General features: G+C 36.1%; 56 protein-coding genes and 2 pseudogenes (1 of these 58 only partly in view). 43 read left to right on the top strand and 15 right to left on the bottom strand.

Going from position 1 to position 57,671, the window contains the following annotated elements:
• From C1726_RS05895 to C1726_RS05885, 3 genes are all read left to right on the top strand, one after another.
• Nucleotides 1-347, top strand: partial view of a hypothetical protein gene (locus tag C1726_RS05895; protein WP_102272315.1) — the 3' portion only. It extends 139 nt beyond the left edge of the window; 347 of the gene's 486 nt are visible here — the last part of the coding sequence; its start codon lies beyond the left edge, outside the window; its stop codon occupies nucleotides 345-347.
• Nucleotides 348-524: 177 nt separating this feature from the next.
• The gene (locus C1726_RS05890) at nucleotides 525-1,478 is read left to right on the top strand and encodes a hypothetical protein (RefSeq protein WP_102272314.1); all 954 of its coding nucleotides are present in this window, start codon (nucleotides 525-527) and stop codon (nucleotides 1,476-1,478) included.
• A gap of 27 nt (nucleotides 1,479-1,505) precedes the next feature.
• Complete coding sequence (locus C1726_RS05885; protein ID WP_102272313.1) at nucleotides 1,506-1,937, top strand: OmpA family protein; 432 nt, start codon at nucleotides 1,506-1,508, stop codon at nucleotides 1,935-1,937.
• Between the two features lie 269 nt (nucleotides 1,938-2,206).
• On the opposite strand, the gene C1726_RS05880 is transcribed toward C1726_RS05885, so the two are convergent.
• Nucleotides 2,207-3,196: a hypothetical protein gene (locus C1726_RS05880; RefSeq protein ID WP_102272312.1), complete on the bottom strand. Its 990-nt coding sequence runs from the start codon at nucleotides 3,194-3,196 to the stop codon at nucleotides 2,207-2,209.
• A 254-nt stretch (nucleotides 3,197-3,450) separates the two neighbouring features.
• Between C1726_RS05880 and C1726_RS05870 the strand changes: the two genes are divergently transcribed.
• Together C1726_RS05870 and C1726_RS26740 are read left to right on the top strand one after the other, a co-directional pair.
• Nucleotides 3,451-4,332, top strand: a complete 882-nt coding sequence (locus C1726_RS05870) for a helix-turn-helix transcriptional regulator (RefSeq protein ID WP_102272310.1) — start codon at nucleotides 3,451-3,453, stop codon at nucleotides 4,330-4,332.
• 28 nt (nucleotides 4,333-4,360) lie between these two features.
• Nucleotides 4,361-4,492, top strand: a complete 132-nt coding sequence (locus C1726_RS26740; RefSeq protein ID WP_268877004.1) for a hypothetical protein — start codon at nucleotides 4,361-4,363, stop codon at nucleotides 4,490-4,492.
• Nucleotides 4,493-4,585: 93 nt separating this feature from the next.
• On the opposite strand, the gene C1726_RS05865 is transcribed toward C1726_RS26740, so the two are convergent.
• Entirely contained in the window at nucleotides 4,586-5,335 is a 750-nt protein-coding gene (locus C1726_RS05865) for an AAA family ATPase (RefSeq protein WP_102272309.1), read from the bottom strand.
• A gap of 139 nt (nucleotides 5,336-5,474) precedes the next feature.
• Here C1726_RS05865 and C1726_RS05860 point away from each other — a divergent pair, with 139 nt between their 5' ends.
• The 4 genes from C1726_RS05860 (at nucleotide 5,475) to C1726_RS05845 (ending at nucleotide 8,054) form a co-directional block, all read left to right on the top strand.
• Entirely contained in the window at nucleotides 5,475-6,530 is a 1,056-nt protein-coding gene (locus tag C1726_RS05860; RefSeq protein ID WP_102272308.1) for a DUF1835 domain-containing protein, read from the top strand.
• A 9-nt stretch (nucleotides 6,531-6,539) separates the two neighbouring features.
• Nucleotides 6,540-6,929 carry a DUF5071 domain-containing protein gene (locus C1726_RS05855; protein WP_102272307.1) on the top strand — a complete coding sequence of 130 codons (390 nt, stop codon included), beginning with the start codon at nucleotides 6,540-6,542 and terminating at the stop codon, nucleotides 6,927-6,929.
• A gap of 90 nt (nucleotides 6,930-7,019) precedes the next feature.
• Nucleotides 7,020-7,439, top strand: coding sequence for a DUF4275 family protein (locus C1726_RS05850; protein ID WP_102272384.1), 420 nt, complete (start codon nucleotides 7,020-7,022; stop codon nucleotides 7,437-7,439).
• A 45-nt stretch (nucleotides 7,440-7,484) separates the two neighbouring features.
• Entirely contained in the window at nucleotides 7,485-8,054 is a 570-nt protein-coding gene (locus tag C1726_RS05845; protein WP_102272306.1) for a delta-aminolevulinic acid dehydratase, read from the top strand.
• 100 nt (nucleotides 8,055-8,154) lie between these two features.
• On the opposite strand, the gene C1726_RS05840 is transcribed toward C1726_RS05845, so the two are convergent.
• Complete coding sequence (locus C1726_RS05840) at nucleotides 8,155-8,415, bottom strand: hypothetical protein (RefSeq protein WP_102272305.1); 261 nt, start codon at nucleotides 8,413-8,415, stop codon at nucleotides 8,155-8,157.
• Nucleotides 8,416-8,888: 473 nt separating this feature from the next.
• On the opposite strand from C1726_RS05840, the gene C1726_RS05835 reads away from it, so the two are divergent.
• From C1726_RS05835 to C1726_RS05825, 3 genes are all read left to right on the top strand, one after another.
• Nucleotides 8,889-9,332, top strand: a complete 444-nt coding sequence (locus C1726_RS05835) for a hypothetical protein (protein WP_235822706.1) — start codon at nucleotides 8,889-8,891, stop codon at nucleotides 9,330-9,332.
• Nucleotides 9,333-9,386: 54 nt separating this feature from the next.
• Complete coding sequence (locus C1726_RS05830; RefSeq protein ID WP_102272304.1) at nucleotides 9,387-9,869, top strand: hypothetical protein; 483 nt, start codon at nucleotides 9,387-9,389, stop codon at nucleotides 9,867-9,869.
• Nucleotides 9,870-10,256: 387 nt separating this feature from the next.
• Nucleotides 10,257-11,519, top strand: a complete 1,263-nt coding sequence (locus C1726_RS05825) for a hypothetical protein (RefSeq protein ID WP_102272303.1) — start codon at nucleotides 10,257-10,259, stop codon at nucleotides 11,517-11,519.
• Between the two features lie 88 nt (nucleotides 11,520-11,607).
• Here C1726_RS05825 and C1726_RS05820 read toward each other — a convergent pair whose 3' ends face one another.
• Nucleotides 11,608-12,336 carry a DUF3888 domain-containing protein gene (locus C1726_RS05820; RefSeq protein ID WP_102272302.1) on the bottom strand — a complete coding sequence of 243 codons (729 nt, stop codon included), beginning with the start codon at nucleotides 12,334-12,336 and terminating at the stop codon, nucleotides 11,608-11,610.
• Between the two features lie 95 nt (nucleotides 12,337-12,431).
• On the opposite strand from C1726_RS05820, the gene C1726_RS05815 reads away from it, so the two are divergent.
• Nucleotides 12,432-13,253 carry a GNAT family N-acetyltransferase gene (locus C1726_RS05815; RefSeq protein ID WP_102272301.1) on the top strand — a complete coding sequence of 274 codons (822 nt, stop codon included), beginning with the start codon at nucleotides 12,432-12,434 and terminating at the stop codon, nucleotides 13,251-13,253.
• A gap of 210 nt (nucleotides 13,254-13,463) precedes the next feature.
• A complete protein-coding gene (locus tag C1726_RS05810) occupies nucleotides 13,464-16,160 on the top strand; it encodes a sensor domain-containing protein (RefSeq protein ID WP_180968110.1) in 2,697 nt (898 codons plus the stop codon).
• Nucleotides 16,161-16,263: 103 nt separating this feature from the next.
• Here C1726_RS05810 and C1726_RS05805 read toward each other — a convergent pair whose 3' ends face one another.
• Nucleotides 16,264-17,217: a DMT family transporter gene (locus tag C1726_RS05805; protein ID WP_102272299.1), complete on the bottom strand. Its 954-nt coding sequence runs from the start codon at nucleotides 17,215-17,217 to the stop codon at nucleotides 16,264-16,266.
• A 105-nt stretch (nucleotides 17,218-17,322) separates the two neighbouring features.
• On the opposite strand from C1726_RS05805, the gene C1726_RS05800 reads away from it, so the two are divergent.
• Together C1726_RS05800 and C1726_RS05790 are read left to right on the top strand one after the other, a co-directional pair.
• Nucleotides 17,323-18,246, top strand: coding sequence for an AraC family transcriptional regulator (locus C1726_RS05800; protein WP_102272298.1), 924 nt, complete (start codon nucleotides 17,323-17,325; stop codon nucleotides 18,244-18,246).
• A 400-nt stretch (nucleotides 18,247-18,646) separates the two neighbouring features.
• Nucleotides 18,647-20,707, top strand: a complete 2,061-nt coding sequence (locus C1726_RS05790) for a sigma-70 family RNA polymerase sigma factor (RefSeq protein ID WP_102272296.1) — start codon at nucleotides 18,647-18,649, stop codon at nucleotides 20,705-20,707.
• A 364-nt stretch (nucleotides 20,708-21,071) separates the two neighbouring features.
• Here the strand turns inward: C1726_RS05790 and C1726_RS05785 are convergent, their stop codons facing one another.
• The 5 genes from C1726_RS05785 to C1726_RS05765 all read right to left on the bottom strand — a co-directional run bounded on the left by C1726_RS05785 (nucleotide 21,072) and on the right by C1726_RS05765 (nucleotide 25,917).
• Nucleotides 21,072-21,767, bottom strand: coding sequence for an ABC transporter ATP-binding protein (locus tag C1726_RS05785; RefSeq protein ID WP_102272295.1), 696 nt, complete (start codon nucleotides 21,765-21,767; stop codon nucleotides 21,072-21,074).
• Nucleotides 21,764-22,576: an ABC transporter permease gene (locus tag C1726_RS05780; protein WP_102272294.1), complete on the bottom strand. Its 813-nt coding sequence runs from the start codon at nucleotides 22,574-22,576 to the stop codon at nucleotides 21,764-21,766. The genes C1726_RS05785 and C1726_RS05780 overlap by 4 nt, the downstream gene beginning before the upstream one ends.
• Nucleotides 22,577-22,670: 94 nt before the next feature.
• Nucleotides 22,671-23,240 carry a nitrous oxide reductase accessory protein NosL gene (locus C1726_RS05775; protein ID WP_407642008.1) on the bottom strand — a complete coding sequence of 190 codons (570 nt, stop codon included), beginning with the start codon at nucleotides 23,238-23,240 and terminating at the stop codon, nucleotides 22,671-22,673.
• Complete coding sequence (locus C1726_RS05770) at nucleotides 23,237-24,511, bottom strand: right-handed parallel beta-helix repeat-containing protein (RefSeq protein ID WP_102272293.1); 1,275 nt, start codon at nucleotides 24,509-24,511, stop codon at nucleotides 23,237-23,239. Before C1726_RS05770 ends, C1726_RS05775 begins: the two co-directional genes overlap by 4 nt.
• Before the next feature lie 383 nt (nucleotides 24,512-24,894).
• Nucleotides 24,895-25,917: a DUF3231 family protein gene (locus C1726_RS05765; RefSeq protein ID WP_102272292.1), complete on the bottom strand. Its 1,023-nt coding sequence runs from the start codon at nucleotides 25,915-25,917 to the stop codon at nucleotides 24,895-24,897.
• Between the two features lie 271 nt (nucleotides 25,918-26,188).
• Between C1726_RS05765 and C1726_RS05760 the strand changes: the two genes are divergently transcribed.
• The 6 genes from C1726_RS05760 (at nucleotide 26,189) to C1726_RS05735 (ending at nucleotide 32,014) form a co-directional block, all read left to right on the top strand.
• On the top strand, nucleotides 26,189-26,629 hold the full coding sequence (locus C1726_RS05760) for a regulatory YrvL family protein (RefSeq protein WP_102272291.1): 441 nt from the start codon (nucleotides 26,189-26,191) through the stop codon (nucleotides 26,627-26,629).
• 72 nt (nucleotides 26,630-26,701) lie between these two features.
• On the top strand, nucleotides 26,702-27,712 hold the full coding sequence (locus tag C1726_RS05755; RefSeq protein WP_102272290.1) for a GNAT family N-acetyltransferase: 1,011 nt from the start codon (nucleotides 26,702-26,704) through the stop codon (nucleotides 27,710-27,712).
• A gap of 370 nt (nucleotides 27,713-28,082) precedes the next feature.
• Nucleotides 28,083-28,322: a helix-turn-helix transcriptional regulator gene (locus C1726_RS05750; RefSeq protein WP_102272289.1), complete on the top strand. Its 240-nt coding sequence runs from the start codon at nucleotides 28,083-28,085 to the stop codon at nucleotides 28,320-28,322.
• Entirely contained in the window at nucleotides 28,312-28,659 is a 348-nt protein-coding gene (locus C1726_RS05745) for a DUF2178 domain-containing protein (RefSeq protein ID WP_102272288.1), read from the top strand. Before C1726_RS05750 ends, C1726_RS05745 begins: the two co-directional genes overlap by 11 nt.
• 334 nt (nucleotides 28,660-28,993) lie before the next feature.
• Nucleotides 28,994-31,285, top strand: a complete 2,292-nt coding sequence (locus C1726_RS05740) for a nitric-oxide reductase large subunit (RefSeq protein ID WP_102272287.1) — start codon at nucleotides 28,994-28,996, stop codon at nucleotides 31,283-31,285.
• Nucleotides 31,286-31,582: 297 nt separating this feature from the next.
• On the top strand, nucleotides 31,583-32,014 hold the full coding sequence (locus C1726_RS05735) for a DUF4362 domain-containing protein (RefSeq protein ID WP_102272286.1): 432 nt from the start codon (nucleotides 31,583-31,585) through the stop codon (nucleotides 32,012-32,014).
• Between the two features lie 369 nt (nucleotides 32,015-32,383).
• Here C1726_RS05735 and C1726_RS05730 read toward each other — a convergent pair whose 3' ends face one another.
• Nucleotides 32,384-32,863 carry a PAS domain-containing protein gene (locus tag C1726_RS05730; protein ID WP_102272285.1) on the bottom strand — a complete coding sequence of 160 codons (480 nt, stop codon included), beginning with the start codon at nucleotides 32,861-32,863 and terminating at the stop codon, nucleotides 32,384-32,386.
• A 194-nt stretch (nucleotides 32,864-33,057) separates the two neighbouring features.
• The gene (locus tag C1726_RS05725; RefSeq protein WP_102272284.1) at nucleotides 33,058-33,735 is read right to left on the bottom strand and encodes a serine/threonine protein kinase; all 678 of its coding nucleotides are present in this window, start codon (nucleotides 33,733-33,735) and stop codon (nucleotides 33,058-33,060) included.
• A 2,000-nt stretch (nucleotides 33,736-35,735) separates the two neighbouring features.
• On the opposite strand from C1726_RS05725, the gene C1726_RS26550 reads away from it, so the two are divergent.
• The 9 genes and pseudogenes from C1726_RS26550 (at nucleotide 35,736) to C1726_RS05670 (ending at nucleotide 46,347) form a co-directional block, all read left to right on the top strand.
• Nucleotides 35,736-36,032 (top strand): hypothetical protein, encoded by a 297-nt coding sequence (locus C1726_RS26550; protein WP_235822705.1) that lies wholly within the window; start codon nucleotides 35,736-35,738, stop codon nucleotides 36,030-36,032.
• 786 nt (nucleotides 36,033-36,818) lie between these two features.
• The gene (locus tag C1726_RS05705) at nucleotides 36,819-38,336 is read left to right on the top strand and encodes an NADH dehydrogenase subunit 5 (RefSeq protein ID WP_102272282.1); all 1,518 of its coding nucleotides are present in this window, start codon (nucleotides 36,819-36,821) and stop codon (nucleotides 38,334-38,336) included.
• 14 nt (nucleotides 38,337-38,350) lie between these two features.
• Nucleotides 38,351-40,975, top strand: coding sequence for a DUF2309 domain-containing protein (locus tag C1726_RS05700; protein WP_102272281.1), 2,625 nt, complete (start codon nucleotides 38,351-38,353; stop codon nucleotides 40,973-40,975).
• Nucleotides 40,976-41,016: 41 nt separating this feature from the next.
• Nucleotides 41,017-41,557: pseudogene (locus tag C1726_RS05695) on the top strand (carbonic anhydrase).
• Between the two features lie 109 nt (nucleotides 41,558-41,666).
• Nucleotides 41,667-42,041 (top strand): DUF2294 domain-containing protein, encoded by a 375-nt coding sequence (locus tag C1726_RS05690; protein ID WP_102272280.1) that lies wholly within the window; start codon nucleotides 41,667-41,669, stop codon nucleotides 42,039-42,041.
• Nucleotides 42,042-42,305: 264 nt separating this feature from the next.
• A complete protein-coding gene (locus C1726_RS05685) occupies nucleotides 42,306-42,830 on the top strand; it encodes an RDD family protein (protein WP_102272279.1) in 525 nt (174 codons plus the stop codon).
• A gap of 13 nt (nucleotides 42,831-42,843) precedes the next feature.
• Entirely contained in the window at nucleotides 42,844-43,530 is a 687-nt protein-coding gene (locus tag C1726_RS05680) for a DUF1963 domain-containing protein (RefSeq protein WP_102272278.1), read from the top strand.
• A 238-nt stretch (nucleotides 43,531-43,768) separates the two neighbouring features.
• Nucleotides 43,769-44,779: a DUF3231 family protein gene (locus C1726_RS05675; protein ID WP_102272277.1), complete on the top strand. Its 1,011-nt coding sequence runs from the start codon at nucleotides 43,769-43,771 to the stop codon at nucleotides 44,777-44,779.
• A 329-nt stretch (nucleotides 44,780-45,108) separates the two neighbouring features.
• Entirely contained in the window at nucleotides 45,109-46,347 is a 1,239-nt protein-coding gene (locus C1726_RS05670) for an ABC transporter permease (protein WP_102272276.1), read from the top strand.
• A 124-nt stretch (nucleotides 46,348-46,471) separates the two neighbouring features.
• On the opposite strand, the pseudogene C1726_RS05665 reads toward C1726_RS05670, so the two are convergent.
• Both C1726_RS05665 and C1726_RS05660 read right to left on the bottom strand, forming a co-directional pair.
• Nucleotides 46,472-46,891, bottom strand: a pseudogene (locus tag C1726_RS05665) (adenine deaminase C-terminal domain-containing protein); the annotation flags it as partial.
• Between the two features lie 568 nt (nucleotides 46,892-47,459).
• The gene (locus C1726_RS05660; protein ID WP_102272274.1) at nucleotides 47,460-47,762 is read right to left on the bottom strand and encodes a hypothetical protein; all 303 of its coding nucleotides are present in this window, start codon (nucleotides 47,760-47,762) and stop codon (nucleotides 47,460-47,462) included.
• 260 nt (nucleotides 47,763-48,022) lie between these two features.
• On the opposite strand from C1726_RS05660, the gene C1726_RS05655 reads away from it, so the two are divergent.
• The 11 genes from C1726_RS05655 to C1726_RS05605 all read left to right on the top strand — a co-directional run bounded on the left by C1726_RS05655 (nucleotide 48,023) and on the right by C1726_RS05605 (nucleotide 55,367).
• Nucleotides 48,023-48,457: a YciI family protein gene (locus C1726_RS05655; RefSeq protein ID WP_102272273.1), complete on the top strand. Its 435-nt coding sequence runs from the start codon at nucleotides 48,023-48,025 to the stop codon at nucleotides 48,455-48,457.
• Nucleotides 48,454-49,716, top strand: coding sequence for an RNA polymerase sigma factor (locus C1726_RS05650; protein WP_102272272.1), 1,263 nt, complete (start codon nucleotides 48,454-48,456; stop codon nucleotides 49,714-49,716). The genes C1726_RS05655 and C1726_RS05650 overlap by 4 nt, the downstream gene beginning before the upstream one ends.
• Before the next feature lie 111 nt (nucleotides 49,717-49,827).
• Entirely contained in the window at nucleotides 49,828-50,262 is a 435-nt protein-coding gene (locus C1726_RS05645; RefSeq protein ID WP_102272271.1) for a YciI family protein, read from the top strand.
• 87 nt (nucleotides 50,263-50,349) lie between these two features.
• Entirely contained in the window at nucleotides 50,350-50,745 is a 396-nt protein-coding gene (locus C1726_RS05640) for a VOC family protein (protein ID WP_102272270.1), read from the top strand.
• A 49-nt stretch (nucleotides 50,746-50,794) separates the two neighbouring features.
• On the top strand, nucleotides 50,795-51,136 hold the full coding sequence (locus tag C1726_RS05635) for a DUF1801 domain-containing protein (protein ID WP_102272269.1): 342 nt from the start codon (nucleotides 50,795-50,797) through the stop codon (nucleotides 51,134-51,136).
• 240 nt (nucleotides 51,137-51,376) lie between these two features.
• Nucleotides 51,377-51,829: an NUDIX hydrolase gene (locus C1726_RS05630; protein ID WP_102272268.1), complete on the top strand. Its 453-nt coding sequence runs from the start codon at nucleotides 51,377-51,379 to the stop codon at nucleotides 51,827-51,829.
• A 129-nt stretch (nucleotides 51,830-51,958) separates the two neighbouring features.
• Nucleotides 51,959-52,456, top strand: a complete 498-nt coding sequence (locus C1726_RS05625) for a GNAT family N-acetyltransferase (protein WP_180968109.1) — start codon at nucleotides 51,959-51,961, stop codon at nucleotides 52,454-52,456.
• A 172-nt stretch (nucleotides 52,457-52,628) separates the two neighbouring features.
• Nucleotides 52,629-52,904, top strand: a complete 276-nt coding sequence (locus tag C1726_RS05620) for a hypothetical protein (protein WP_407642012.1) — start codon at nucleotides 52,629-52,631, stop codon at nucleotides 52,902-52,904.
• 400 nt (nucleotides 52,905-53,304) lie between these two features.
• Nucleotides 53,305-54,057, top strand: coding sequence for an alpha/beta fold hydrolase (locus C1726_RS05615; protein WP_102272265.1), 753 nt, complete (start codon nucleotides 53,305-53,307; stop codon nucleotides 54,055-54,057).
• A gap of 6 nt (nucleotides 54,058-54,063) precedes the next feature.
• Nucleotides 54,064-54,648 (top strand): TetR/AcrR family transcriptional regulator, encoded by a 585-nt coding sequence (locus C1726_RS05610; protein ID WP_102272264.1) that lies wholly within the window; start codon nucleotides 54,064-54,066, stop codon nucleotides 54,646-54,648.
• Between the two features lie 35 nt (nucleotides 54,649-54,683).
• A complete protein-coding gene (locus C1726_RS05605; protein WP_102272263.1) occupies nucleotides 54,684-55,367 on the top strand; it encodes an alpha/beta fold hydrolase in 684 nt (227 codons plus the stop codon).
• A 215-nt stretch (nucleotides 55,368-55,582) separates the two neighbouring features.
• On the opposite strand, the gene C1726_RS05600 is transcribed toward C1726_RS05605, so the two are convergent.
• Entirely contained in the window at nucleotides 55,583-56,527 is a 945-nt protein-coding gene (locus C1726_RS05600) for a helix-turn-helix transcriptional regulator (protein ID WP_102272262.1), read from the bottom strand.
• 212 nt (nucleotides 56,528-56,739) lie between these two features.
• Here C1726_RS05600 and C1726_RS05595 point away from each other — a divergent pair, with 212 nt between their 5' ends.
• Entirely contained in the window at nucleotides 56,740-57,243 is a 504-nt protein-coding gene (locus C1726_RS05595) for a DinB family protein (protein ID WP_102272261.1), read from the top strand.
• Nucleotides 57,244-57,671 lie beyond the last annotated feature (428 nt).

The raw sequence follows: 57,671 nt of genomic DNA, 5'->3' as shown, positions 1-57,671 counted from the left end.
TGTTATGGCTCAGTGATTACACATGGCGTATTTTTAGTATAAATCCAAAAAAGATAAAGTTGATTCGTCCAGCTAAAAATTGGGCATTTTTTAGTTTATTCCTTTCTGGGATTTTTACAGTGTATAGTTTATTTCTAACAAGTATGCTACCCACACCGATGGAACCTGCTCCCCCATGGATGTTTCTTGGAACACCTATCCTACTTCTGTTTATTTGGTACTGGCTGCTTTATAAATACAAAAAGAACAATAGTAATTATACTCAGATGGTTTTACGTTCGATTCTGTTTATCAGTTCTTTGGTATATGCCTATCAAATTTTCAGTTTTTATCTTACCCATACTTAAAGAAGGTTTGCTAGTAAATGTAGTTAAAATAAATGGTGCGTTTCTGCAATAGATGAATCAGGTTTCCCACAAGCTAATCTCCATATGCGTGACATTTCTCCTAGAACTAAACGCTTATTCCCTGTTAGTTAAAAATCGTTTAAATTATAGAAAGAATTGGTAATTTAGGAGGAGAACATGGGGAGAAAAACGAGTTGGTTTACACTTATTTTAGTGACATTCATTTTCTTAATTGGATGTGAGAGTAATAAGGAAGAACAGGCAAAAGAGGAAAAAAGCAGTCATATTGCTGTTGAGAATACAAACCAAGCTGCAGAAAAAGAAGCTGTAGCAGAAAATAAAGAAGATGATGCTGATCCGACGAACATCAAGTTAAGCGGCAATGTAGAAAACAAAAATGGGAAGATTGTAGTCAATGGTAAAAGTAATTTAATGGAAGGTGCAAAAGTACAAATTGATTGGCTGGATCGGCCATTTTCAATACGGAATCCGATTTGCCTTCTATGTGAAAAGTCAGTCGTTGTCGATAAGGATGGGAATTTTACATATGAAATACCAACCGATTTAAAAGGCTATGGGTATACTTTAGTAACGATTACAGTTAGTCTTGTAGGATCAGATCAGACTGATGAGATTGAGGCAGTTTATGGTGAGCACGGGGAGAACTTAAAGGGACCTTTTGTCTACAAAGATGAAATCATTGATGAAGAATTTCAAAAAATATATGCTCCCATCCTTGTATTGCCTAGCGGAAAAGAAACCGTATATCCGATAGAAACACCAAAAAGGGAGAAGGTTCCGGATGATTATGGCAGCACGAATGTATGGGTCAAAGCTGAATTAACGAATGACCATTATTATTTCTATGTAAAAGGGAAATCGAACTTATTAGAGGGAACTGCATTATCTGCTTCCTACTATTCATCCGAAGATGCGACACTTCCGCAAAATTGGTTAAATTCAAGTACATATGTCGTTAGTGACGGTACTTTTTCATTGCAGATTCCATATGATACTATCACAGAAAATGGCTATATTACTATTACTTCAGAACCGAGCAGCGGGCATATATTAAAAACAAAAATGAAGCAAATTTACGGGGAACATTTCGAAAAAATGACGGGTGAGTAGGTTATTCCTAATAAGGAGAGCGGGAAAATGATTGAAGCTGTCCTATATCCGAAACCGCCAACCGTTAAAGCTCCGGAAAAAACTAAGGTTACTACAGATGGGGAAGAAACAAAAATTCAATTGCCAGATGATATTTTATTTAATCATGATCAAAGTGATTTGAAGCCTGATGCACAAAAAACATTGAATGAATTAATTCAAGCTTTAGCAAAATTGGAAGCTGACACCGTTATTCAAATTAATGGGCATACCGATAGTACAGCTGATGAACAGTATAATCTGATGCTATCAGAAAAAAGGGCAAAATCAGTGGAAGCCTATTTACGGCAAAGCGGGAAAATTGACTTGATTAAGATGAGTACATCAGGATATGGTGAATCCATGCCGATTGCTTCAAATGATTCAGAGGAAGGGAAAGCAAAAAATCGTCGAGTGGAAATTGTGATTAATCCTAAATAATAGAATAGAAAAAACGTTAGGTTAATAGAGCTTCCTCTAACCAGATAAGATAGAATATTAATCAGTGCCTATTATTATATAGCTTTAATGCCAATCGATATCGATTGGCATTTTTAATTGCAGCTTGCTATCCATGAAGGGTGTGAAATAAAACGGTTTGAGTTGCTTGTAATTAAGGTCCATCATGATGTACATTTAGAAATTGTTACTCAGTTTTCTGGTTACTCAATGCATCGTTCAATCTTATATATATTTAATATGAATTTGCGTTAACTGGCTCGACTAAACTTTTCATTTTTATTCATTATGCTTGCAAGGCGTGATCGATTTCTATATAGAACAAGAATAATCCCAAGTATGTAGCCAAACTTTTTAGTTTTGTCTTTAGTTAGCTCTGCTTCATAAAGTGTTGCCCCATCAACGATATAATACTCACCTTCTAAAAATGATGAAACATACGGTTTAATTTCTGGATATTGATCTTCCCCATATTGTTCTTTAAATAATTCATGGTAGTATTCTGCTTTATCTAGATTTACATAAAACTGTTTAAAATAATAGCCGCCCATTCCAAACAAATATCCTGTAAGCCAGATAGAAACTAATGATAGAACAATACCTTTTCTTCGATCGGAAATAAATTTTAAAAATTTGGAGAAGTTTGTTTGACGGGATTCACTGATTTTCTTTGCAATATCCTTAGATATTATTAATAAAGACAAAATTAAGCCTATAAAACCAAAGAGTAGTGCATTCTTAAAAGAATTTTTCATAAATATTTCTTCTAAAGCATTGCCCAAAGAAGTCGAGTTATAATGCAATGAATTTGCAACAGCAGTTATACTTTCTAAAGTTAAGGTGTCTCCTCGTAGTTGATTTATCAATAGAAGCTTAACAACTTTATCAATGTTATTGTTATCAAAATGACTAAGGAATGATAAATAAAAATATTCATAGACATAACCTGTAAGTGCAAATATTCCAGTTAGCACAATCACAGACAATGGTGACTTGTATTGTTTAAACCATTTACTATTAATCGTATATTTATCAAATTTGTTTGTCGTATCTTGATTTATTACAGAGTTGGCAGATAAGTCGTTATTTGCAATTTTTGGCAGTGGTTTTACTATCAAAATAGCAATTATTGCTGCTGGCGGCAACAGAATAGATCCAATCAGCCAAAATATTGGATTCCTGTTCTTTTTTGATGCTAAGTACAAAGTAGTTAAAATGATAATAATGTAAATGATGCTCAAAGTTATAATTCCTCCATATAGTAATAATAGGATAATTGTAATAGTGAAATATTACTATTTCAACCATAATAACTATATAATGTTAGGATTTGTATATCAAGTGTTTGGGCAAAAATATAGGCGATGTTGATTACAGGGAGAGGAAACTCTCTCTTTTCTTTTGCAATAAATTGGAGGGATTCTTTAAATAAAGCAAGATAAGTCAAAAAAAACATGTTTTCTTTTGTTATCTTATTAGTGAGGAGGTGCATGGAATGAGCTACAGTCCCATCATCCAAAAATCAATTGAGTATATAGAGATGAACTTGCATGAAGAGTTATCTTTAGAATGTGTTGCTCAGTTTGCAGGCTTTTCAAAGTATCATTATCATCGTATTTTTCAAAAGGAGGTTGGTGTGACTGCATCTGAATATATTCGCTATAGAAGAATTGCGAACTCAGCCAACATGCTGCTATATACGGATGAAAAGATCATCGATATTGCTCTCTATTATCGCTTTGAAACGCAAGAATCATTTACTCGTTCGTTTAAGAAGTTTTATCATTTGCCGCCAGGACATTATCGTAAAATGATGAGTAAATTGACTTTACAAAGGGAGGAAATTAGTTTGAAAAATGAGCAGTTATTAAAAGGGTGGAAATTAAGCGGAAGTCATCCATTTAACTATCAGATGGGAATTGATAGGGAAACCTTTCATAAAGGAAAGGCATCTGGCTTTTTAAAATCTGTTACCGTTCATGGGCAAGGTGAATTCGCAACAATGATGCAGGAATTTAAAGCTGAGAAGTATCTTGGCAAAAGATTAAAGCTCTCTGGATTTATAAAGACGCAAGATGTTGATGGATTCTGTGGATTTTGGATGCGTATTGATGATTCCCTTGGGGATGTGCTGCAATTTGATAATATGAGTGACCGCCCAATTATGGGGAATCATGAGTGGAATCATTATCATATCGTTTTAGATGTGCCAGAAAATAGTGCAGTCATCGCATTTGGAGTTTTGCTATCAGGAAATGGGCAAGTGTGGATAGATGAGCTTAAATTTGAGGAAGTGGATAAACAAACTCCGACAACGAACATTGATTTTTCTTCTGATCTTTTAGATGAGCCCGTCAATTTATCTTTTGAAGAATGATGAACAGTTTTTGAAAGGAAGGATGGATATGCTTGATTCAAAAAAACAAACGCTTGGCATTGTAATGGGGATCGTATTTGCGGGAGCTATTATCGCTGGAAAGTTTTTTGCAGGCAATATGATTGCTCAATTTTTAAAGGATTTCTTAACCTTTGGGTGACCTTAGCTAAGCAAAGGAAAAACAGTGAAGAAAAAATTCAGCCTGCAGATAAGCAAATGCAGAAAATGACAGGCTGAATAGGATAACTATAGGCTATTGATCCAATAAATGATGAAGCAATCTGTCTCTGTTATCAAAAAATTGCTTCATGATGCTATAATGATTTGTTTCTTCAAGCGATGTTTCTTTTGCCCCTTCCTCTGTCAGTTCGATAATTTTAGCATTCGGATAGGACATGACGATTGGTGAATGGGTAGCAATAATAAATTGCGAATTTTGATGGACTAATTCATGAATATGGGCTAACATGGATAGCTGTCTTAAAGGGGATAAGGCAGCCTCCGGTTCATCTAATAGATAAATGCCGTTTCCGCGAAAACGATTCACAAATGTTGCCCAAAAGGACTCTCCATGTGATTGCTCATGAAGGGATACGCCTCCGAATGATTCAATAATTTTGGGTCCAGGTGCTGGTTCCCTGTCTAATTCTTCTATGTTTGTTGCTACATTATAAAAGGTCTCTGCACGAAGGAAAAATCCATCCTGCGGCCTTTCAACCCCTTTGATCAGCTTAATATACTTGTCCAGCGGAGAGTGCGAATTAAAGGTAGTAAAATTAAAATTTAATGAGCCTCCTTCTGGATTAAATCCAGCAGCAATCGCAATCGCTTCTAATAACGTTGATTTACCCATTCCATTTTCGCCAACGAAATAGGTGACGTTTGGATGAAAGGATAGTTCATCCAATGTCTTAATGCTTGGCAAATGAAAGGGATAGTGATTAAAAGAAGCGATGCTGTCACGTTTCAGTTGTATGCCTCTTATATATTGATTTTCCTCCACAAAACAACACCTCGGTATGTATTTTGAAGTATTTTACATATGACTTTCTTAATACCAAATAATAACATAAAATAATAATTAATAGATTGATTTTACCGATAGATTTAAGATAATAGGGGATATTCAGGAGGAACAGTGTATGGAAATAGAAAAGTTGAAAAAGGCGATCAAGGAACTGCCAGAAGAGGAAGCGAAATCACTGCTCTTTCACGTCCTTCTAAGAATGAACCTTTTGCGAGAAACAAAGTATTCGGAGACAGAGTTTGTAAGTGATATTGAAAATATATATGAAACGGTTTTCGAAATAGCAAGGGCACGGACAGAAAGGAGCCAAGAAGGGAATCTTCATATGATCCATATTCTTTTCGGTGATTCTCCTGCAGGTTCTTTAAAATATGCTTTAAAGCAAATGGGTGTATCTAAAAGTGAAAAGGTCATTTCCTTTTGGTACATGTTCTCGGTTGGTCCAGTCTGGAAGCTGCATGAAAAGGCAGGACAGCAAGTTAGATTTGATTTTATGCAAAAGGTCATGAATGACGAACATGATGATTTTCGAGATTATCAAAAAAAATTTTATGAAACGTTGGACCAGATCGATTCTATTCCAGAGGATGTGCCGATAACCATATGGGTGGCTGAAAATGCCCATGAACAAACAGGACTTCGATATGTTCTGCACATACTAAAGAATAAAATGAATGACATCAAAGTGATTAATTCAACAAAAATGTTTGCGGGAAAATTTAATCGGCCTGATATCGAATACATGGCGATAAAGACTGGAGAAATCATTCCAGAAAAATTACAAGTTATTTACGAAGAAAGTAAATTGAATGCATCTTTGTCAAAAGAGGAAAGGAAGGCACTTGTAGAAGAGTGGGCAGCACTTGCAGAAACCGAGGAAACTTTGCGAATTTGGCAAAATGAAAAGATAAAGAGTGTCAGAGAAGACTATTACGACCAGTATATGATCAATATGGCAAAGAAACTTCAGATTAACCGAGAACGTGCAAAAGAACCTGAAGTATTTATGAAATCTGCTAGGTTAATAGGAGAAGTGATCGGGCATTTAGACCAATATATGGGGGATTCATTTTTCGAGTATCGGCTAAGAAAGCTAATTGAAAAAGGCGTTTTTGAAATGGAAGGGAATTTGAAAGCGATGCGGTATTACAGTGTACGGCTAAAGCAGTGAGGGGGCAATATGAATAGTTACGAGGATTACCTGCCAACGGATAAGCATGACTTTGATCGAGTGCATCAATTAAAGCAAATGGAACGAACAGCACTCTTGCCCTTGCTGCCAGATTTAATGGAATGGATTCAGGATATGAATTGGCCGATTGCTAGAGAGGTTGCAGAGCTGCTTTTAACATTTCCAAATGAACTGGTTCCGCTTATTAAAGAGGTATTAGCCACAAATGATGATGTGTGGAAATATTGGTGTTTAATCATATTGGCCAAAAAGTTGCCAGAAGATATGAGGAAGCATTTAAAAGCTGAATTAACAAGACTTGTTGAAAGTCCTACAGCAGGGGAAAAATTAGAAGAGCTTGATGAAATAGCAAGGGAGATTTTACGGACGATTGGATGAATGCGGAGTTAAGAATAATGGTAAAACATATAAAAATCAGAGGGTACTCTGACTAATATATAGCAGGTAGGTGCTGTTTTGGAAACGATGATGGATTTAATATCCTTGCTAAAAAAGAAAAAAGTAAAGATAACTGAAATACCTAAGTGGGGAACGTATTTGCGGAAGCAATGGGAAGACAATTTTGCCAATCATCTTGATAATAGGGAAAAGCAATCTATTTTTCTTGAAGACTATTTATGGCACATATTTAGTTATGAAAAAAAGAATTGCTTGAAAGACAACCAAGCTGATATAGCATTTAACAAAGAAGGAAAGAAATTCTGTTATGTTTTTTATCAGCACTCAAATGATGCTTTGATTCTTGAAAATGCATCGTTATTAAATGCAGATGATTTTTCAAATGAAGAAGATGTGTATGTTGTAGATAAAGAGTTTAAGTGGACGTATGTCAGAACCCATGAAACAGGCTGGTGTGGTCCTTATTTCAATAGAAAAGAGATTGATTAGCACTTATTCATTACAAAAATTTTTGAAGCAAGGAAGTGAGAGAAAGTGAGCAGACCAGAGTTATATATTACATTAGCTGTTGGACCTAATTGTGATATGGAGGCATTTGCTTTGCGATCAACACTTGAATATTTTGGCGCAAAGGTTACAGTACATTGGATTGGGAGACCTAATGATCTAATTGATGTCTTATCTGGTGAAGAGCTGGATAAAAGTTGTGATTATTTAATTCTGGCGTTTCATGGAGATGAGGGGAGATTATGTATGCCGGAATTGGGAGAAGAAGTCTATGAGCCTGATGAACCAAGAGGAGAGTTTTTTGACTGTCATGATGTAAAGAGATATACAAATTTAAAAAATATAAAAGTCATAGCAAGCGGGTGTACGTTAGGAGAAGAAAAATTAGCGAATGCATTCCTGGAATGTGGCTGTCATTCTTACATAGCACCAGACGATTATATTGATGGGAATTCATCGTTAATGTTTGTGATTCGATTTATGTACGAGATGATTAACAACAAAAAAAATCAGCAGGAAGCGTTTGATATTGCAAAATCTATTGATGAGGAAAGTTTAATGTATAAACTTTTTGTATCTCCAAATACAATTGTCTAAACAACTCCGTTTAAAGGCTTATATTTTTATTAGGTACGGATGAGTGTCCAGACAGATAATAAAGATGCAGGAGAAGTTACATCCCCTGCACGGTTAAAGATTAATACTCCCTTTCATTCAAATACTCACATAGCTGACTTTCTAAACGTTCCAATTGCATGACTTGTGAATGAGGAAATCCATTTCTGTTTGTTTTCTGTGTACACATCCAGCAGGAACAGTGTACTTTCCCTTTTGCAAAATATCCTGTGAAGCGAGAGTGCCATCCAGATTGTTTGGCAATCTTTGTTTTGCGTTGAATGATTCTGTTTCGGTGGTGCCGATAATAAGCACGATTTCGATTTTTTTGATGCGGTTTCACTTGCCATCACACTCCTTGGGAATGGCTTAGCCCATAAAAGTCCCCCAGGAGAAAATTAGACAATTACAGGCAAAGCCTGATGGCAGGAAATCGAATAAGAAGGTTCAAGTGCAGCCCCTCCAATAAGTAGTGTTCTTTTATTATATATTAGAATTCGTTGAAAATCTTGATGCAACAAGGTCATAACATAAAAACAGCAGATTAAAGAAAGTGGTGCAGCAACTATGAAAACCATTCAATCTAATTGGATGTTCGCATTATTATTCATTTTATTAATCACCATAATCGGCCAGATCGTAATCCACTGGGAAACAAATACAAGATTAGTGTGGTTTAATGGTATATGTGCTCTCATACTTAGCTTTATGATGATTTATATTCATAAGACATATCGCAAGAATAGATCAAAGTAGAGCAGAAGGGACGGGCTGATTAGCAGCTAGAGCGGTTAACATTATTGAAGGAGGAGCAGCATGAGCAAGAAAGTGATATTTTCAATCTTATCAATTATATGTGCGGCAATTACAATGGCCGCTTGTCAAACAGATCAAGCAGAAACAATGGTTCTTTTAGATGAAAAAGTTTCTGAAGTAAAAATAGCAAAATCAAACGGATTTGGAGAAATGAATGAAGATATTTTCTTATCCTTCAAGGATAAGAAATCTTTAAATATATTTGAAAAGGCAATAACAACATCTGTTAAACAGCCCGGAAAGGCTGATATATCTGAACCTGAGTATGATGTAATGGTGGAATACGAATCAGACGAAGGGGAACTCCCAACACATGGCATTCATTTATGGCTGGGAAAAGAAAATGAAAAAAGCACATTCATGTATATAACTGATGACTCCGTTTATCTCACTTCTCCACAAATGACAAAGAAGCTAAGAGAGCTGATACTATCGGAAGAATGAATAATTAGAGATGTGGTTGAAAAAGCTATTTATTAAAAAGGATGTATTTTTTCGATGATCGGATTTATTATTGTGATTATTCTTTTTAATTTATTTGCTTTTACAACCAATAAACGGCTAAACAAAAATCAGCTGCTGCATATATGGACGTTTACAATCGCTTTCCAGGCGGTTACTGAGACTTATATAGACTTTAAATACCATGGTTACTGGTACTTTACGAAAGAAATTAATTGGTGGGTTCTTCCCGCCTTCACTGTACTAATTCCGCCTGTTAATATTATATTTTTAAATTGGTATCCATTTAAGCAATTATTTTATAAACAAATACTTTATATACTATGCTGGGTACTAGCTATTACATTATATGAATTAATTTCGTTATTACCTGAACCTTGGGGATATTTTCGTCATGGCTGGTGGCGTATTTGGTATTCATTATTGGTTAACCCTGTTTTGTTAACTGCAGTTTTATTTTATTATAAATGGGTCTGTAACATTGAAAAGCAAAGTTTCATAAATGGGTGCAATTCATGAAGAAAAAGAATTGCGCTCTTCTTTTTGGTACAGTGCCAGAGTTTTAATAAAATAGGCTGTTGCTTTTACTGTGTTTGAAAATAAACGGAAAAATTCCGTTTAAATTGGGAAATACCGATATTTCCTTAAAAATAAGGGGAGTTTTTCCGCTTAATGTATCAAAAAGTGCTGGAATTTGTCTTATTTATAGGAGTTAACCGGAAATATTCCGCTTATTTCTGCTTCTTAAGCTTCCTTTTCATACATTAGCCGGAAATTCTCCGCCTATTAAATTCCACACTACGCAATTAATGAATAACAAGGTAAGATTTGCTAGGGCAGCCGAATAATATAGGTAATTGCTGGTAAGATTATTAAAGGAGATGGAGCCGAAGGAGAGCATGATCTATGCCGCATCAGAAGTTTGAGTCAGCTAGCATAAAGCCCCGCTATTCTAAAGGAAAAATATCAGTATTTGGGACCAATTCGGTATATCCCCGTACTCCTTGGATTGCGGCATGGTGGTCTGCTGCTTTTCCTGGTTTTGGGCACATGTTCATAGGTAAGTATCTTCATGGTTTGATTCTTATAATCTGGGAGCTTGTGGTAAACAACCTGTCCCATCTAAACATGGCGATTGCCTTCTCCTTTCTCGGCAGGTTTGATGAGGCGAAGGCGATATTAAATCAGGATTGGGCTTTGCTTTATGTGGCAGTATACGTATATAGCATCTGGGACAGTTATCGCTGTGCGGTAGAAATCAAAAAAAGCCACGTTTTGGCTGAAATTGAAGATGCACCCGTCACACCTTCAGATGTTAGCTTTTTTGATGTAGTCATGCTGGATAAAAAAAGTCCATTGGTGGGTTTGATCTGGTCCGCTTTTACTCCAGGGCTGGGTCAATTATATGGAGGCAGTACAGTTGTTGGCACATTTATTTTGGCTTGGTGGATATATGTTTGCCATCGGGCAGCGGCTGTTCGAACCTTTCTCCATTCATTTCTAGGGGATTTTGATAAAGTAACTGCTTTTGTAGATTGGCAATGGTTTTTATTCTTGCCTTCTATGTACGCTTTTGCAATCTATCAGGCATATGTATCGGTTACTGAAAACAATACATTATTCGATATTGAGCAAATACGATTTCTTAGAGTGAGGGATGCAAGCTTGACACAGCCAATCACAATAGAAGAAAATCCAACAAAAATAATCGCAGCAATTGACCATTCGCCCTTTGTGGAAATGATTATCCATGATATTGAAAAGTTGGGAGTGCCCCCGCAGAATATCGTGGCATTGCCTTTAGAAAATCTTGACACGCAAATTCATATCCTGGACACGATTGATCGTGTAGATGGGAGAAGTGTTCTGGATGGGGCTATGATGGGCGGAACGATCTTTGCGGTTTTGGGTGCAATTTATGGTTTCATTTGGGACTGGGGACCAATCATTTGGGGGCTGTTAGGTTTAGCAGGTGGCTTTTTCTTAGGATTGATAATCGAATTAGCGGTTAGTAAAAGGAAGATAAAAATCCTAGCAAACCGTAAAAGTGAGGTTATTATAGAGGTAACATGCAATGCCTCTCTTCAGAATCAATTGATTAATATTCTTAAATCACGGCGGGCAATGGGTTTCGTCATTATGCCTCAACGTTCAATTTCTAATACATAACTTATAGTTGTATAAAAAAGAGTGAGCGGTAATGGTTCACTCTTTTTTATAGTTTGTATCCTATTTTACTTATATTAAATGAGGAAGTTTAGTTTGTTTTCTTATAAGGATGATTTCTTAATTCTATCTTTGTCCATTCTTCTTCTGGAATGTCTCTATGTTTATAATCGACAACCTTAATTTGGCTGCCTCTAATTTGAAATGTCATTGTTTCTTCACCATAAGGCGGATTATGTGCTCCCTCAAAGGTTTGAACTTGCACTGTTACATTTAAGTTGAAATTTGATTCATCTCTCTCTATTTTCAGGATTTTCTCGAATCCCCGATCCCACAGTTTTGGTTTATAATAGGTTTCAATCGCATGACTTATGGGGTCTACTAAACGTTCAATCAATGCTTCTTTAAGCAATTGTTTTGGAACTGGTATTCGGTTCATTTCCTTTCTTTTAACATCAACAATTTTCCACATATCTTTTAATGGCCCACTTGTTTGTTTTTCAACAATATAAAGTATATTCGTGCCATCTTCTTTCCAAATGTGAACATATCCTTTGTTCCCCTTGATATATAGTCGTGGTTCATCCATCCATTCTTCTTCCAGCTGAATAATTGTAAAATATAATTGTGCAAGTGGTGTTATTTTATAGCCTAGCTGATTAAAATCACCAAATCCGTAGAGCTGATAACCTGTTAAGTCAATATCGAAATTCATACTGCCATTATTGCCCGATTGTTTAGCTGCATGGGCTGTGCAAGGCACTAAAATACACATAAGAAGTACAGTAATTACAGAAATTGCGGATCGCTTTGGACTCATATTCATTCACCTCCATCTTATATTGTGACAAAGGTCTCTTAGTTGATTCATCTTATCGATTAAAATGGAAATATATAGATTGAGAGGTGCCTAAAATGTTGTCCCATCGATTGCTTACCCACGATAAAATTTTTGATTTATTGCCCCACATTCATGCCGATCAGAATTTGCTTTTTTACAGTTATTTAACTCAACGCAAGGAAAGGGCTCAATATATTTGTCAATTTGTTAATCAGCAACTTACTGCCGTATTAGCTTATCTCAACGAACTTTCTTTTCCAGCCTTTTCTTTCTTCCGAGTTGAAGAGCAAGACATCTTTTTTCCAGAATTAATTGCTTTCACAAGAGAAACGATCAAACTTAATGAGAATGCTGTTTGTGGCACGATACTCAGTCATCAGGATCTTTTACTTTTTCAATCCTTTGGTCTTATCAAAGGGAACCCTCAACGCTTTTTTACTATGAAGCATCAAGATGAATTGAAACTCCTTGATTCACTCAGTGCAGAGAAAATTAGTGAAAATGAATATTCCAAGGTGATTGATTTTTTACATAGAAGTGAAATGAAGTTTTTTACTAGAGGTGAGATAGAGAATTGTCCTTTTCTTGGAATCAAAGAAGGGGAAGACTTCGTAGCTGTAGGAGGCTTCCATTTTTATGACTCTCAGCTTGTAGAACTTGGAAACATCGTTACTAGGATTGATTACAGGGGAAGAGGATTAGCTAAGCTGATAACAAGTGAATTAACACACCTCGGCAAAAAGATTTCACCAGATGTTTATCTGGGCGTATTGGCAGATAATACACCTGCAGTACGCGTATATGAAGGCCTGGGGTATCAAACAACAATGGAACTTTCCATTGTCAATTTTACTTTGTCTTGTATACTTAAGGATAGCAGAATGAGCAAAGTGTAATCCGAAAATGAAATTTACTTCTTTTTAATAAGCCGGACCGGACTCGAAACGAGATCTTTTTAATGGCCAAGTACTTGCTGTCTGCTGCCAACAGGGGGATGTGAAAATTCATAAGGAGCCCTTTGCAGGTAATAATAAATAAGAACGAATGAAATGTTTGATAAGGCATTTCTATTGAGGGTTTTCTCGTTAATGTGTGGAGGTTGGCATGTGAAATATACTGCATTTTATTCATTAGGATTAGGGATTTTTGCTATCATCCTGGTTGTATTCGCTCGTATTTTAGACGAAATTTTCATTCGCAAATTTTCCGATAATCTTCAAATTCACCCTTATATCCTTCATGGAATTCTATTGATTCTCATGCTGCCGCCTTTATTCATACTATCGAAATACATAAGGAAACAACATCAGAAATACATTGCTTCCGAAATAGAATTACAGCAATATAAATTAACACTGGAAAGCTCTACTATTGCAGCTTATATTATCAGTGATAAAGGGTTTTTATATATTAGCCCTGCCTTTGCTGAGTTATTTGGTTATTCCATAGAAGAATTTTATGAAAAGAAAATTGGACTTAGTGATCTCTTATCCGTTGATTTTCAAGATATAGTCTCTAAAAACATAAAAGATAGATTTGAAGGGAAAGATGTTGCTGCTAAATATCAAATTAGAGCCCAAAGAAAAGATGGGGTTGAGCTATTTTTAGATTTATATCCAACATTAGAATGGTTTAACGGAAATAATGTAATTATAGGAAATGTAATAAATATAACTGAAAAGCACCAGATGCAAATTGAATTAGAAAAACGAGAAAAGGCTCTTTCTACAGCTCAGAAAACAGCAGGCATTTTTTACTGGGAATACGATACTATTCATGAAAAGCTTATTTGGAGCCCCCCTATTTACGAGCTGCTTGAAATCTCGAAAAATGCAGAGGCGAGTTTTGAATTATTGTTATCAAAAGTTCATCCTGATGACCGTAAAGTGCTTATAACTAGTAAGGAACAGGAAGTAAAGGGACACTCTGTCACTAATGTGTATCGAATTCTTAAAAATGACGGATCTATAAGCACGATTTATACGGTATCACAATCCATGCTGGATGAGAATGGACAGCCTACCATGATTGTTGGAACCATGCAAGATATTACAAAAAGACTTTTTGAGGAAAATCGGTTAGAACGTTCAGAAATTCAATACAAGTCCCTTTTTGAAAACAATTTAGACACGGTTGTTTTACTTGATTTAGAAGGATATATTCTGTCTATTAATGACATGGGGGTAAGAACGTTTGGTTATAAAAAAGAAGAGATACTGCAGCAAATTGCCATCAATGTAGTATCTCCTGAATATATTGAAACAGCAGCCCATGTATTTGAACAGGTATTGCTGGGCGAATCAAAAAGGATCCAGCTCCAAGCCATTCATAAGGAAGGCCATCTTGTTGATTTAGACCTGACCGTCATGCCAATCAGTGTGAAGTCCGAAGTAGAAGGTGTCTTTTGCATTGCTAAAGATGTAACGGAACAAAAAAAACACATGAAAACCATTGAAGAGTTAGCTTATCAAGACCATTTAACAGGATTGCCAAATCGTAGAAGACTACTGGAACTGATGACTTTCCATCTTGATGAAGCGAAGAATAACTCTCTTATGATGGGGATTATGTATATAGACCTTGACCGCTTAAAATTTGTTAATGATAATTTAGGGCATGTCTACGGTGATGAACTAATCATAGAAGCGGGGAAACGAATTCTTCATAGCATTCGAGCCGAAGACACCCTTGCTCGCGTAGGGGGAGATGAATTCGTTATCATCACTCCTAATATTCCAAATTTGAAGATTACTACTAGAATCGCAAAACGGATTATGGCCTCTTTTAAGCAAGGTTTTATTATTGATAATAAATTGTTCCGCACGTCGGCGAGTATTGGAATTAGTGCATATCCTACTCACGGAACGGAGATAAATGAGCTGGTTAGCAAAGCAGATAAAGCAATGTATTATGTAAAATCAAGAGGCAAGGATAATTTTAAAATTTTTGAGTCAAATTTGAGTGAACAAGAGGAAAGAAAGTTTATTTTGCAGACTACATTAGAGAGTTCTCTTAAGAATAATGACTTCTATCTGTTGTATCAGCCTAGAATGGATGTGAAAACAGGGAGAATTTCCACATCCGAGTCTTTAGCGCGCTGGAAACATCCGGAATTAGGTGTAATACATCCTAGTGAATTTATCAAGATAGCAGAAGAAACAGGGGATATTGTCCATTTGGGCGAATGGGTACTATCGGAATCTTTACGAACTTTAAAACAACTTCATTTGTCAGGAAAGAAAGATTTGAAAATCTCTGTCAATGTTTCGGTTAGACAGTTATACCAATCAAACTTTGACCAAACGATAAAGACCATGCTCCAACAATATCAATTGCGTCCTTGTTCTTTGGAACTTGAAGTAACCGAGAGTATGCTCATAAATGATGACCAAGAAATATTAAATGTTTTAAAAAACTTGCGTGCCTTAGGGGTATGTTTATCAATTGATGACTTTGGAACAGGCAATTCGTCTATCTCCTATTTGAAAAGATTGTCGGTTGATGTGCTTAAAATCGACCGCTCATTTATAACGGGTATACCTGATGCAAAGGAAAATGCTGCCATTACTTCTGCGATGATCAACCTCGCACATGACTTAAACATAAAGGTTGTTAGTGAAGGAATTGAAACAGAAGAAGAGTTAGCAGCCATTATTGAAATGAATACGGATGAAGTACAAGGGTATTTCATAAGTTATCCATTATCGAAAGAGGGATTGTTCCAATTTTTAAAAGATGAAGCAGAGAAGGGGAGTAAACTTCCTGAACGGTTTACGAAAAAATATATATCTCCTGAGGACTAAAAGGCTATGCATCGCAGGATGTAATTGGATTTTAATGGTAAGATTGAGATGGATTATTCACTTAGCAAATTAATAGTAAAAAGCCCTTTAAAATCAGCTAAACTTAGCTGATTCGAAAAGGCTTTTTATTTTTTTGAGCTTGTTTAGTATTGGAGGAAGACTTTTTATTTAAAGCTAATAATAATATCATCCCAATGATACAGGCTGTACCGCCCCATTGAAAAAATCCAAAAGGCTCTTTTAACCAAAAGACTGTTGTTAAAACAGCGGCTAGTGGTTCTAAACTCCCTAAAAGGCTTGTTTCTTTAGGTGAAAGACTTTGTAAACTTTCTATATAAAACCAGAATGCTATCATTGTTCCGAATATGATCACGAATACTAAGTATAAATAGGCTTCTAGTGGTAAGCTTGTAAAGTCCATTTGCCAAGGCGGATGGATAAAGCTTAATGCAAAACCCCCGATCATCATAGCCCAGCCAACAATGACTAGGGAATCGTATTCCGCAAGGAGAGAAACTGCATATAAGGTGTAAAATGATAAAGCTAGTCCAGATAATACCCCCCAGACGATTGCAAGTGCCGGCACAGATAGGCTGGAGATTGAACCGTTTGTTAATAAGAAAAAGCAGCCGCCTAAAGCAAGCGAAACAGTTAACAAATCTCGTTGTGTGAGTACAGCTTGTTTACGTAAAATTAAGTAAATGATAATCATTACAGGTGCTAAGTATTGTAATAATGTCGCAACCGCAGCATTCCCATGTTTAATGGATGCCATATATGTGTATTGAACCGCAAGCATGCCGAGCAAACCGAAAATAATCAGTTGAACAGCTGTCCTTTTATTTTTCCAGATACCAAAAACTTGAGAACGGTCTTTCCAAAAAAATTGAACGGTTAAGAGTAATAAACCCGCTATGAGCAATCGTGTCGTTACGAGCCAATTTACATCGATTGCGTATTGCTGAAAGAGCTTCTGTGCAGCTGTGCCACCAACACCCCAAAATATCGCTCCTGTTATTACGAGAAGTAATCCTGTTCTTCTAGTAGGTCTATTCATGATCATTCTCCATCTTAAATATAATAATAGTGTTATAATAAGTGAAAAATCGTTATAAAAATACTTAAATTGAATGAAAAAATATAAATATATTGAGGTGGTTTTTTGCAGATAAAAAATTTCATGGTGAATCAAAGTTTAAAAGAACTGACCCAGCATCGTACAGTTGAGTTGCCGATTGCATGTTATGAAACCGCCATTAATCAAAATATACATGGGTATATCCCACTCCATTGGCATGAGGAAATTCAATTTGTTCTGATTGTAAAAGGGGAAGCCATTTTTCAAATAAATGAAGAGAGACTAGCAGTACGAGAGGGCGACGGGTTATTTATAAATAGCGGCTGCCTGCACATGGCGGAAGAAAAGGAAGGAACGGGCTGTGTCTATATATGTTTAAATGTCTCCCCTCATTTTGTTCTGTCACAAGAACTCTTCACAACCTATGTATTTCCTTATATTCAAGCAACTAATTTATCTTACATTTTTTTAGACGGACATGAACTTTGGGGAAATAACATAGCAGATGCCATCTTGAAAATCAAACAGTTGATTGAGGGAAAACCGCAGTACTTTGAAATAGATATTACAATGCAGCTTACAGTAATGTGGAAAAACTTAATCTTTAATGGTTTTCAGCCAGAACACATCCAGACCGAAATGTTAAAGAGTCAGCGAATGAAGGAAATGTTAAGCTGGATTCAGCTACATTATGCTGAGAAAATCATGCTAGAGGATATTGCAAGAGCTGGAGGATTGAGCCGATCCGAATGCTGCCGCTACTTCAAGCGAATTTTAAAAACTACACCATTAAATTACGTGTTGGAATATCGGATTCAAAAAAGTCTAATCCTTTTGCAGCAAGCAGAGTCTAATGTTACTGAAGTTGCCTATCAAGTTGGTTTTAATAGTACAAGCTATTTTATTGAGAAATTTCGAAAGTCGATGAATATGACACCTTTAGCATATAAAAAATATAAAATGGATGAATCAATTCTTAATCTAGCAGATATAACAGTTGAGAAATAGGGTTTCTAAAGGATATGGCACGTAAATGGGGAACACAACATTTCGAAATGTTATGTTCCCCTGATTTTATTTTAATAGTAGACAGCTTCGGCGGGATTTTATCAAGAATATAATCGGCCTCCTCCATGAGTGCTTCAAACGGCTGCTTATGAAAATCGAATGACCTTTTATAAATTGGAATTTTACTTTCCGCCTGTTTTCTTCGTGCGCTTCGAGCTTTGAACTTCCTCGAAGCAAATAAAATGCGGGTCATGGATGAATTCTTGCGTACAGTCAGCACACCCATATGATATGATGAAGAAAATTGAAAAAATTGGCGAAATTGGTAATGTAAATTCCTGAAAAGTAATATGAAGGTCAGCATGAAGTTTCCATATCTAGAAAAAGGGGGGATAACAAGATGATCCCAGTAAAAATAGATGCCAATCAAATCACTGCGAATCCAGAAAAGAGCTTGGAATCGATTGTGGATTGGTTTGAGCACAATAAGGAATCATTCTATACACTCGGCTGGTCCTATCTTCGGAATCACGAGCAAATGGAAGAGCTTTTTTATCGTGTGATTTTAAAAATACATAAGGAACTGCCTCGATTTAAAAGAGAAACTTCATTTAATAATTGGATTAGTTCAATTTTCATACATATGTGCAGGGAGCTTTCAGGGGAGAACGGTTTACTAGCTTCAGAGGAAAGTGACCTGAGGGAGGATATTTTTAAAGCGCTTGATCAATTAAAAGAGTCTGAAAAAGAAGCGATCGTTCTTACCTATGTAATAGGAATCTCTTTGGAGGAATCCGCACATATTCTCAAAATTTCAGTTGAAGAGATGAAAGCACGTTTGTTTTCTGGTCTCCAGCTGCTTCGTGAAAAGTCGGGATATGGATCACATTTTGATGGCTGTAAGGACTATTATAAGCTTTACATTGATTACTTAGAAAGAACGCTCGATCGGCCGAAGAAGATTGATTTCGAGATGCATATTTATCACTGCCAAAGCTGTCAGGAGGATTTGGCTGCTTTTCAAGAGGTCATGTCAGGCATGTTAGAGCTTGCTGGAACAATGGAAGAATTTCAAGTGCCGCCAGGTTTCATGGAGAAAGTCAAAGGCAGATTCGCAGAAAAGGAAAAGCGCAGACAGCTAAAGATCAAGAAATATAAAAAAAGAGCTCTTGTTTCTGCAAGCGTATTCGCAGTTTTAGTGTGTACAGGCTTTTTTACTGGCTGGTTCTCCTATCTATTTTATTCGTGGACTGAAGAGGATCAACAGCTGCGCACCTTTCTTCAACATGGTCTTGGTGAAAGGCTCAATCTGGAGGCGGAAAGTGAAGGGGTAAAAATCACGATAAAAAGTGTGATTGCCGATGAGATTCAGACGCTGCTTTTTTATGAAATTGAAGATATGAATGAAGAAAATCAATATATGATGAATTATTATGATGGAATCATGGTTGAGAATGAAAATGAAATCATGAACCTTGCAGCCCAGCCAAAATACTATCCCCCTGCACAAACTAAGGAAGAAAAGAACGTATATCAGGGGAAGCTCAGTCTTCTGCCAATCGTAACGGATAGTGAGACAATCAAATTGAAGATCACTAGACTTCAGAAATTGAATGATGATCCTTCTAATCCTGACAGTTTTAGAGATAACGGGGAAATGGAATATGGAAGAGGAGAGTGGAACTTCGAAATTCCTGTAACAAAACTTCCCTCCACCGAATATTCGCTCGATAAAGAAATGGAAATGGAGGGAATACCGGTTCGAATAAATAAATTAACGATTGCTCCAACAGCGACCATTTTGCATTATGGCATTCAAAATGTACAGTCGAAGAAGCGGATTGAATTTGTTAATTTTGCTAGCCTTGAAGTGAACAAGAAGAAAGTAGAGATTGATCCGTTCCGCGGTTCTTACCCGGATTTACAGCAAGACATGGAATGGAATAATTTTGTAACCCATTTCGATCCGCTATTTAAAGAAAAGCCAAAAAAGGTGAAAGTTGCATTCGGATCTATTTATTTAGGGATCGAAGACCGTAAAATGATTGCCCTTGAAAAATATCCTCAATCGTTTGAATATGCAGGCAGCACGATCTCCATCGACAAAGTGGAAGTTGGAGGACAGAGTAGAGTGGTCATTAGCGATACGAATATTAAGAATCGGCAATATGAGTCCTTCTATTTTCATTTTGTTGGAAATGATGATAGGGATGTAAGTTCAATTGGAATGCAGAATGCAGTAGAGACAGTAATTGTTGATAAAAGCGGGAAGGAATACGATATGAATGAACTCCCTGTCCCATTAGAACAGCTGGAATGGCCGCGCTATTTCACTACCGTTCAAAACATAGAGTTGTTCAATAACAGCACTGGAGAAAAAGTGAGTCCTAAAAAATTAGAAATTTTCGGGTATAATACAACGAAGTATGTGGATGATGTGGTGGAGGTTTTGCTAGATTGACTTGTACTATTAGTGTCCAAAAATAGAATATAGAGATGGAGGAAGAAAAAGCATCCTCTGGAACCAGCTTGTCTTCTAGCAGCTTAATGAAATTAACCTTAATAAATTTCCTTAATAATAGTAATGACATTATGTGCTATTCTTCTATTTGAAGAATAGCACATTCTAGCTTAAGTATTCAGTTTCTTGAAGATTATTATGCTTCGTATGATTAAGTGTTTCATTTTATAGCTCCTGTATTTATATCGAAGTCTATAGAAATATCGGTCAAGTAACACAACGAATGATGCTGAAAAGGTAATTCAGCTATCTACGAATCTTTCCCATAGAAATGCACAATTAATCACTCAAAAGGAATTTGCTTTCACTGCCGATGAAGCTTCATTAATTTCATCGTGGTTTCTTCAATATTGCTTTTATTATCTATGGACTGTATGATTTTTCCTTGCCTCATAAATAAAATAACATCACTCACCTCTGCCGCTACATCCATCATATGAGTAGAAAAAACAATAATAGTCCCACTTTTTTTTAACTGATTTAAAATTGCAACAAACTGATTAACCCAATAAGGATCTAGCCCATTAGTTGGTTCGTCTAGCAGCAATACAGCAGGATTGGCTAAAATAGATTGACCAAATAATAAACGCTGCCGCATTCCCTTAGACAGACTTTTGACTAATTCACGTTTCTTCTCAACTAGACCAATAATATCCAATACTTCATCTATTCTTCCTTTTTCAACTCCTCGTAATGAGCCATAAAAATGAAGAAACTCTTCAACTGTCATCATTTCTTGCGCATGAAAATCGTCAGGCATAAAACCTATTTGAGATAAATAGGTTTTACGGCTAGCATTCATATTTATCCCATTTATTGAAGTTGTTCCACTTGACGGAAAAAGAATACCAGCTATCATTTTGAGCAGTGTACTTTTCCCGGCACCATTTCCCCCGCATAAGACCACACAGGTTCCCTTGGTTGCCTGAAAAGAACATCGATATAAGGCTGTCCTTTTCTTGTATACTTTCGATATCGAATCCACTTTTAATTCTGTCATCGCCTTTTCCTCCTTTCCAGCATGAGCATCGAAAATAGTAATGCTATTATTAAGAAGCCTAAAAAGTAGAAAATATAAACTACAAAACTAAAAGGTGACTCTAAAAAAGTAACTAGTGAATCATATGATTGTCCAAACACGCTGCCCGCATCAAGAGATACGACTAATGTCACTCGTGTAAATTCAGCAGGATTGGCAAATAAGGCAAATTTCATTAATGGAGCGATCCATGTGTATGGAACAAAACCTAACACACCAATTAAGGCAGTCGGCCAAATCATAATAAGAAAAAACCAAATACTAACTGAAATAGATAATGCCTGCCACCTTGTTGATACGATACATCCAACTGTAACACCAATAATTAGAAAGAAAAATATGAGACTGACCGTAAAAAAATAAATCGATAAAAGCCATTCTTCATGAAAACCATTTCCACTTACTAGTCCGATTGCCAAACTAATTCCAAAACTAAATGTGAACACAATTACTTGAGCTGTGATTTGCCCGCCTATTTTTCCGGTTATATAAGACAAGGTTGATAATGGATATGTATTCAACAAGCGCCATTGGCCATTTTCTATTTCATTAGCGATTGAAAAAGAACCAATGATTAGCATGAATAGAGGTACGATATAAAGAGCAACATTGACTACCGTTCCAGTCATATTGGTATACCCGGTAAGGGAAGGGGCACTGCTTTGCAATAAAAATAAGAGAGACAATACTGCAACCCATAAAATTAAAAAAGAATAATACGATCGCTGCCGTACTGTCGTGCTTAGTTCCGAGCGCCAAATATTCCACATATTTATTCCTCTTTTCGAACAATTGATCCACAGATAACTAACCTGCGATAAATAATGAAAAAGGACCGTCCGAAAACAGATCCTTCTCTCAAATTTAATGAGAATCTTTACTCTCGCTATCATCCATCTCTTCAGAAGAATGATCCTCGCTATCATCCATACCTTCTTGGGAATGCTTCTCCATATCCCCCATATGCATCATATCTTTGTTTTGTTTCCAGGCATGCTTAGCTAAATCATCGGAGGTCATTAGCGTACTTCCATCATTTTCTTTAATAAAATCTTCTGCTGCCGCCTTATCTTTAAACGAAATAACATTGTAAGCCATAGGTGTTTTGACAGATTGGTTGTATATATATGTAGCATCATCCACTGAAATCCACTCTTTATTATGATAATCACGTACAAATTCCCCTGAGATCTCTTCATTTTTATTGCTATCAAGCCATTCATACATACAGCCAATATCGTCAAAGACCATAGATTTTCCACTTTCAAGAACAATCTGTGTAGCAAATTGGTCATCTACTACAGCCATATTGCATATTTCACATTTATCCGTTTCTTCATTAATATCAACAGGCTGAACTTCTTCCTTCCCACATGCTGCAAGAAACATTATGATTCCAGTAATTATCATTAAACTTAAATATTTTTTCTTCAACTTCTTTTCCTCCCATAAATAAATAGACTAAAACTAACTATTATCATTACAGTACTCATAATCCATAATCGATAACTTGCTGATATGTTGGTCTTTATTTCATTGGTCATATCCATTAATGGAGCAGAATCTATTAACAATTGATCTGCTGGGCTTTTCAGCATCTTCTGTAATAAAATCAAACCTGGTGATTGAAAAAACAGCTGGTATTCTGGTACATTGGTTGTCATGGTTAAAAGATATGGATCAGCGGTGAAAGGGATTTTGCTTACACCATTTCCTGTTGCATCTACTTTACTTGCAGCATCCCAATAGTTTCCATTTATCTGATTGCTTGCGCTTTCTATCGCCTGAGCGTTATTAACATTGCCAATAAAGGTATTCCTTTTAGCCGTATTCCCATTTGCATGTTCAAACTGTATCCCTATAAAGTTATCCATCATCGTATTATTTTCTATTTGATTTCGTTCAGCTTCTTCTATATAAATACCTACTCGATTTGAAATAATTGTATTTCCAGTAACCTTTGTATCAGAAACCATATAAAGCAATAGTCCTTGAGCGTGAACACTATTGCTATTAAAGGACAACTTATTATTACTAACAACGGTTCGATTTGATTCCATCAACATGGCACCAGTTGAGTTAGCTTTAGATACATTTTCATTAAGTAAGTTATCATTCGAAAACATAAGATGCATCCCATATCGTGAATTTTGAATCGAATTTCGGAACAACGTATTCTCATCACTTTGCTCTAAATAAATTCCATCAGTCACATTGGAAATCTTAATATTTGATAGATTATTTTTAATAGATTTCCATAAGTCAATCCCATTTCCTTGCTTTTTGCCTGCAATTACACTATCTTTTATGGCAACATTCGTGGCATTATCAAGCTTTATTCCTGCCCTTCGTGTTACAATATCCATTCCCGCTAGAATATGGTTAGAACCAGTGACATAAACGGCATGATCTTCTTTTTTGTCTCCGCAATGCTCGACTTTGATATTTTTGAGAATAACCCCCTCACCCCGAATGGCAATGATTGGCTTATCCGTACAAGAGCGCAGCAGGACATTGCCTTTCCCAACTAAGGTGATTGGCTTAGAAATAGTAACTGTTTCGTTATACTCCCCCTCCTTTAATTCAATAGCAGTCTCCTTTGAGGCAGCATCAATTATAGCTTGTAAGGTTCTTGCTGCTTCGGCTCTATCTGGCAAGTAAAACCCTAAGACGAGGAGAAATATTGTAAATATCATTCTTTTCATTGCATTATTATCCTCGCTTTCATGCTGGTTCACTTTGTGAGTGTATCTAATAAATGTGATAATAATATGTGATAATTATGAAAGCTTCATGTTTCCTTTACTTTTTTTCCAGTTATTCGCACTAGCTGTAATCCGGTTTGATAGTATGGTGTTTAAAAATATCTTTCAGCCTTCAGATTGAAAGGCTTTATTTATATGAGTAATCATCTATTTAGTGATCAATCAGAAAAAATAATGAAGGTTATAAAAAAACTATAAATACATAAATAAGGATATTAGTAGAATAGAAGTTGAAAATGAATAAGCAAACCTGCAGACGGTTCTCGTGCTTCCTTTGAAGCACGAGAACCGTCTGTTTATTAGGAACATCCCACTATTTTCATTCATTTCTTTGAGTCCTGTGACAAAGATTTTCTGTCAATCGCTTCAGGCTGTTTTTCAAACCAGCCATGTTTGACCATAATATTGAAAGAAAATGCACCAGCCTCCATAGCATGGGTAAATACTTTAGAATAGTTCAAAAGTATATCTGATCTGAAGCTGGCTCCTATTGATGCACCATAATAAGTAAGAGCCGAATTTACTAAAAACCCTGCATGAAACATGATCAATTTGTCAGAAAAAGGACTTACAGTAGAATCAGTAATTTCATTATCCCATTTCTCAGGTATTGGCAAATGATCCTGCTGTAAGATAGAGTCAAAGCTTTGTACATCTTTCCCCGCTAATTTAACGTTTTTCAACATAAAATTACGAACGTCTTCCTGTTCAGCCACCTGACTAAAAGCTAAACTTAACGAATTGATAAATCCAGTCTTCATTGAATTAAAGAAAAGGGTGCTGATTTCCGAACTGCTTAGTGGTCTTTTGTCTCCAACTAAATTTTCAATGAATCCAGGTGAATCCATAAACTGCGGCATATCAGGTGAAGGAATAGATGGGACACTTGTAAATTTTGGCTGTTTTTTAGCCAATTCCACTATTTTTTGAAACAATTCCTTAGAGGATGTCGTACATTCAAAAAAGTAATTTTGAAGGTCTTGTCGCTCCAGGTTAGTAATAGCTAAGCTATAAGCGGATAACCCATGGATGGTCATAATGTAGGAGTAAAAAAGTAAAAATTGGTCAGAAAAGAGACGTGGGGCATTGATATTCACGTCATTCTCTGTAAAGCCAATTGGGGCATTGAAATCAGCACTATTTAAGAATTCAGTGATTTTCAATACATGGCTCTCAGCTAACTGTAATGAGGATTCTAAAATGGTTTTAATCTCTTTGTTTTCAACAATGTTAAGAAAATATTTGTAAATACATATTGCCATACTATCTCCTAAATACTGAAGCCAAAGAGCAGAAACTTCGGCAGCAGTTAATGTGCTGGTTTTTGCTTTCCTTAATATACCCAAAGGAAATACCTCCAATTTTTCATATGTTTTCTGACAATATTTTATGGAATTGGTAATGAATTATACAAATAAATCTGCAGCGCTCTTTTTTTATGTAAGATAAAGGACCATCTAATTGGACAGTACACCTAATGTAAACTGGATATTTATGTTAGAATAGAGATGGGATTGGGAATATTTTGAATCAATTGGAATATTAAGATTTAGAAGAAATGATGAAACTTACACATGAATAACAAGGGAGATCATTTGCAAAAGGAGAAATAGACCGATGCCAGAAAAAAATGATTCATTTCGTAAAATGAATGTAAAGGATAAAACAGCAACAGTTGCAGGAATAACATTGCTTATTATCCTGGTAGCTGGCTTTGTATTGGGAATTTATTTTTTTGGCATGGCAGGGATATTTAAGCTGCTAGGTGTTCAGTATCAATCTAACTGGGCATTGGTTATTTTTGTTGCCAGTTACTTTTTTCTAGGCATGATTGTTGAATTGTTTTCAAATGCCATTTTGAAGCTGACCACCCAAAATATATCAGATAAACTACGGAAATCTCTTATCCGGATCTGTTTTGAATTCATTTCGAACTGGCTAGTCCTGTTTACAGTGGATGAGTTTATGAAAAGTATGACACTTTCATGGAAAACAGAAATAATGATTGCCTTGCTAATTGCCCTGATTGAAATTGCTTTGGATAATGATAAGGATTGAGAGATGACTCAAACATTATTACATTGGTATTTATTTAGTAATATCATGTAAATTTATTGAAGGAGAATAGAAATGGATATATGTGAGTTCAAACCAATTGGTATTGATGATATACCCGCAATGGCTGAGTTGTTAATACATAGGCAAAATTTTGAAGGTGAAGTGTTTCCATTTCTAAAAAACAGCTGTCTTAATATCGAGTATGCAATAGATATACTTGAAAAATTGTTTGTTACTAATCGTGTCATTGGGATAGGAGCATTTATTAATCATGAACTAGTCGGCTATATAATCGGAGAGATAAAAATTGACACTGTTAGAGACAGACATATTTGGGTGCCCTATGAAGGAATAGCAATCAGAATGGATCATTCTCCTGAACTGATAAGGAATCTATATGCAAAGGTTTCAGTGGCATGGCTGGAGCAAGGCTGTTTTGTGCACTACACGATCATACCTCTTGGAAATCAAGTGTACTTTGATGCCTGCCAGCGATTAAGTTTTTCTATCCAGCAGGTGCACGGGGTAATGAATATAGAGGATTATAAACCTTTTAAAATTGTATCTGATGCAGAAATAAGAGCTGGTAATAAAATGGATAGTGAAATGATGGGGAAAATGTCTAGCATCATCCAATCGTATCATAATTCTGCACCTGTGTTTGAGCCTGCGTTACCTGAAGTTGTATTGAATATTAAAGAAGGTTATAAAAGAATAATAGAGGGAAATGATGAAACGTGTCTTATTGCGATTAAAGATATGAAGGAATTAGGATTTCAAGTATATTTTCCTATTACTTCAGATTTGATGACACCTGACAACGGAGTTGAGTTAAGTATTGCAGGCACTTACTATACTCAAATGGGAAGAGGTGTTGGTAAAAAGCTAATGAATGAAGGCTGGAGGATGATGAAAGAAAAGGGATATAACAGTATAACAACAGATTGGAGAATAACCAACCTTGCTTCTTCAACATTTTGGCCTAAGTGCGGTTTTAAGCCGGTTGCTTACAGAATGGTTAGACACATTGATAGTAATATAGGATGGGCAAACTTTAACAACCCGAGTATAAAGCTGCTGTAGCAAATTCATTCAGGTGTTTTTTCCATTGCCACGCAAAGCCACATCATTAATGTGAATGAGGTTTACATTCATAATCTTTGGTATAGACCGAACCAAAGTTTGGTGTGCGTGGATACAGAAGTAATAATTAAAGCTATTTAATAGTCGTGGAGTAAAGCGCAATTTAAAAACGCACCACCAAAACCATAAATTACACTAGATCGATATGTGAACCTGACGGAATCATGAATTTCGTCAGGTTCTTTTACATTCTGGCTCTTGTTCAATCAAAGTAATCTAAGTAAATACAAAGGTATTTTATGCCTTTGTATAAGTTTACTTTACTTTTTGTAAAAAATTAGTTTATAATTTGATTTAAGAGGTGATGGTCATGAAGAAAGATTTTGGTGATTCGATATCTAATAAGGTTTATGAATATCGTGTACTTGCCAGAATGTCGCAGCAAGAATTAGCAGAGAAAGTTGGGGTTTCCAAACAAACCATCTTCGTAATGGAAAAAGGAAATTATGTTCCGACACTGCTGTTAGCTTTTCGAATTGCCGAATTTTTTAATGTGGATGTAAACGATATTTTTACTTATGAGAAAGGAAATGATAAAAATGAAAATTAATATCTCAGAAATCTCTAACGCAATTTTTTACCCTTTAAAGTCCTGGGCTGAACAATTTCCGGGAAATTGGAATATTCTCATTGGCAGCGGTTTTGTATTGCTTTTCGTCGGAGGGATTCTAACATACGTATTTCACAAAAAAATGGGTGAAGCTGACGAAAGAACAACGCAAATATCTTTAAAAAGTGCCCTCATTACATTATGTGTAGTCATTTTGTGTGACGTGATTTTTCCAAAAGAATATATGTGGCAAATTTTCTTCTTATTTAAATATTCTCTTGCATTCCTCGCTTCAGGAATCTATCTAGCTGTTCGATATAAAAAGGATTTTTTCTAAACTTTCTTCCATTATGCTTAAGCCGCAGTAAATTTTTGTTTTGTTATATCTTTATCTACTGCAATATTTTTAATGGAATCTATTTATAAAAAAGTATCACAATCATTATACTTCCAGCACACAGTTGAATATCATTGGGGGCAGCTGGCATTCTTCTGTTATTTATTACATTTTGTTGATTTTATCACAGGGGAATTAGTAGTAAGTATATGGTAATTAATAGATATTGCGTGTGATAATTGGATTATTTTACCAAAATTGTGATTTTAGTCACTATTGGAAAAATACTACACCCTATAATTGAAGTTGAAAATACATTGGGGAGGTAGTGAATATGGGATACAAAAAGCTGTGGTTGATACTGGCCTCCGTTTTTATAGGATCTTTCATCGTATTACTTTATTTCGGTGGAGAAATTTATCAGAAGAAACCGCCCATTCCTAACCAGGTTGTGACAGAATCTGGAGATGTTATCTTTACAAAAAAAGATATACAAGATGGACAAAAGGTTTGGCAGCGAATAGGTGGAAATGAAGTTGGAAGTATTTGGGGACACGGGGCATATGTTGCTCCTGATTGGACAGCGGATTGGCTTCACCGATCTTCCGTATGGATTCTAGATACTTGGGCGCAAGAACAGTATGGGGATGATTATTATAGCTTGTCAGAAGAAAAACAAGCATCCTTAAAAGCTCTTCTAAAAAAAGAAATAAGAACGAACACCTATAACCCGGAAACAGGGAATATTATTATTTCAGAAATACGCTCTAAATCGATTGCACATATGAGTGGCTACTATGCATCTGTATTTGGGGATGATCCGGCATTAGATGAATACCGTGAGAAAATTGCCATTCCGGCAAATACTGTTTCCAATGATGAAGATATGAAAAAACTCAATGCATTCTTTTGGTGGGCTACGTGGTCTGTAGAAACAAATCGGCCAGGAGAAGATATCACCTATTCAAACAACTGGCCAGGTGAGCCTTTAATTGATAATGTTCCAACTTCCTCTAATGTGATATGGTCAGTTATAAGTATTGTCATTCTAATAGCGGGTATTGGAGCACTTGTCTGGTACTATGCATTTCAGCGTAAAGATGATGAGACGATTAAAGCCCCGAAAATGGATCCTTTATTATCGATAAAGCAAACACCATCGATGAAGGCAACCATTAAATACTTTTGGGTTGTAACTGCTTTATTAGTACTGCAAATTATTTTAGGTGTAATTACTGCACATTATGCAGTGGAAGGTAACGGTTTTTATGGTATTCCGCTTAATGAGTGGTTCCCTTACAGCGTTACGCGAACATGGCATCAGCAAATCGGAATTTTTTGGATTGCAACGGCATGGTTAGCGACTGGATTGTATATAGGACCAGCAATTACCGGACACGAACCGAAATATCAAAGATTTGGCGTGAATTTCTTATTTATCGCCCTTCTGATAGTAGTACTTGGTTCAATGACCGGTGAATGGGCTGCTGTTAAAGGGTACATTACAAATCCGACAGGGAACTTCTACTTTGGACACCAAGGATATGAATATGTGGACCTTGGACGTATGTGGCAAATCTTATTAACGATAGGATTATTTTTATGGTTCTTTTTAATGGCAAGGGCTATTTGGCCGGCCCTTAAGAAAAAAGGCGAAAATCGCCATTTATTAATCCTATTCTTACTTGCATCAGTAGCCATTCCGGTTTTCTATGTACCTGGTCTCATGTGGGGAGAGACAGCCCACTTGTCTATGGTTACTTATTGGCGGTGGTGGGTTGTACACTTATGGGTAGAAGGATTTTTTGAGGTATTTGCTGTCGCTGTTCTAGCTTTTATTTTTACACGTATGGGATTGGTCGGAACAAAAATCGCTACAACTTCGGTTTTATTGTCAACTTCGATCTTTTTATTTGGGGGAATACTAGGAACATTCCACCACTTGTATTTTGCTGGTACGCCAGTAGGGGTATTAGCAGTGGGAGCTTCATTCAGTGCACTGGAGGTTGTTCCACTTGCATTAATTGGTTATGAAGCATTTGAAAATTATCGGCATAGTTTTGCTAAGCCATGGATGAAACGGTATAAATGGCCGATTATGTTCTTTGTATCTGTTTCTTTCTGGAATCTGCTTGGTGCAGGCGTATTCGGCTTTTTGATTAATCCGCCAATATCGTTGTATTACATTCAAGGATTGAATACGACTCCGTTACATGCTCACACAGCATTATTTGGTGTGTACGGGATGCTTGGAATTGGTTTAATGCTATTTTGCTTGCGTGGTTTGTCCGGTAAAAGACCATGGAAAACCAAATTGCTTCGCTTTTCTTTCTGGGCTTTGAATATAGGTTTATTATTGATGGCTTTCACTAGCCTTCTTCCCGTTGGGATTTTGCAGGCAATTGCCAGTATTGAACATGGTATGTGGTATGCTCGATCAGCAGATTTTCTTAACCAAAAGATTATCCACAATCTTGTATACTTCAGAGCAGTTGGTGATACAATCTTTGCTCTCGGTGTAATGGGAATTGCTTGGTTTGTAATTAGTTTGAAAACTGGTAAGGCGTTCGTACAGAATGAAGAAGAAAGTTCTGTTAACAATAATACTACGGATACATTTTTATAAAAAAATGGCACATTAAATGATTTTGCTCCTAAGCGATATAAGTGAAAATGGGGCACACTTCATTTACAAGTGAATAGCCGAAAGCAGGGGGGCGCTTTTCTGAGAAGAAAAGCGTCTTTCTTCATGAAAAGGGTCGGTTAAATGCAGGAAGAGTACCGGAAAAAGTAATTACAAATGGGAATGAATTGTAGTGTTAGTGAAAGATTGTACTTAAACTATCGAGGGAGGTTAGTACAATGAAACGTTTTAAGGAACTATAATAAGAATGTAATGTTTTATTGATTAAGGGGGGAAGAGATGAAAAGGGTATTTGTTTTATTTATTATTCTTAGTTTTGCTTTATTGGGATGTACTCAAGAACCAACTACTGAAACTGAATTAGATTTGAATGAAAATAAATTAAATGAAATTGAAGAAGTAGAAAATGATCACAATGATATAAAAAACTTAGAGGGTTTAGATAGATTTGTTAAGAATGTGGAAAATCAAAATGAAGCTAAAATAAACTATATTCAGTATGGGACAGAGGGGCAACGAGGTGTTAGGACATTGTCGTTTGATGGAGAGAGAATTAATGTTTCTCATAGTGTAGATGGTGATTTTATTGAGGAATATAATTGCCAAAGGTTAACAATTGAAACAGAAAAAGACAAAAAACAATATATTCTCAGCGAATGTAGAGGAAGTTTTAATGGGGATTTCGAGTTGTTATCAATCCCATATAATTGAAGTAACGGGGAGGTTTCTAAATTTGCAGAAAAGCTTTTTTGTGATTATTTGCTTATATATAGTTTATTGATAAGTTGGTGATCGCTTAATACTCCTTCTCCTATTGCTTGAATGTGTAAATGGTCATGAGGATAATACTAATCAATTCTTCAAGTCAAAGAAAAGTCATTTACGTTTTGATTTTTATTAGTTTTCTTTCTGTCGATGTTTGAGTTCCTGTGGGAAATAGCCAATATAAAACGGTTTCCGTGTTTACTGCTTTAAATAACCTCCAAAACTTGGTAAGTCGTCTATTATAAAGAAAAACACATTGATTTAGAGAATTCAATGTGTTTTTCAGCAGCTTCTCAAATGAGAAAGATTTTATTATTATTCAGGCTTAATAGCTATAAATTCGTCAATCGTTTCAGGGGTATGTTTGCCTTCTTTTCCTTTGAAAAGGTCGATATTCACGGTCACATCCATACAGCCTAGGTATTTTCCATTTTTATCACGTACAGCCATGAACTTTTGGTAAATTTGACCAGTTTCCTCACCAGAGCGTTTTGGGAACCAAAATTCCCATTCGTCACGTGCGCCAGAACGGAAATCGTTCAGTAATTTTTCAACGTGGTGAGCCATTTTGGGGTGAAGCTCAAGCACAGGGCGACCAATCGCTTCTTTACGGCGGCCATGCACGCGGTTTGGATTATTTGAATACCAGCGGAAAATATCGTTGGCATCGCAAAAGCCCATTTCAAAAGGCAAAAGATTGATGATTGAATCCAAAGTGCTTGCTTTAATCGCACCAGTTTCAAAATTAATCACGGCTTCAGGGCTAATTAAATCTGACAATTTCTCTTCAGACATTTAAAAGACTCCTTTATGAGAATAATATATTACAAATATTATTGAGCGAAAAAATCGCCTACTTATAGTATACTCCTTTAATTTCTATTAGCCAAATCGTAGTTTGCTTTACAAAAGCGATAGGATAGAGACCATATACGAGAAGAAATAAGAGAGACTAGCAAGGATGCACTTATTGAGAATTTAGCATTTTCTTATTTCCAAAACGATGTAAGAAACTTGTTATTATCCATAAATTCTTCAAAAGTGAGAGAATTTTTGCTCCTATGATTATATTTTTTTCGAATCATTTCTATTAATTGGAGTGGAATCGGTTTTCCCGCAATTAAATGGTAATACTGATGATATGCCTTTCTCAAATGCTCCCATCTTAAATCATTTCCTGGCTGAACATACTCGGAAACATCAATTATTTTTGCTTTGCCATTTTGTAACAAGACATTTTTCATGTGGATGTCACGGGGATTTAATCCTTTTTGACGCACATATTCTCTTGCCTGATCGACATCTTCAATAACCTGTTTTGGAATAGAAATGCCTTGCAGTAAACAATCATATAAAGTGATTCCTTCCTCAAAGTTTAGAACAAGATAATTATCTTTATAACCAAAACATGTAGAAAAATAAGGGGAGTCTCCTAATAATTCATAGACTTCCTTTTCTATTTGAACCTTTTGAATTTTATCATCCGCATACACTTTAAATACATAGGCTGGAACATCAATGGATTGAAAAACAGCTGCATCAGTTCCTATCCCAATACATTTTAAATGAGCAGAGTTTCCATGGACCGATACAGGCTCGTTATTTGGATTTGAAGAAATCGAAATTTTTGATAGGTGTTTATCAGCAAATATCCACTCCTCTCTCATTAGCCACAACTCCTTTTTAAAAGTTTATTGTTATTTGCTATGTTCAGCTTATTTGCGAAACAATGGGCATCACTCTTTCTGAATGATAGATAATCTATAAAACGTTTTTAAAATAAAAACAGATGACTTCCCTGAAAGTTAGAAGACCCTTACTGCAATCAGTAAGGGTCTTTAAAAATAAAAAGACCTTCACCAACTTAATGGTAAAGGTCTCGCTAACAATGGACATTGCTAACAAAGCCGGGGACTCGCATCCCGGAATGACGACTTTGTTATTAAAGCTACTCCCCTTTAGAGGATTATGTTTATTTACGATACTACTATTATAACGTTAAAACAGTTAAAAATCAAAGAATGAGTATACTGGTAGTTACGCTTAGCGAGATAAACTGATATTTATGTGAGGATTGTGCTTTGGAGAACTAAAAGTAAATGGAAGCAAATAAGCCAGTTGTCTTCTAATAAGCTCATTTTCCTAGAGGGACGTCACTATCTACATTGGTCTCGTTATAAGGAAATAAGTAAAAACATTACTGATTTTTAGATGCCTTTTTATGATAGAAATGTATGAATATTTTATATATAACGTTCAACAATCGGGTCAGATTGTTGAGGATGTAATTTAGCATAAATAGTGGGGAAGTAAATGAGGTTTTTAAGTCAAATGCCTCTCCTTAAGGTTGGGGGAGCAAGTTAAACATACAATCTGATGAAATAGACGGAAGAATTCCGCTTATTTGGTAAAAAGTATTGAAAAAATCTATAATAGACGTAGAAATTACCCTTATTGACTCAAAAAACCGTGAAAATGGGGGGGTTTGCTTAGTATAAGCGGAAAAACTCCCCTTATTTATCCCGAATCTTGCTTTATTCAGCAAATAACCGGATATTTTACGCTTATTTTACTTTCCCTGGTTACTTAATTAATGCTAGGATTTATATTTAAATTTTAATGAAAAAAACTTCAACAACTAAAGGGTGCTATAGTTTAACAAGCAAAGAGAAAAAACCATTTTCTTGATCTACTACAATCGGGCGTGTTTAATAAGGAACCGCCTTTTTAATTTTTAGTTGAACAAGGAGTTAGAGGCTTTCTAATAGAATAGATAATAAACACAAGGAGACTTTTTGCTACACATTTTAGTGTTAAAGTGGATGTGAAAGAAGATGATATTTGAAAAGATTAATGTAAAAAAGAGAAAACAGAAAATAGTTGTTAAATTAAGAAAAGTGTCATTCTTCTACATCCGTCTGACAGTAGATTTAATTTTTATGATAATATGATTACAAGAAGTAATCCTTATATTCAATAAAAAGGAGGGGGAAAAAATAAGACAATCCTTACATCTCAAAATAAATGTTTATTTACTGCTTACCATCATCCCGCTATCCATTCTCGGATATTATTTTGCCGTAAATGTTGAATCATTGTTTTTCTTATACGAATGGCTGCTTGCTGCATTAGTCTTCATTTCAATCCTTTACTCCATTAAAAATATCGTATCAATTAAAAATGAGCTAAGGTGGATAGCTATTTCTATTTTGGCGTTTTTAATTCAATTTTCAGTGCTTGGACTATTTTTGGGGCCGCTAACACATGATCTTATGTTTTATCTTTATTATGTTTTTGCAATCCTTTCTTTTGCTGTTTATATAAAAGCAATAAGAAAAAACAAAACTTTAAGAATGATCCCGGTAATCTTTACGATAATAACAGGATTATTCACGCTATATATTTTGTTTTTAAATGCTTTGTGGGGAACTAATTTAAGTTAAAACACAAAAGTATTAGAAAATGATTTAATAATGAAAAAAGAATAAAGCTATTTTGGAGGGAGCAATTCAGCAGTAAGAATTGCGCTCTCTTTTTATGTTAAGGGTTTGATAAAACATTTATGGTTTTAAGGAAATATTGTAAAGGTTAATTAAAGTAACGGGCAGAATAATATAAAAAATAAAGAGAGATAATAAGTTAAATATTTGGTTTAAGGGGTAGGGCTATGTCAAAGAAAAATCAGATGTTACTAAATATTTCAATGATCATCGTATCATGGCTTACAATCCCATTGTTAGGATCGAAAACGATCAAGAGATATTTCCCAGCCACTATTCTTTCGATTCTATTATGCAGTTTAGATCTTCAGATTGGTAAACGGCGTAAATGGTGGACGTTTTACAATAATCCTCATTCCTCTATCCGAAATGAAATTCCTTTTCTTATCGGTCCTATGTTAGTGATGGCTTTATGCACATTAAAATGGGCGTATGGGAATTTTTATAAAGTTTCTTTTGTTTAATGCGATTGGTGGAGTAATTTTTACTGTTCCTTTAACGAGTTTTTTTTCTAAATTAAAATTGTATAAATTAGTAAAAATAAATAAATTTCAATTCTTCCTGTACTTTTTTTACAAAGCTTTTTTCTTGTATGGATTTCAATATTTGTTTGAAAAAAATAACGTAATAAAGTCTTATTAAAATGGTATTCCTTTAACAAGGAATGCTGTTTTTTAATCTATAGAGTATCCACTTCCTGAAACTGTTGCAGAGATCGGTCATATCATGGATGTGGAGTATTCCATTAATATAGTATATAGAGTCTTGCTTGTTGACAATTTTAATAAATTGGCATATCGTATACTTAACTTACTAATCGGAAGATGTTTATTTTTGCCATTTTAATTTATTTGGCCTTTAGCATTCTTTTAATATTTCATATTGACTGGATGAAAAAGTATCCAAATATAAAATAGGAAGAGTAACATAAATCGATTTATTTCATAAAGAATTAATGAAAGATATACCGATGTTTGTTTAATAGATAGTTAAAATATAAAGTTAACATATATAATTAAAAAACCTAATAAAAGGTAGCTCTTCAAAAAACTTCGCGGAAGTTAGTTGAAGTGAAGCCGGCAATTTTCAAGATTCAATGATTGATAACATCATTGAATGATTGAGAGTTGTCGGTTTTTTTATTGAGAAAAATAGTAAACCCATCAAAAAAAGTGTATGAATATCTAGAAAAAATCACCTTAATCAAAGGTTTTTTGTCGTTAATCTGCTTGAAAAAGGGAGAATTTTAAATGTTCGTTTCGCTGAGTTTATCATCCTTGTTAACATTATTTTTTATGATACTTCTTGCTTCTTTGCTAAGTGGCCTATTGTTTTTACATCCACGAGTACCCATGAGTTATGTTCGAATTCATATTGGGATCTTGGCATTACCGCCTTTGGTTTCCTTGTTGGCCCTTTTTAATAATCATGTGAATGGAAATGTGGGTCCTTGGCACTTGGATACCTTAGCTTGGTTAATTGTTTTTTTTGTTCTGGCAATTGGTTTAATCATTCAGCGTTTTGCTGCACGCTATTTAATGGGCGATCGTTCGTATCGAAAATATTTTATGCTTTTCACTTTCACTACAGGTGCTGCTTCCATTGCATGGCTAAGTGATGATCTCCGCTTGATGATCCTATCATGGGGAGCAACTCTCGCCGGTTTAACCTTGCTTATAAGGTTAAACCGTGGATGGAAAGCTGCAAGTGAAGCATCTAAGGTTTCAGGCCGTTTATTTTCATTAAGCTGGTTTTCATTATTATTAGCTGTGATTTGGCTTTTTCAAGTCACAGGTCAATGGCAGCTATCAACAGCTCTAACAAATGAAAATATAGCTCAACTTGAAGGATGGGAAAGAACAGGGATTAATTTATTGATTGTATTAGCAGTGATCATTCCAGCGGCCCAATGGCCATTCCAAAGATGGTTAATTGAGTCTGCTGTTGCTCCGACGCCTGTTTCTGCGATTATGCACGCAGGTTTAGTAAATGCAGGAGGGATTATGCTAGCCAGATTTTCACCGCTTTTTAATGGGGATATCGCTTCGATTGTATTACTTATTCTTGCAAGTATTTCTGTATTGATTGGGACTGGCATTAGTTTAGTCCAGGTGGATTATAAGCGTCAGTTAGTAGGCTCTACGATTGCACAAATGGGGTTTATGCTCATTCAGTGTGCATTAGGCGCGTATATAGCAGCTATTATTCATCTTATTTTACATGGTTTGTTCAAAGCTACACTGTTTTTACAGGCTGGTTCGGCAGTCCGTCGTTTCGAAGCGCCTGCTCGGGTTAATGAAAGGTCATCCTATTTTTTAATAATGGCTGGCCGGACTTTAGGCATAGTTGTAGGAGCTGCTTTTTGGCTCATGGCACCTTCTGAGGGGTATCGATTGATTAGTGCGTTCATCTTAGGGTGGTCATTGTCCGTTTCTTGGACACAGCTCGTCGCTTTTGGAGAAGGGAGGATGGGCCGAATGGCTGGCTTATCCATTCTAGGAGGGGCCGCCATCGTTTATTTCAGCATTCATCACCTTTTCTATAAGTGGCTGCATACAACTGTGATACAGAGTGTTCAGCCTCCGATGCCTGCTGTCATCATTGTCGTATGTCTCTTACTATTTGGGAGTGCAATAGGTACGTGGGCTGCTCGTAATCGTTCTTCATCAGCCTTCGCAGTACTCTATCTTTGGTTAGTGCGATTAGGTGAAGCAAAACCAAAGTCAGTAGAGAGTCATCCAAACTACCTGAAACAATATTTATCATAAGGAGGGGATCAGTGATGAGTGTAACAACTGTATTAACGAGGGAAAACTTGAAAAAGAAAAATACAATTGCCGATTTTCAAGAAAGTGATATAGATGCTTTAGTTGAATCTGCTAGCCAAGTGATTGCGCCACTTTGGCCAATTTCTACATTTGCGGCACGTAATCCGTGGATGGGACTCGAAAAGCAATCTTTTGACCAAGTTGCAGGCTGGTTAAAAGATACTCGTGATGTTGATTTATACCCTAGTGCTTCTATGATCCTTTCGGCAAATAGGAAAGGCGAGATTGATGAAGCTTATGTGGAAATGGGTCTGAAGCGGTGGATTGATACACAATCCTTTCAAATTCAACGGGACGTTGTGGAGCGATTTTGTCATGCTGCACTAAGATTAGATCCAATACCTTCTACCCTATTATCTTCATTTAAACTGAAGAAATTGGCAGATGGATTAAGTGGACTAAATAGGGACAAGACCGAGAATTTTTTCATGCAGCCTCTAAGTTCATATATAGAGAATCAAGATGGTGAAAGGGCAGTCAATGCGCTCGATCATCATGTCATCAAGTGGTGTAAATTATATCTTGATGACTCTCAGGCAGGCTGGACTATGCCAAATCGGGAGGAAGGCTTCTATCGTGCTTGGAGGCGTCTCATTCAATATGATCCGGCACTAAGCAAAAAGCAGCGTGATAGATTAAAAGGCTGGCCGCAAGAGGCACATATGGCTTTAAAAGAAGCGTTATTCGCACTAGCTATCCCTGAATCAGACATACAGACATATCTTGAAGGTCATTTACTTTCCTTGCCTGGATGGGCAGGAATGATGCTTTGGCGTTCCAGACATTCGAGCTATGAACATGCACTCCTAACAGAATATTTAGCCGTTCGAATTTCCATAGAGTGGGCTCTTATAAAGCCCTGCTTACCATTGACTAATCGACGTTCTGAAAAAAAGGTTCCTATTACGCAGCTTATAGCATCTTGGCTCCATTGGGGAGGCCTTACAATCGAGGAATGGTCACAGATGTCAGCGGCTAAACAAAACGAATATTTATCATTTGCCTATAGATTTGATGAGAAGCTTCGCAGGAAACTCTGGTTAGAAGCTTGGGAACAAACACACACAGATCGATTAAGTCAGAAGATACTCTCTAAACAGCATAAAACCAACAAAAAAAAATCTGTCTTAGCTCAATTAGCATTCTGCATTGATGTACGATCAGAACCCTTCCGCCGTCAGCTTGAAAAAGAAGGTCCGTTTGAAACGATAGGAATTGCCGGTTTCTTTGGCTTACCGATTGCAACGAGTGAACTCGGGAGTAATCATAGTCATTCTTCTTTGCCGGTTATGCTAAAACCTCAGCACACAATCAAAGAGGCTGCTGATAAAAATGAACTCAAATTATATCAGCAGCGCAAGCAAGCAGTTCATTCCTTAAGTTATACATTTAAAACGATGAAGCAGAATGTACTTTCGAGCTTACTTTTACCTGAGATAAGTGGACCTTGGATTAGTCTCCAAATGGTAGCACGCAGCTTTGTACCGAGAAGTACTGATCGTTTCATTCGTAACCTTCGTGAGACGTGGTTACGTAAACCAAATACAAAGCTTTTGCTAAATCATGTTCATCACATAGAAGAAGAGCTGCCTGTTGGATTTTCTAAAAAAGAAAAAGTAGATTATGCCCGCCAAGCTCTAAAAATGATGGGGCTAACAGAGAATTTCGCGCCATTAGTTGCCATATGCGGACATGGCAGTCATAGTACAAACAACCCTTACTCCGCTGCTATCGACTGTGGTGCTTGCGGCGGGGCAGCTGGTGGATTCAATGCCAGAGTTTTGGCTGCTTTATGTAATCTTCCTGAAGTTAGAGAAGGGCTTGCTTCTTGCGGGATTGATATCCCAGAAGACACCGTTTTCGCAGCAGCTGAGCATAAAACAACGGTGGACGAATTACACTGGATCTATGTTCCTGAACTTTCCGAAGCTGCAAAAGAAGCTTTTGATCGTATCGAGGCCATTATGCCTAAAGTGAGTCATCATGCAAATGCAGAGCGTCTAGCCCATTTGCCGAATTTCAAATCAAAACTTAAAAACCCGAAGGCTGAGGCACACCGATTTGCGGAAGATTGGAGTGAAATCCGTCCGGAATGGGGATTAGCCCGTAATGCTGCTTTTATTATCGGTCAACGTGAACTGACTCAGGATATTGACTTGGAAGGCAGAGCTTTCCTTCATAATTATGATTGGAATCAGGATGAAAGAGGGGATCTCCTAGCTAATATTATTGCAGGGCCAGGAACAGTGACCCAATGGATTAATTTACAATATTACGCATCAACGGTAGCACCTCATTTTTATGGCAGTGGAAATAAAGCAACGCAAACCGTTACAGCAGGACTCGGTGTGATGCAGGGGAATGCAAGTGACTTATTAGCCGGACTGCCTTGGCAATCTGTCATGCAATCAGATCAAGAGGCTTATCATTCTCCTCTTCGTTTACTTATTGTCATTCAAGCGCCTCGCATATATGTAGAACGGCTGTTAAATAATGATTTAGCCTTTCGAGAAAAGGTTCAAAATGGATGGGTTCGACTTGCGAGTATTGATCCAGAAGGACATTGGAAAAACTGGTAACCGCTAGTAATCATGATAAACATAGAGAAGGAGTGTACCTTATGAATGCAGATAAAAATCAAAAAGCATTATTTTTAATAGATATGGATAACGGGTTAGAGTCTAGTTTACAAGATGTAACGAATATTCAACCGGAAAATAGGCTGATTATACAATGCTATGGTCCTGTAATCTCAAATCCCTATGGTGATATAATGAGGTCTGTTATTATAGCGATTTATCAGGATAATGTGGAGGAGATCTTTGTTGTGGGAACAACTGATAAGGAAAAAGCCTCATTGAATGTACTTCCTCAACTTGATTCAATGAAAGACAAATTACAAACATTGGATTATCTTTTTCAAAATAACAGACCAGAATTTTCTGGCGATACGGTCAATGAATGGCTAAATGGAAAAGAAAATGATTATGACAATATCGAGAAATGTGTTAATATCATTCATCATCATCCATTCGTGCCGCCGCATATTAAAGTTCGTGGGTTAATAGTTAATAATAAGGATGGAAAACCCTCAGTTATTGAGGTTTCTACTTTTGAAACAGCGTCAAACCTTACCTGATCATCATTTGTCATTCATTTAAATGTAATATTTACGGCGGCACTCAACGTTATAAAGATGAATATCATTTTAGAAATTAAAAAGAATATGGAATAGAATATTTTTTTTGTTTTATAGGAGATGTATAGTATATGAAAATATCTAAAGGTTCTTATGAATCTGAGATAAGTAAGACAATCACTCAATGGGAAAAGGACTTTCTTGGACGTGGGTCTGTATCCGTTAAAACGGACATATTACGGGATATGATCATAGTGGTTTTACAAGGGATTTTAACACCAGCTGAATATACCGTTTGTGAAACGAAAGAAGGGCTGTTAACCATAAAAAAAACACGTTCGGAATTAGTTGAATCAGGTATAGAAGATCTTAAGAATATAGTATTAAATATAACGGGGGAAAAAGTTAAAAGCTTCCATACGGATATTAGCTCTCGTACAGGGGAACGATTGATGGTGTTTAAACTTTTTAATGATCTTGAGAAAAGTCTATTTTGTAAAGAATAATGAAAGGACACCTTGATTATTAGAATATGTCAGTAAAAGAATACGATAACATAATGTAAGCAATAACTATCCGAGCTAAATTTAGGGCTGAAACTTATTGATTATTTTAATGTTTATATTGAAGGAATTTTTTTGGACGGCGCTTTCCTGTGGCAAGGAACAGTGCTTTTTCCATTTTAGGGCTAGAGTGTTGAAAAACATTTTGTGAAGAAATCTCTTTTTTTAACCGAGTCTTATCGTAAAATAGATAGAGGAGGTAATAAAGTGAAGATAAGAAAACGTATATTTGGATATGTCATAGACTTTTTTATTTCAATAGCTATCTGTGTAATTTTTTCAATCCTAACATTTATTATTTTAGCAATAATAGCTTTACTATTTTTGCCTTTCGTTGCAAGTGACGGAGATACATGGAATCCAATATTATCTGTAATCATGAATGGCATGCTGCTGTTGGGAACTTTGGTGTTTATGGTTACATCACTAGGAGCCAATTTAAAATTAACCTTAACATGGGGCTACAAATTTAACGGTTTAATATTGGAGAATACTAGTAAAATTAGATTGTTTACGTGGTGGTTTATAAGAAATGGAATAGCAGGTTTATTTATCTTCTTATTTGCTTACCATTTTGCAAATGACAAGGGCTACAGGTATCTATTAGTAACTATTTTTATTTACATAATTTATTTATTGATAGATGGTGCCGTGTTCTTCCTAACAAAGGGAAAGAAAACTTTTACAGATATTTGGACGGGCATCGAAGTATCAGAAACAACAAAAGTTTAGGGAGAAGATTTTATTGAATATTTCTCAAATGAAAGAGGCATTATTTAAACAAGCTACAATCTTTCAAACAGGTGGAATCCGACCAACAGAGGAATTAGGTGAAAGTTGGATTGGCAAGGTTGTATGGGGAAAAGAAGGAGAAACTATGCCGTCCAATTTTGACCCCATTTGCACACTATTTTTAAATGAATTACCCTATGTACCCAAGGAATTAACGGGCTATCAATTATTAACAATTTATATGGATTTTGATGTTTTTAATAATCTAAATATGGATAATTTGGTTTCATTTTTTAAGATAAATGGTTATTCAAATCTAGATGAAATACAAAAGATCAATCAACAATCTTCAAAGATAAAACCTTTTCCATTAACTCCTTTATTGATTGATAATGACACACCTTCCTGGGAAGATTCTGATAGCTTTGATCCCGAAATTGAAAATGCAATATTACGACTTGAATCAGAGCATGGCATAGAGTATTACGAAGATATTGTAGAAAAAATATATTCTACTCATAAAGTTGGAGGATATCCTTCATTTACTCAAAGTGGAGTCTCTTTTGGGGAGGATTATCCATTTGTATTTCAGATAAGTTCTGATTCTAAGGCTCAATTCAATATAGTAGATAGTGGTAGTTTCTATTTTTTCTACAATCCAGAAAAACAGGATTGGATTGTGTACTGTGATTTTTATTAGTTTTTTATAGAAATTTCTCAACTAACGGACGCTTTTATGTAACAAGGATTAGCGCTTATATTTAATAGAATAACAATTTCAAGCAAAAATCATAAAACAAATTGATGTATAATTTTCACTTTAAGTACTAGCTGCCAAACGAGGCAGCTTTTTCTTGTTGATCGATAGGAGCACCAATACATATTAGAGGTAATTTATGGGGAGGGTATATATAGAATTTCAATTTTGGAGGTGACTTATGGAGAAAAGGGAAGCACAGATAAGGTTAACAGCGGGTGAGATTGCTCAGCTTTGGGCGCAATACTTAAATGATAGTGCAAGCAATTGTGTCCTCACTTTTTTCTTAGAAAAAGCGGAGGACAATGAAATTATCCCTATCATCGAATATGCACTAGAGCTTTCTAAATCTCACATTAAAATAATTACTTCTATATTTACAGAGGAAAAAAATGCAGTACCTCAAGGTTTTAGGCTTGAAGAGGATGTTGATGTAACTGCTCCTAGGTTATATTCTGATAGTTTTGTGCTAAATTTTATAAACCAGATGTCGAAGGTCGGACTTACCTTATATGGAGCAGCTCTAGCATCATCTGTAAGAAGTGATATAAAAACTTATTACATGAACTGCCTTACCGAAACGATGGAATTATATAAACGTTCAACAGAATTATTATTATCCAAAGGATTGTTTATTAGATCTCCGAGCCTGCCTAATCTAGTGAAGGTTAAATTTGTAAAAAAGCAATGGTTTATGTTAGATGTTTTTGGAGAAAAAAGACCGTTAGTTGCTATGGAAGTCGATAATTTGTTTGCGAATCTGCAAAGAAATGCCATCGGAGTAGCTGCACTTACTGGATTTAGCCAGGTTGCAACCGATAAGGAAGTAAAAGAATTCTTTTTAAGGGGTTTAGAGATTGGGAATAAACACATTAGATTATTTAGAGGGAAGTTAGAGGAAAGTAAACTGCCTGCACCGATGGGGTGGGATTCAGAAATAACAAACAGTACCACTCATACATTTTCGGATAAACTCATGATGTTCTTTACAAGTGGTTTGATTGCCATGAGTGTTGGATATTACGGTACATCTGTCAGTCAAAGCCCCAGAGGGGATATTGCTTCAATGTATAACAGGCTTTCTTTAGAGATACAATTGTATTCTGAGGATGGAGCAAATATCATGATAAAAAATAGCTGGATGGAACAGCCTCCAATGGCATCCGATCGTGATGAATTAATAAGGGAATAGAATCAATAATAATCCATATTCAAGTCCTTCTGTATTATATTCAGAAAGGGCTTATTTTTTATCATTAGGAATTAAGAAATGTATCATAAATTAATTATTTAGTAAACGGGAGCTTTTCTGACGAAAGGAGAGCGTCCTTCCTCATAAAAAGGGTCACTTAATGGAATGGAGCTTCTGAAAAAAAATGGCAGTTTATGTTAATATAAATGTAGGTTGAGAACTAATGTACCTCAGCAAATGTAAACAGGTATGTGGAAGGACTTTAAGAAATATGGCTCATATGAGGAAATGAATGCAGGGAAAGCAATTCATATATTAAGTGAAGATGGATGTTAAATGTTTTTGAGAAGATTCATGAAAGTATGGGTGTAGGAATGGATATAAAAACATTATGGGGTTTAAGGGTTCAGGAATTCTATAGAAAAATGTTCAGGTACTATTCCATCATTGGTGCGAATGTTGTTTATTTTTTTCTGATCATTGGCAGTATCTTTATTTATTATTTTCATTTATTTCTTCAATGGATACCTCCTCAAATATCTGTTGAATTCATCTTATCACTATTTGTAACCTTCCTTTTAATACAGACAAAAGTCCGTACATTTATTAAAAGGGCAGATATCATGTTTTTGCTGCCAGTAGAAGTGAAATTAAAGTCATATTTTGTTAAATCACTTGTATATAGTTTTGTGATTGATGTTATTAAATTGCTTAGTTTAATGACCATTTTAATATCCCTATTTTTACCCACATCTAATTTAAATCTTTTAATCTTCTTTTTAATAACAGTGATTGCTTCTTATAACATTCTAATGAAGTGGATTGAACAATGGCTAAAGACCCATGTGCAAATTGTTTTGCATAGGTTAATTAGGTTTTTTTCAATCTATTTAATGAGTTACTTTTTGTTTAAAAATGACTGGATTTTTGAGCTTGCTTTAATGAGTATAAATTTCGTTTATTTCATTTATTTTATAGGAAAAAAAAGAAATCTGAATTGGCAGTGGCTAATAGTTGAAGAAGAAAGTGCCTTATTAAGAAATTTTAAATTTATTAATATTTTCATGGATGTTCCTAATCTTAAACGTTCTTTTCGGAATAGACGTTTGCTCACTGTGATTCTGAAAAGGTGTATCCCATATAGTCAAAGCAGCACATTCGTATATTTATACTCACACTTATTTGTAAGATATAATGATTACTTTTACCTTTATTCAAGACTAACTTTCATTGGTATATTTGTTAATTATGCCATACCAGCAAGTGGCTGGATTTTTAATCTCCTCATTTTATTTATCACCGGATTTCAAGTCATTCCTTTACAACATGAAATGAAACAAATTGTATTTCTGTACCCTATTTCTACATCTCAAATAAATGATTCTTTCTTAAAGTTTGTCTTGGTTATATTGTATGTACAATTGTTTATTCTATATTTCGCTATGTTTATCCATCCTTCTGCTTTTAATATATATTATCTTGTCATTGGAAGTTTATTTGTTTATGTATTCGTACGTTTCTTTGTATCAAAGAGAGTGAATGTCTCAGGAAATGTCTTTATAGAATAGTGTGGATTTCAATAAGCCCTCAAGACTCCATATAGATTTTAACCATATTCATACAGCTAAGCTCAATTTAGTAACCCGATATATTATAATATCGGGCTACTTTAATTAAAACCAGCAAGTAGAATTATCCATTTCTTTTTTCAGGAGATTTAATCACTTCATTATTTTTAACGTTATATAGCCCTCTTGGTGTTAACCGAATATAAGGCAGATGGGTAGCTGAGAAGAATAACAAGGTGAAAGCTGGATCATTATATTTATAACCTCTTTCTTGTAACAACTCTATCATAAGCTTTTCTTCAATTATTAACTCGACCATATTTAATGATGACATGATCCCAGAAATAGATAAATGAATCTCATGTACAATTTGATTATCCTCTGCTAAAACAATGCCACCATTTATCTTCTTCATTCTTTCATAAGCAGTTATCATGTCTGATATGTTTTTTCCTAAAATTAATATATCTCCAGTACCTGAGTAGGAGCTAGCAAATCCTCCAATGCTAGTTGCAAACCCTTTAACTAGAGTATTTACTCTCCACATATACAATTCGATCATTATAAATCCAGATATTTGAAGGTATCCAATCATGTATATAATGATTTAAATAAGTAGCATTTTTTAAAATAATATGTGGCGTAACAACTCCATTTATTACCTCTACTTGCTGTCTAAGTTGTTTATTTGTCCATCTTGTTCTCATTTGTAGCCATGGAAAAAACTTATCGGACGATACACCAGTTCGTTGAACGAGATTCGTATAAATTTTACGAGTGGCTCATTCTACTTTTCACAAATTCAAGGATATAGAAATTGATAAATGTGAGAATAGGAATAAAAAACACTAAAACTAAAATCCCTAAACTCTCGTATAGTCCTCTTGTTTGCTTATGGAACATTTGAATATCTAACTTGTAGAGAATGATTGCTGCTGCTGATAAAATTAGTGAATTTATACAAAAGGAAACTAACATCCCCAACCATTTATTTTGCTTTATTTTTAATATCCAATTACTAGTTAGAGTTGAAGAAAGGAAGGAAAAAAATATGATCACGAAAAACGTACTGTTCAACAATTAGTGCTCCCTTCCGATATATTTTCATTCTATTAAATGTCTTTAATAAAATCAGCGAAAAATAAAAATCCTATCCTTTTTACTTGATAAGTGTCTAAAAGACCTTCCGTTGCTTTTTCGATTGGAGGTTCTATTAAAGTATATCCTCTGCTGTCTTTTTCCTTAAATTTATTATTCTGATACTCATAATCAATAATCTCGGATGTAAGAGCAGCCTTTGGATAACCCATAAAAAATACATGTGTTCTTATGGCCATTTTAGGCGTTGAATGTAGCGAAAAAAATAAAATTACTATTATCAAAGACATGAAGATTATCAATTTTACCCTATTCAAAAAATCACTCCTTTAATTTTAAAAAAATTCATAATTAAGAACGGTCTTATATTGATCTATTTATTTCATTCGATTGGCTAATAAAGAAACCCTTTTTTATGACTGACAGGAATTTTACTGCTTGCCGTCGAAATTTATTAAAAAAAATTTAGATGGCTGTCGATCTGGTCAAGTTTCATTCGTTATATATATAGGAACGGACTTACTCAGCAGTTTTACATCGGTTAAGTCACTTCACGAAAAAATTGGAGGTAAAAAATATGAGATTTATGATGATTGTCAAAGCTACTACAGATTCAGAGGCTGGGGTATTGCCTAGTCAGGAACAATTTGATGCCATGCAGAAGTATAATGAGGAATTGGTTAGGGCCGGGGTATTGCTAGCGGCTGATGGTCTGATGTCCAGCTCAAATGGAATCAGGATTTCTTACCCGGAACCTGGCGGGAAACCAAAAGTTATGGATGGTCCATTTACAGAGGCAAAAGAATTAATCGCAGGATATACATTGATAGAAGTTAAATCAAGAGAGGAAGCGATTGAATGGGCGCTTCGTATGCCTGACCCCCATGGATTTGGCCAGGGAGAGATTGAGTTAAGACAGGTGTTTGAAATTGAAGAATTAACGAATGATGAAGAATTGCTGGAGAAAGAAACAGCCCTGCGAAAACAAGTGAAGGAGCAGAATCAAGCGTGAGTTTGTCAGATACACATCGAACCATCGATGCAATATGGCGAATAGAGTCCGCAAAGCTTATTGCTGGGTTAACTCGGATGGTACGGGATGTTGGTCTTGCAGAGGATCTTGCCCATGATGCATTGGTGATTGCACTTGAACAATGGCCACAGAACGGGATTCCGAATAATCCAGGTGCTTGGCTTATGACGGCGGCGAAGCGACGAGCTATTGATCTTCTTCGCAGAAATAAGCTGCGTGATCAGAAGTATACAGAGGTTGCCCATAATACGGATTTATATACAGAGGATGACATAGATGCCTTAGACGGGGAGCTTGGTGACGATCTCCTTCGTCTGATCTTTATGACCTGCCATCCGGTGTTACCTCAGGAGGGGAGAGTAGCTCTTACGCTTCGTTTGTTATGCGGGCTAACAACTGACGAAATTGCACGATCCTTTTTAGCTGCTGAAGCAACGATAGCCCAGCGAATCGTTCGAGCCAAGAGAACGCTTAGAGACAAAAAAATTCCGTTTGAGGTGCCGGCAGGAGATGAACTAAAAGATCGCCTTTCCGCCGTACTTGAGGTGATTTACCTTATGTTCAATGAAGGATATTCGGCAACCTCTGGGGATCAATGGATCCGTCCTCTCATTTGTCAAGAAGCGCTAAGACTCGGACGTGTACTAGCCGAGATCGTACCATATGAATCAGAGGTTCATGGACTAGTCGCCCTAATGGAGATTCAATCTTCTCGCTTTAAGGCACGGATTAATTCTAGGGGAGAACCTGTCCTTCTCATGGATCAGAACCGAGCAGCGTGGGACCAATTGCTCATTCGCCGCGGATTAATGGCACTCGATCGCAGCCAGAAGCTTGGACGACCATTCGGGTCTTACTCCCTTCAGGCGGCGATTTCTGCTTGTCATGCAAAGGCACCTACCGCGGCTGAGACCAATTGGATTCGGATTGCAGCCCTTTATGAAGCACTGTCGAGAGTTATGCCATCGCCAATCGTCGAATTAAACCGGGCAGTCGCTGTATCTATGGCTTTTGGACCAGCCTTTGGACTTCAGATTGTTGATGAGCTAAGTGCCGATTTTTCCTTAAAAGGATACCATCTTCTGCCGAGTGTTCGCGGAGATCTTCTGGTGAAGCTTGGAAGGGCCGATGAAGCTCGTAAAGAATTTGAACACGCTGCATCTATGACCCGGAATGAGCGCGAACGAGAACTTTTACTAAAAAGAGCAGCTGAATGTGATTCTGGCACATTGAAATAATTTTCCCCCGAATTGTCGATTTTAGTGTTTCACAATCGTCGTATTAGTAAGGGAAGAGTTGTGGCAGCGAGTCATGCCTTCAAGTGATCTTCCTATAAGGAGGGAATAATCATGCAATTTATGTTCATTGTCAAGGCAACCGGGTACTCGGAAGCAGGAGTAAATTACAGCCAGGAACACAACGAAGCTATGATTGCGTACAAGAAGTCTTTGGCCGGCGCCGGTTACCTCATTTCTGCAGGGGAACTCGATCCAAGTTCAACCGGGATTAGGATCATGTACCCATCAGACAGTGAAAAGCCAGACATACTGGCCGGTCCGTTTCCAGCAGATCAAGAGCTTATTGCGGAATATACACTGATTGATGTCAACTCAGAAGATGAGGCGCTTAATTTGGCTCTGATGATGCCGGTTCCGATTGGCCGCGGCGAATGTAGAATCGAAGTTCGGAAGCTTAAAAAGGATATGAGTTTCTTGCGAGACTCCGGAACTCTGGTCATGGAAACCGATTTAAAGGATCAACTCAACATGTTAAAAAATTTTTAAAAAAATGTTTTCTCCTTTGTCGATTTCACCCATGTATATTCGTCGTATAGATAGAAAGGCAAATTAAACTGGAAAGGTTGTTGAAAAATGGGAGCACAATTAAACGCTTATCTACTGTCGGAGGATGCAAGAAGTCAGGCGAATTTTTACGTAGAGTCACTCGGTGGGGAAGTTCTATCAGTGAGAACATTCGGAGATGCACCTGGATCTCCGGAAGCAATGAAGGATAAAGTCATGCATCTGTCTTTGGTGGTAGCTGGAAGGAATATGTTAATGATCTCGGATTCCTTTGAACCGATATCCAGCAGCCGCAGCATCAGTTTAGCTTTAACCTATGACAATGAGTCTGAAGCTAGAGAGGCATATAGCAAGCTTGGTGAGGGTGGAGAAAACAAGTATCCATTTGCTTTGCAGCCATGGGGTGCATACTATGGAGAAGTTGTAGATAAATTCGGTGTTACGTGGATGATAACCAAACCGTAAAACATCCAAATTTTAAAAAATCAATACTTACAAAAGGAGAGTAATCAAAATGAATCCAGAAGTAACCGATTTTATTGAAGCATTAAAAGAACCATGGCAGGGAGAGCTATCTGCAAATTTACGTGAGGCCGTCCACCAGGCTATACCGGGTGTCCAAGAACGTATTCAGTATAAGAAGCCCCATTTTTTGAAAAATGGAAAATACGCTGCTGTTATTTCAACCTCGAAAAATGCGGTCAGCTTTACGATCTTTAATGCTGCCGAGCTTGAACTTCCTGAAGGAATGTTCGGTGGTCCGCCGGAAAGAAAAACACTGAAGCTGCATGAAGGGGATACGTTTGATTCCAAGCAGCTAGTGTCATTGGTCAGCCAGGCTTCAGATTCACTTTAATGGCTATTACACAGCATTGGTTTAATTGAGTTAATAAATCATTTAGTTTTTTGGTTTCAATGCAGAAATAGTCTTATCTAAAAAAGATAATGGAGATTATGAAGTCTTTGAATAACAAACTTCAGAAATCGTGGCGTTAATTGAACAAGGATTAACGCTTTTTTTGTTGAAGTAATAGAGGGAAAGCACAGTTTAGTTGAAGTAGTGCATTAAGAAACAATTTAATTGTGGAGATGAATCATGTTTAAATACAATGTATGTTTTTTAAAGAGCAATGACCGTATCTTAATGCTGAATCGTGAAAAGCCTCCAATTATGGGCGTGTGGAACGGGGTTGGCGGTAAAATTGAAGCTGACGAAAATGCTGACGCTGGTGCAAAACGTGAGGTTTTAGAGGAAACAGGAATCAAAGTAGACGAATATTACTCAAAAGGTGTAATTACATGGGAAAAAAGTGATGAAGAAAAAGATGGGTTATATGTGTATTTGTTCGAAGTAGAAAGGGCATTCGGAAACGAACCCTTACAAAAAACGAGAGAAGGGATTCTTGAGTGGAAAAAAATTGATTGGATATTGAATCCAAATAACTTAGGGATCGCTGAAATGGTCACTCAATATTTACCTGTTCTATTAGAAAAGAAGGGAAATTATTTATTTGAGTACAAAGATGGAATTGTAAAACTTATAGAGTAGGAAATTGAATATAAAATTAAAACCTTTAATAGAATTGTGAGTAAAGTGAAGAATTGTCTATGAGGTAGCGGCCAAATTTCTTCTACTGTTCTTTAATTGGCTTTTAAAATAGAGGAAGGAGCAATGAACTTGACTGAATACAAGATAAGGACAGAAACGGAACAGGATATTGATTTTTTATGGGAAATGCTTTACCAAGCCATTTTTATTGCAGAAGGTGAAGTACAGCCTTCAAGAGAGATTTTAAACCAGCCTGAGCTAGTAAAGTATGTTAGTAATTGGGGGAGAAAGGGGGATAAGGCCTTAATCGCGACAGACTCAAGCGAAACCCCAGTTGGTGCAATATGGATACGTTTATTTGATGAAACAAATAAAACATATGGATTTATTGATAAAAACACTCCAGTACTTACCATGGCTGTTTTACCAGAGTATAGAGGTCAAGGGCTAGGAACTCTCCTTTTCAATGAGATGATTAGAACAGCTAAGGATTCTGGTTTCACTGCATTATCATTAAGTGTTGATCCAAATAATCTCGCTCTTCGTCTGTATGAAAGTCAGGGATTTGTGAAAGTTGGTATAGATGGTACTTCGTGGGATATGATGAAAACATTAGATAATAAGTAAACGATTGAGTGACTGTAGTAAGATTCATATTAATAATTGGCAAGTTAACAGCATCAAGCTTATCCTATATCAGGTTTATCAGAAAATTTCATTAGGGGGATTTTAACTTTAATTTCAATAGAAAGGGTGTGTTTATTTGGAAAACAAAATTACTGTACCAAAAAAGTACAGTATGATTAGTTATACCTCGCTAGTTATTGGGGTTATTTGTATTTTCATTGTTTTTGTAACACCGACAAGAATAGCAAATGTCGGGAATTTAGCAGGGGATTATATAACATTCTTCCTTACGGGTTTAGGCTGCGTACTATCTGTAATCGGAATAGTGAAGAAGACAGAGAAAAATGTAATTCCCATTCTATCTTTAATCTTCTCCTCGTCTTTCTTTATATTCTGGATAATTACGATTATCCTATTGTTTACTGGTCAAATAGAATTTGCTCCGTAGTGTGTAATTTCAAGTTAATAACGTTCGGTCAATTTTGCAAAAGTGGGGGGATTGCTCATGTTAATCCCTTGGAGGAACTGTGCATTCCTTCCGAAATTAGGCTAATTCCATTACAGGCGCAATTCAGAAGCGAGAATTACGCTTTTTCTTTAGAGCGCGATCCTAGCACAAGGATTAGTGCTCATTTTCTTTTTATGACAGTTTGTGCAGGCTTGTTCGAAGATAGAAAATCCACCATGTAATGCCCGATTTTTTATTTAGAACGCTAATCACTAAGGCAATTTTTTTGGGTAAAAATAATATTTCAGATTATTCGAAATTAAACAGTGTTTTTTATTGACTAACCGTTCATTCAATAATAAAATGAAATAGAAAATTCAGTAAAAACGGAGGGGTTGTATTGGATTTACATTATGAAATCACTGGCAAAGGTCATCCGGTTGTTCTTATCCATAGCGGTGGAACTGATTTGAGGCTATGGACATTTTTAGCCCCCCTTTTATCTAAGAATTATAAAGTGATTGCTTTTGATGGCCGAGGTGCTGGTCAATCACCATCCCCTTTAAAACAAGCAAACTATGTTGAAGATGTCCTGGCACTTATGGATGATCTGGAACTTAATCAGGCAACGATTATTGGCCATTCCATGGGCGGCCAGATTGCAACCGATTTCGCTCTAAATTACCCTGAAAGAGTATCAAAACTTGTATTAATTGCTCCTTCCTTGACTGGCTTCCCGTATTCAAAAGAGTTTGAACAGTATCATATCAAAATATCAGAAGCTGCACCTGATATAGGTAAGATGTTAGAACTTGCCCTTCATTCACCAACTTATCAAGTCGTTATCAATAGTCCGCAAAAAGAACTGAATGTTCAAATGCTTAGACATCATTTCGAGCGTATGCTTAAGTGGTCTGCTGATTTTTGCATAAAATGGCCCCAGCCGAAAGCATATGAAAGATTAGGAGAATTGAATCCCGAAACTCTATTTATTATTGGCGATCAGGACTTGGCAGATAATTATCGGGTTGCCGATTTTTTCCGGAAGGTTTCAAGCATCCACTTCCTCGAAATGCAGGATGCTGATCATATGTTGCCGCTTACTCATTCCGAAGATTTATATCATGAAATCATTGCTTTTATGGAGGATTGAACATACATGCCACGTACACCCGAAGAGAATGACCGCATTCGCCAAGCATCCAAAGAAAATATTCGCGCAGCTGCTATCGAGTTATTTATAAAACAGGGATATTACGCTACTTCTATAAGCGCTATAGCAAAACAAGCGGGCATTTCGAAAGGGTTGCTTTATAGCTATTACAAAGGAAAAGAAGAGTTGCTAGCTGAAATGGTCGAGACCAGAATCAGAGAAGTAGTTGAAGTAATGTCAGAAGCAGTCAAGTTGGAGACACCTAGTGAGCAGCTAAAATATATAGTCAATGGAGCCATTGATAATATCGATAAAAACCCAGAGGTTCATCGATTCTATCTGCACTTGCAAACTCAGCCAAGGGAAGATAAAGAGTTGATCAAATTCAGTTATCGTATTATCGAGGAAAATGCTAATCAGTTTGAGTTGCAGTGTGAAATATTCGAACAAATGGGAGAAAAGGATCCGAGAAAACGATCGCTATATTTTTCTACTGTACTGCAAGGGATGATGTTGATGATAGCCACCTATCCACAGAAGTTTCCGATAAAAGAACTAAAGGAGCAGATAATAAGGGAATTTTGTAACTAGTCTAAAATAATATCCTACAAAGGAGATGTTTTGAGATGGAAACACGTGTGAAGCAAATAGAATTTAATGGATGTATTTTCCAATATCGCGAGACTGGGGAGCCTTCTTCCCCGCCGATTGTTGCACTTCACGCTCTGGGAACAAGTGCAGAATCATGGGATCAAGTGGCTGCAGGATTAGGAGAAAATTACCGCGTATTAGCTTTAGATCAACGGGGGCATGGAGGGAGCGTGAGAACTAGTAAATACACTTTTGAACTAATGTGTGATGACTTGCTGCATTTTGCGAATGCGATGAATTTTGAAAGGTTTACCCTAATGGGCCATTCGATGGGAGGTACAGTATCCTATCTATTCGCAGAGGCATTTCCGACAAGGATAGAACGGTTGATTGTTGAAGACACCCCTCCTCCTTCTCTGGGCAAGCCAATCGAAATTCCATCTAAACCGGCGGATTCCCTTCCGTTTGATTGGGAGGTTGTACCTTCGATTCTGCGGCAGCTTAATGAACCTAATCCCGAATGGTGGGCGCGTCTTACCGATATTATCGCTCCGGCTCTTATAATAGGCGGCGGGTCCAGTCATATTCCTCAAAATAAATTGCAGGAAGTTTCAAGGCTTATTCCGAATGGCGAATTCGTGTCGATAGAGAATGCTGGGCACTTTGTGCATGATGATAATCTCTCAGCCTTTTTGGATGCTGTACAAAAGTTTACTTAATACATTGACCAGCCGACCAATGGTCTAGTCACTAGGTGAATAATAGATCGCATGTTCCGCAATCGAGTGTGTTTCTACAAGAGTGGAGACACTTTATCACACTGGCGAGGCAATTTGAATTTGAAAAAGAAGGAAAAAAATGAGTAAGAGCTTGATAAGTCCAAGCTCTTCTTTTGTGAATTTACTTGTATTATAAATATAATTTTGGAAATGAATTAGCTATACTGATTTAATACTTTGTTTAATATTTCTTTTGTACGTTCAATTAATTCAAAAGGCTCCTTAATAATCGCATTTTCTCCATATCCGATAAAGTAATTTGATAAAAAGGTAATATCATGTTTAGCAATACTACCTTCTATAAAACCTGATCCATCATCCCTTTTTCTTAAATAGACAGTAGGCCAATTTACAGATTGGAATTTGTCTACTCCGCTTTTGGTCAATTCCACATATATTTCCATCGTTTCTTTATGCTGATTAAGAATTGAAAAACGATTTCTTAATTTTATATTCGATAGGTCAATGGGGTCATTTTTTTCATCACGTTCTACATACCTTATTCGATCACATCTGAACACTCGATAATCTTTACTGAGAAAACAATAAGATGGACAATACCACTTTCCTTCATTTGCATAAATACCAATCGGCTGAATGCTTCTTACGCTAGTTTTTCTACTTGTTTCATAACTAATAATTAGAATGTCCTGTTGAATTGCCGCATCCAATAGCTGTTTTAAAAATGAGCTTTTTTCCTGTTGATGTACAGATTCAAAATCAACTCGATCTTTCATTTGATCAATGGTGTCTCTAATATCGCCGGAAAGATTTAAGTAAAATTTCTTTATGATTGACTCATACTCAATATCAAAAGGAAGTGATATATAATGTCTTAATGCATGGATGGCAAAAAATATAGAAACAGCTTCATCCTCATTAAATGCGATCGGAGGTAGAATCCTTTCATTTAAGATTTGATAACCTCCATGGGGACCTACTTCTGAGTACAATGGTACCCCCATCTCACTCAATTCCTGCAAATCTCTTAAAATCGTTCTTTTTGATACTCCAAACTCTTCTGCTAATTCCCTAACGGTAAATCTTTTCTTTCGATTAACCATCATGATCATTTCATTTAATCTTTTTGCTTTAGACATTCCTACCTCCAAATAAGCAACAGTGACAAAAGTTGTCACTATTATAATATATAATGACCAATAGATACAGAATAAGGAGGATGATAGTCTAGATAGAACAAAGACAAGACTTTATAAAAAGAACTAGGAATCGTTCAGCTTATTTCATTGACTCAGGAGGAAGCACAACGTTTCTTATCGGTTTTTGAAAATAAATGGTGGGGGACCCATATATGTATGTAACTATTTCAAATTTCATTGAAGAATGGAACAAGGAAGCTTTATTAACTCAAAACGTTTTAGATGGTTTGACAGATGACTCATTAAAACAGCAAGTTTATCCAGAAGGCCGTACACTAGGGAGAATTGCATGGCATTTAACAACATGTATGCCAGAATACTTGGCTGAATTCGGGCTGAAGATGGAAGAAGTAAAAAATGCAGAAAATATCCCAATCTCAGCTAAAGAAATTGCCGAAACCTTTAAAAATGTAAGTTCAAATGCAGCCAAAGCCATTGAACAACAATGGAAAGACGAAACCTTGAATGAGGTGCAAATAGCATTTGGAAGGAAAGAAACAAATGCCCAAATTTTAATGGGGTTAATCAAGCACACGATTCATCATCGCGGTCAAATGACTGTTCTTATGCGTCAAGCAGGATTGAAACCATTTGGAGTTTATGGACCGCCAAAAGAAGAGTGGGTCCATTTTGGGGTAGAAAACCCGCCTCTCTAATGGTGCTAAAGGAAAGCGTAGTCCAAAAAGGATTAACGCTTTTTTATTGATATGATTAGAAAACTAACCTATATAAATATCTTATTCAACAATAGGGCTAGATTGTGGAATATCACTCTTTTAAGTAAAGTTACCAAACGACGCTTTAGGAACTTGATTTTCAGATAATGTAACTAACTTTACATATAAAGGAGGATTTACTTTTAAAAATAATCACATGTGTTGATTAACCAAATTTATACAGTGTTTTCTTTGTCCAATTCCTAATGAAATGCGAGTATTTCTTTGATACCGATGCCTCGATTGGAAGAGTAGCGCAAAGTAGCTGACGTGGAAAACCATACTGAACCTCAGCTAGAATTTCATTGATTTAGAAATAAAATTTTGAAGTAGTGGGAAAATGTGGTATTCTTAGCCATGAGAGATTC

Origin of the sequence: Cytobacillus massiliigabonensis (assembly GCF_900199725.1) — a bacterium.
Taxonomy (GTDB): domain Bacteria; phylum Bacillota; class Bacilli; order Bacillales; family Cytobacillaceae; genus Cytobacillus; species Cytobacillus massiliigabonensis.
This window is presented reverse-complemented; position numbering and strand designations above follow the sequence as displayed.

Coding starts and splice junctions, on each gene's coding strand:
- C1726_RS05835 (WP_235822706.1), top strand. CDS start 8,889: ATGAGCAAGAAAGTGATATTTTCAATCTTATCAATTATATGTGCGGCA.
- C1726_RS05605 (WP_102272263.1), top strand. CDS start 54,684: ATGGAAACACGTGTGAAGCAAATAGAATTTAATGGATGTATTTTCCAA.
- C1726_RS05860 (WP_102272308.1), top strand. CDS start 5,475: ATGGAAATAGAAAAGTTGAAAAAGGCGATCAAGGAACTGCCAGAAGAG.
- C1726_RS05785 (WP_102272295.1), bottom strand. CDS start 21,767: ATGACAGAATTAAAAGTGGATTCGATATCGAAAGTATACAAGAAAAGG.
- C1726_RS05630 (WP_102272268.1), top strand. CDS start 51,377: ATGTTTAAATACAATGTATGTTTTTTAAAGAGCAATGACCGTATCTTA.
- C1726_RS05760 (WP_102272291.1), top strand. CDS start 26,189: ATGCCAGAAAAAAATGATTCATTTCGTAAAATGAATGTAAAGGATAAA.
- C1726_RS05815 (WP_102272301.1), top strand. CDS start 12,432: ATGTTGTCCCATCGATTGCTTACCCACGATAAAATTTTTGATTTATTG.
- C1726_RS05595 (WP_102272261.1), top strand. CDS start 56,740: ATGTATGTAACTATTTCAAATTTCATTGAAGAATGGAACAAGGAAGCT.
- C1726_RS05620 (WP_407642012.1), top strand. CDS start 52,629: ATGATTAGTTATACCTCGCTAGTTATTGGGGTTATTTGTATTTTCATT.
- C1726_RS26550 (WP_235822705.1), top strand. CDS start 35,736: ATGTCAAAGAAAAATCAGATGTTACTAAATATTTCAATGATCATCGTA.
- C1726_RS26740 (WP_268877004.1), top strand. CDS start 4,361: ATGCTTGATTCAAAAAAACAAACGCTTGGCATTGTAATGGGGATCGTA.
- C1726_RS05850 (WP_102272384.1), top strand. CDS start 7,020: ATGGATTTAATATCCTTGCTAAAAAAGAAAAAAGTAAAGATAACTGAA.
- C1726_RS05885 (WP_102272313.1), top strand. CDS start 1,506: ATGATTGAAGCTGTCCTATATCCGAAACCGCCAACCGTTAAAGCTCCG.
- C1726_RS05855 (WP_102272307.1), top strand. CDS start 6,540: ATGAATAGTTACGAGGATTACCTGCCAACGGATAAGCATGACTTTGAT.
- C1726_RS05740 (WP_102272287.1), top strand. CDS start 28,994: ATGGGATACAAAAAGCTGTGGTTGATACTGGCCTCCGTTTTTATAGGA.
- C1726_RS05745 (WP_102272288.1), top strand. CDS start 28,312: ATGAAAATTAATATCTCAGAAATCTCTAACGCAATTTTTTACCCTTTA.
- C1726_RS05790 (WP_102272296.1), top strand. CDS start 18,647: ATGATCCCAGTAAAAATAGATGCCAATCAAATCACTGCGAATCCAGAA.
- C1726_RS05770 (WP_102272293.1), bottom strand. CDS start 24,511: ATGAAAAGAATGATATTTACAATATTTCTCCTCGTCTTAGGGTTTTAC.
- C1726_RS05870 (WP_102272310.1), top strand. CDS start 3,451: ATGAGCTACAGTCCCATCATCCAAAAATCAATTGAGTATATAGAGATG.
- C1726_RS05675 (WP_102272277.1), top strand. CDS start 43,769: ATGGAGAAAAGGGAAGCACAGATAAGGTTAACAGCGGGTGAGATTGCT.
- C1726_RS05610 (WP_102272264.1), top strand. CDS start 54,064: ATGCCACGTACACCCGAAGAGAATGACCGCATTCGCCAAGCATCCAAA.
- C1726_RS05730 (WP_102272285.1), bottom strand. CDS start 32,863: ATGTCTGAAGAGAAATTGTCAGATTTAATTAGCCCTGAAGCCGTGATT.
- C1726_RS05635 (WP_102272269.1), top strand. CDS start 50,795: ATGAATCCAGAAGTAACCGATTTTATTGAAGCATTAAAAGAACCATGG.
- C1726_RS05600 (WP_102272262.1), bottom strand. CDS start 56,527: ATGTCTAAAGCAAAAAGATTAAATGAAATGATCATGATGGTTAATCGA.
- C1726_RS05780 (WP_102272294.1), bottom strand. CDS start 22,576: ATGTGGAATATTTGGCGCTCGGAACTAAGCACGACAGTACGGCAGCGA.
- C1726_RS05750 (WP_102272289.1), top strand. CDS start 28,083: ATGAAGAAAGATTTTGGTGATTCGATATCTAATAAGGTTTATGAATAT.
- C1726_RS05735 (WP_102272286.1), top strand. CDS start 31,583: ATGAAAAGGGTATTTGTTTTATTTATTATTCTTAGTTTTGCTTTATTG.
- C1726_RS05825 (WP_102272303.1), top strand. CDS start 10,257: ATGCCGCATCAGAAGTTTGAGTCAGCTAGCATAAAGCCCCGCTATTCT.
- C1726_RS05725 (WP_102272284.1), bottom strand. CDS start 33,735: ATGAGAGAGGAGTGGATATTTGCTGATAAACACCTATCAAAAATTTCG.
- C1726_RS05890 (WP_102272314.1), top strand. CDS start 525: ATGGGGAGAAAAACGAGTTGGTTTACACTTATTTTAGTGACATTCATT.
- C1726_RS05655 (WP_102272273.1), top strand. CDS start 48,023: ATGAGATTTATGATGATTGTCAAAGCTACTACAGATTCAGAGGCTGGG.
- C1726_RS05670 (WP_102272276.1), top strand. CDS start 45,109: ATGTTAAATGTTTTTGAGAAGATTCATGAAAGTATGGGTGTAGGAATG.
- C1726_RS05705 (WP_102272282.1), top strand. CDS start 36,819: ATGTTCGTTTCGCTGAGTTTATCATCCTTGTTAACATTATTTTTTATG.
- C1726_RS05830 (WP_102272304.1), top strand. CDS start 9,387: ATGATCGGATTTATTATTGTGATTATTCTTTTTAATTTATTTGCTTTT.
- C1726_RS05640 (WP_102272270.1), top strand. CDS start 50,350: ATGGGAGCACAATTAAACGCTTATCTACTGTCGGAGGATGCAAGAAGT.
- C1726_RS05755 (WP_102272290.1), top strand. CDS start 26,702: ATGGATATATGTGAGTTCAAACCAATTGGTATTGATGATATACCCGCA.
- C1726_RS05645 (WP_102272271.1), top strand. CDS start 49,828: ATGCAATTTATGTTCATTGTCAAGGCAACCGGGTACTCGGAAGCAGGA.
- C1726_RS05700 (WP_102272281.1), top strand. CDS start 38,351: ATGAGTGTAACAACTGTATTAACGAGGGAAAACTTGAAAAAGAAAAAT.
- C1726_RS05820 (WP_102272302.1), bottom strand. CDS start 12,336: ATGAGTCCAAAGCGATCCGCAATTTCTGTAATTACTGTACTTCTTATG.
- C1726_RS05690 (WP_102272280.1), top strand. CDS start 41,667: ATGAAAATATCTAAAGGTTCTTATGAATCTGAGATAAGTAAGACAATC.
- C1726_RS05805 (WP_102272299.1), bottom strand. CDS start 17,217: ATGAATAGACCTACTAGAAGAACAGGATTACTTCTCGTAATAACAGGA.